This is a genomic window from Kribbella sp. NPDC050241, from assembly GCF_044459685.1.
In the GTDB taxonomy this organism is placed as follows: Bacteria; Actinomycetota; Actinomycetes; order Propionibacteriales; family Kribbellaceae; genus Kribbella.
In genome coordinates this window covers 56226-113896 of record NZ_JBITJE010000001.1, presented here as the reverse complement: position 1 = coordinate 113896, position 57671 = coordinate 56226, and the positions used below count along the sequence as shown (strand labels likewise).

The window sequence follows — 57671 nt, the reverse complement described above, 5'->3', positions numbered from 1 at the left end:
AGACCAGCGTGCCTGGCGTCTATGCGGTCGGCGACATCGTGCCCGGTCTGCAGCTCGCGCACCGCGGCTTCCAGCAGGGCATCTTCGTTGCCGAGCACATCGCCGGCCTGAACCCGACCCCGATCGACGAGGCCGGCATCCCGCGGGTGACGTACTCCGAGCCGGAGGTCGCGTCGGTCGGTCTGACCGAGGAGCAGGCGAAGGCGAAGTACGGCGAGGTCGAGACGCTGAACTACCCGCTCGGCGGGAACGGCAAGAGCCAGATCCTGAAGACCTCCGGTTTCGTGAAGCTCGTCCGTGCCAAGGAGGGCGCGGTCGTCGGCCTGCACATGGTCGGCTCCCGCGTCGGCGAACTCATCGGCGAGGCCCAGCTGATCTACAACTGGGAGGCCTACCCGGCCGACGTCGCACCGCTGGTGCACGCCCACCCGACGCAGAACGAGGCCCTGGGCGAAGCCCACCTCGCGCTGGCCGGAAAGGCACTGCATTTCCACGATTGAGATGGCCGGGCAGCCACTGGACTGTCCGAGTAGGTTTGAGGCCGCGGGGCGTGCGCGTCCGCTGTAACCCGGATCCCGCTCGCTCCGGCGGCCCCGTAGGCTGACACTCGACCGATCAGACGAAGGAGCAACGACCGTCATGCCGACCTCTGTATCCCTGCCGGCCCTCGGGGAGAGCGTCACCGAAGGAACCGTCACCCGCTGGCTCAAGCAGGTCGGTGACACGGTTGCCGTCGACGAGCCCCTGCTGGAGGTCTCGACCGACAAGGTCGACACCGAGATCCCGTCGCCCGTGGCCGGCACTCTGCTGGAGATCAAGGCCGCCGAGGACGAGACCGTCGAGGTCGGCGCCGAGCTCGCGGTGATCGGCGACGCCGGCGAGAGCTCGGGCTCCGCTCCGGCCGACTCCGCGCCCGCCGAGGCCGAGGCCGCTCCGGCCGAGTCCGCCCCGGCTGAGGCCGCCCCGGCCGAGGCCGCTCCGGCTGAGGCCGCTCCGGCTGAGGCCGCTCCGGCTGCCGAGGCTCCGGCTCCTGCCGCGGAGGCTGCGCCCGAACCCCAGGCTGCCCCAGCACCGCAGGCCGCCCCGGCTGAGGCCGCTCCGGCCGCCGAGGCCCCGGCCGAGTCCTCCGGCGGTGGCTCCGCCTCCGGTACGTCGGTGACGCTGCCGGCGCTCGGCGAGAGTGTCACCGAGGGCACGGTCACCCGCTGGCTGAAGCAGGTCGGTGACGACGTAGCGGTGGACGAACCGCTGCTCGAGGTCTCCACCGACAAGGTCGACACCGAGATCCCGTCGCCGATCGCGGGCAAGCTGCTCGAGATCAAGGTCGCCGAGGACGAGACCGTCGAGGTCGGCGCCGAGCTGGCGATTGTCGGCTCCAGCGACGCTGCCCCGGCCTCCTCCCCCGCACCCGCTGCGGCTCCCGCCGCCGCGGCCCCGGCCCAGGCCGAGGCGCCAGCTCAGGCCCCGGCCGCGCCCGCGCCGCAGGCCGCCCCGGCACCGCAGGCCGCCCCGCCTGCTCAGGCACCGGCCGCTGCACCCGCACCGGCTGCCCAGGCACCGGCCGCCCAGGCTCCCGCCTCTCAGCCGCCAGCCGCTGCGCCGGCCCCGCAGGCCGCCCCGGCTCCGGCTCCTGCCGCTGCTCCGGTCGCCGCGTCGGCGAACGGATCGTCGTCTGACGGCCCGAACTACGTCACCCCGCTGGTCCGCAAGCTCGCGGCCGAGCACCAGGTCGACCTCAACGCTGTCCAGGGCACCGGCGTCGGCGGCCGGATCCGCAAGCAGGACGTGATCGCCGCCGCCGAGGCGAAGAAGGCTGCCGCGACCGCACCCGCCGCCGCCCCGGCAGCTGCCACAGCTCCTGCGGCGCAGGCTCCGACGGTCAGCCCGCTGCGCGGCACCACCGAGAAGATGAGCCGGATCCGCAAGGCGATCGCGGCCCACATGGTCAACTCGCTGAGGGTCTCGGCCCAGCTGACCACCGTGGTCGAGGTCGACGTCACCGAGATCGCCAAGCTGCGGAACGCGAAGAAGGCCGAGTTCGAGGCCCGCGAGGGCGTCAAGCTGTCCTTCCTGCCGTTCTTCGCCCTCGCCGCGATCGACGCGCTGAAGCAGTACCCGAAGCTGAACGCATCGATCGACGAAGAGAAGGGCGAGATCACGTACCACGCCGCCGAGCACCTCGGCATCGCGGTGGACGTGGAGAAGGGCCTGATGGTCCCGGTCGTGCACAACGCCGGGGACCTGAACATCGCCGGCCTGGCGAAGCGGATCGCGGATCTGGCCGACCGCACCCGCAACAACAAGGTGCTGCCGGACGAGATGGCGGGCGGCACGTTCACCATCACCAACACCGGCAGCCGGGGCGCGCTGTTCGACACCCCGATCCTGAACCAGCCGCAGGTCGGCATGCTCGGCACCGGCGCCGTGGTCAAGCGCCCGGTCGTCATCACCCACCCGGAGCTCGGCGAGACGATCGCGATCCGGCAGATGGTCTACCTCGCGCTCACCTACGACCACCGACTGGTCGACGGCGCCGACGCGGCCCGCTACCTGACCGCCGTCAAGCAGCGCCTCGAAGAGGCCCAGTTCGACGTCTGATCCGTTGATGGCGCCGGTGTCCGTCTCCCCGAGGCGAGCACCGGCGCCTCTTCCGTTCACGCCCGTTTGGGCCTGGGCACCGCCGTCAGCACCCAGCAGGACACCGCCGAACCCGACGAAGGAGCACGCTGGATGAAGTACGTCCTGGCCGGCGCATCCGGCTTCCTCGGCACCGCACTCGCCCGCGACCTGGTCGCCGACGGCCACCAGGTCCACTGCCTGGTACGTCGTACGCCGGCCAAGCCGGACGAGATCCAGTGGGACCCGGCGCGAGGTGACCTGGACCCGGCCGCACTCGGCGAGCCCGATGTCCTGGTGAACCTCGCCGGCGCGAACATCGGCCGCCCGTGGACTCCGACGTACCGCAGGACCCTGCGCGAGAGCCGAGTCAGTACGACCGCGACGTTGGCTGCCGTCGCCGGCCAGCTCGAGCGCAGGCCGGTGCTCGTCAGTCAGAGCGGCGTGGGCGGTTATGGAATGGACCGTGGAGACCGCATCCTCACCGAGGACTCCGAGCTGGGCGAAGGGTTCCTGTCCGACGTCGTCCGCCTCTGGGAAGGCGCGCTCGAACCCGCCCGCGAAGCCGGCAGCCGTGTCGCGTCCCTGCGTACTGGCGTGGTCCTCGATCGCAAGGCTCCGGCCTTTCAATTGATCTCGCTTCCTTTCCGCCTCGGTCTAGGTGGCCGGCTGGGACCAGGCACGCAGTACTTCCCGGTGGTCTCTCTGACCGACTGGCTCCGCGCGGTCCGGCACGTCGCCGAGACCGACTCGATCAGCGGGCCGGTCAACGTCACGCTGCCGATGCCTGTGACGAACCTGGAGTTCACCGAGGCCTTGGCAACCGCGCTGCACCGGCCCGCCTTCTTCCCGATTCCCGGGTTCCTGATGAAGGCCGTGCTCGGTGAATGCGTCTGGGAACTCCTGGGCAGCAAGCGCACCATCCCGACGCGCCTCCAGTCCACGAACTTCACGTTCCACCACCCCACCGTCACCGCTGCGCTGTCGGCCGCTCTCAGCAGCTGACGCACGGCTCGCGGTGGGGCGCGCCTTGGTCGTCAGACGTTGGTGATGGCGGCTATTCGCCACGCGGGTGTGCTGGGGTTCGTGGTGAGGGTGATGAGCCTTGTCGTAGGCGTGGCCGGTGGCAGAGGGGTGCTGGTGCCGTGACGGTCCACGAGGCTGCCGGCGATCAGGTGGTCGACGGTCCGGAGCGTGACACTCGTTGTTGTGCGGCGCTCCACCGTGGTGGAGTCGATCCGGATGCGGAGTCCCTGGACCCGGAGCTGTTGCTTGCTGTAGGCCACGATGAGGGCGCGGTCGGAGGTCCACGGTTTGCTCCCTGGTACGTAGATCTTGTCGAGAAGGCTCGGTTCCAGAGCCCAGAACGCCTGTGCCCGTTGGGCATCCAGAGCTTGCAGAGTGCGCACCCAGTCCGCGGTCTCAGCCGGCCGTGGCGGGCGCGAGGGTGTTGAAGGCTGCGGAGACGCGGTCGAGGTTTGCGCGGGTGCTGGAGTTGAGGTCTGCGACGGTGGTGGGGTTGGGGCCTGCTGGGGTGGGGTTGTGGCTGGCTCTGTGGCGGCCGTTGGGGTGGGTTGGTTGTCGAGTGCGCCGACTGTGAGTAGGCCGAGGACGAGCACGACCGCTGCGCCGAGTCCTGCTGCGGCTAGTACGCCGCACGCGGGGTGGGGGAACCTGCGTCGCCAGAACGTGTGCTTCCGGCGCCAGACGCGACGGCGTGGTCGGCGACGTCCTGGTGGAGGCAGGCCGGACGAGTTCGTGGTTGGTGTCGAGGGAGGTGGCGCAGGCGGCTCGGACGCGGGTTGCCTGGGCGTTAGGCGGTCGAGGGGGTTCGTGGGTGCGGTGGCGGTCCGGCGGCTGAGCCTGGGGCGACGGGATGTGGGGCGGCGAGAGGGTTTGGGGAGGCGCGGAACGGGCTTGGGTGGGGTGGGCTGTGGCCTGGTTGGTTGCACGGAGTCGGTTGCTGACTCATCTGGTGGCGATGGGGTCAGCGGGCCTCGGGAGCGTTGGACGGGGTCATCGTCGTCGGTGGGTGGCTTGGTGGTGTCCGGGCCGTTCTCCGGCTCGGGAAAGGCGAGGTCGATTGGGGCGGGGGCGTCGAGGGCCAGGAGGTCACGGGTCCCGCCCGTGGTGAACAGCGTTGGTGGGAAGAGGGCAGGACTGCCGCCGGACTGATGGGCGAGGTGGGTCAGAGCCGTGAGGTCGTCGGTGGGTGCCGGGGACTTGGCTCCGGGGTTGAGGTGCGGATGGATGACGGGGTCGGTGAGGACAGGGCGGCCGGCGGAGTCGAACATGACATTCGGCGCGGTGACTCGGCCGTGGGTGAGGCCGGAGCGATGGAGGTGGTCGAGCGCTTCCGCCAGCGGGCTGAGGAGCGTGACCAGTTCGCCGGTGGACAGGGCGCCACGGCGGCCGAGCAGGCTGGTGAGGGTGCCGGCCGCGACGTACTGGCCGAACAGGAGCCACTCGGATTCGGTTTCGCGGAGCTCCAGGAGACGCGCGAGATGGGGATGATTGACGCGTTGCAGGATGAAGAGTTGTTCACGAAGCTCCTCCAGGTCTGAGATCGCACTGACGGGGACGCGTTTGAGCACGGCGTTGCGGCCGGAGGCCAGGTCGCGGACCTGCCAGACGCCGCCGGCTGATCCGGACCCGAGCTTCCGGCGCAGGCTGTAGCCGGCGATGTCGTCGAGGTCCATGCCCAAGAGAGTGCACGAATCGCGACCACGCCCCCGGAAGTTATCCACAGCACACCCCGCCGGCCGCCGTACGACGGCTTGATCGGCGGCGGCCTGTGGACGGCGGCGAACGGCGGGAGTCAGGGACGCATACACTCGAAGACGTGAGGGCTATCAAGTATCTGGAGGCCGGCTTCGGCGCCGACGCGGTGGACTACGAGACCGCGTGGGCCGAGCAGCGACGCCTGCATTCGGAAGTTGCCGAGGGCACCGGATCGGACACGGTCATCCTGCTCGAGCACCCACCGGTGTACACGGCGGGCAAGCGGACCGAGCCGCAGGAGCGGCCGCTGGACGGGACGCCGGTGGTCGACGTGGACCGCGGCGGCAAGATCACCTGGCACGGTCCGGGGCAGCTGGTGGGCTACCCGATCGTGAAGCTGGCCTCACATGTGTACGTCGTGGACTACGTCCGGCGGCTGGAGGAGGCGCTGATCGCGGTCTGCGCCGAGCTCGGGGTGAAGACCGGGCGGGTCAAGGGTCGCAGCGGGGTCTGGGTGGCGGCCGACGACCGTGGCCGGGAGCGGAAGATCGCCGCGATCGGGATCCGGGTCGCGCAGGGCGTCACGATGCACGGGTTCGCCTTGAACTGCGACAACGACCTGACGTGGTTCGACCGGATCGTGCCGTGCGGGATCTCGGACGCCGACGTCACCACGCTGTCGAAGGAGCTCGGCCGTGATGTCACAGTCACCGAGGTGGTCGAGCCGATCCGGCGGCACCTGGACCGCATGCTGGCGTGGGAAGAGTACGAGCGCTCACCGGACATCAACCACATCGAGGAACCGCCCACGGCCATCACGTACGGCCTGAGCGTCTGACGTCACTACCAGCACAGACGGTCGTTCAGTCAGCTCGCGCTGCCTGCTCGGCGTGCGCGCGGTCGTTGGTCTGATCGGGGTCGAGGATCGCTCTGAGAGCGGCGTCGAGCCTGGCGACCATGTCGGGTCGACGGCTGACCAGGTCGTGTAGTTCCAACGGGTCGGCGTCCAGGTCGAAGAGCTGCGGCGGGTCGGTCGGTCCGTAGTAGCAGTACTTCCAGGGACCGGACCTCAGCATGTAGCCCGCGTTGATCATGCCCTGGGCGTGGTACTCCGAGAGAATCGGGCGGTCGACCGGGACGGGACCCAGCAGACTTGTGCCCGGCAAGGTCGGGTCGGGAGCCAGACCGGCGATCGCCCGGAGCGTCGGGAGTACGTCGATCAGGCTCACCGGTGCCGTGGTCCGGGCCGGGTCCAGTGCGGGGTGGCGAAGCAGGAACGGGATGTGGACAGCGGGTTCGTAGAAGCACTGCTTCTGCCAGATGCCGTGATGGCCGGCCATCTCCCCGTGGTCGCTGATGTAGAGGACGACCGTGTCGTCAGGGATCGCCGCCAGCAGCCGGCCGACCTGGTGGTCGAGATGGCTGATCAGGGCCCAGTAGCAAGCGGTCGCCTCGCGTGCCTGTTCCTCCGTGATGGGCTCATCGTTGCGGAAGCCGTGGCGCAGCAGCGAGATCACCGGATGCTGGTCGTCGGACGGAGCGGGCGGAAGCTCAACGTCGGCCGGGTCGTAGAGGTCGCGGAACTCCGGTGGTGCGACCAGCGGGAAGTGTGGATGCATGTAGCCGACATAGAGCAGGTACGGCTCCTTGCCGGGATCGCGGAGGAAGTCGAGCGCTGCATCGGTGGCCGCGACGTCGTGACGGGTGTGGACGTGCTCACCAGCGCCGTACTCGGTGACATGTGAATTGGTGGGTCGGCGCCACTCCGCCGTACGACGAGGTGGGCGGCCGCTGTGGTCGATCCAGAAGTCGAGGTCGTCCGTCAGGCGGCGGTCGAAGCCCAGCAGGCGATCCGGACCGTTGAAGTGGGTGCGGCCCGCGATCACCGTCTCGTAGTCACGCACATGATGTCCCCACGAGCGGAAGTCCGGACCGGGGATGACACCGTTGTCCCAAGCCCCGATCTGGTGCACGTATCGCCCCGTCATCAGCGACAACCGCGACGGAACGCACATCGGACTGTTCGTGTAGGCGCGGTCGAACGACACGCTCTGCGCTGCCAGCTGGTCGAGATGCGGCGTCTGTATCCGCGGGTGACCGGCCCAACCCGCTGCGGAACCGGTGTGCTCGTCGGACAGGATCACCACGATGTTCGGTCGCTCCACAGGCGCTCAGCCTAGGTCACCCGATGTGGCCGCTGCCTTCTGTCGCAAGCGTTTGCCCTTCTGCACGTGCCGAAGTGTCTGCGGGGTGTGACGGCAAAACGTCGCTACCTTGGGGGTGTGTCCAAGTTTCTCGGTTTCTTGCTCGGAGTGGCCGTTGCGCTGGCCGGCCCGGCTGTGTTCGGAGTTCTCGCGGCGCCCGGCGGCATCGAGCTGAATGTGAAGGAGATGGCGCTCGCCTACGGCATCGGCGCGCTCATCTTCTGGACCGTCGTGTCGTATTTCTCCGGCGCGGGCGCACTCGGTGCGTTCATCGCGTTCGGCACGCTGATCTACTGCTGGCTGTGGATCCCGAACCGGACGACGAACTTCCTGAACGACGTCCCCGGGGTCACCAACGGGATGATCGACGGCTCCAAGCAGTACACGCTGAACGGCGTCGTACCGATCCTGGCGGTGATCTCGCTGGTCTACGGGATCCAGCTGATCGTGCAGAGCACGCAGCGCCGCCGGCGGGAGCGCGCGGAGGCCGAGCGGCTGCAGCAGGAGCAGGAGGCCGTGCAGGCGCAACAGGAGGCGGACGCGGCCGCTTTGTATCCGGTTGCCGGGAGCACCTATCCGGGGCAGTACGCCGAGACGTACGAGAGCCGGAGCCGGTTCGACGACCTGTTCGACGAGGACCCGGAGCCGGTGCGACCGCGGAGTCAGGCGGATGAGCAGACGGCGCAGTTCCCGGCGGCTGGTACGGCGGAGAACACGGCGCAGTTCCGCGGCATGAACAACGATGCTGAGGGCAACGAGTTCGGTGATGACACGGAGCTCGTGCCGACCGATCGCGACGAGACCACGCAGGTGCCGACCGCGGAACCCCAGCAAGAGAAGCAGCCTGAGGCCGAACCGCGGGTAGCCGAGGCGTCGGAGCAGCCGATGGCCGAGGACGAGCAGGTCACGCAGGTCCCGATGAGCGCTGGCGCGGCGGCAGCGGGCGCGGCTGAGCAGGAGACACAGCAGGTCCCGGTGCGCGAAACCGAGCAGCCCACGCAGCAGGCGCCCGTGTCTGAGCAGCAGGAGACACAGCAGGTGCGGGCGGCGCAGCAGGCAGAGCGCGAGGCACGCCCGGAAGAGCCGAGCCCGCAAGCACCGAGCGGGCAGACCGCGGGAACGCAGGAGGCGGCCGCACCGCAGACGCCGAGCGAGCAGCAGGCGGGAACGCAGGAGGCGGCCGCACCGCAGACGCCGAGCGAGCAGCCGGCGGGAACGCAGGAGGCGGCGGGCACGCGGGACGCGGGCGGATCAACCGCGGCATCGGGTGGAGCAGCGGCGGCATCGGGTGGGGAGTCGGAGGCGGCGGCTCCGGTGGACGAGGCTGAGCAGGAGACGCAGCAGGTGCCGGTGCAGACTGCGCAGCAGGCAGAGCCCGAGGCGCGCCCGGAGGAGCCGAAGCCGGCGGGCCCGCAGGCACCGAGCGGACCGGCGGCCGGAGGGCCGGCGGCTGGAGCGGCGGCGGCTGGAGCGGCGGCGGCTGGAGCAGCTGGAGCGTCGGGTGGGCAGCTGGGGACCGCTCAGCCGGTGGTGAAGAGCGGGGGCCAGGCGAGCGCGCCTGAGGCGGGTGGCGAGGAGTCGAAGCCGACCGGGCCGTCGGCACCGAGTGCGCAGGCAGCCGCGCCGCAGGCGCCGAGTGGGCAGGCGGCCGCGCCTCAGGCACCGAGTGGGCAGGCAGCCGCGCCGCAGGCACCGGGTGCGGAGTCGATGGGGTCGGGTGGGGCGGACTCGTCGCAAGGTGAGGTTGGGGAATCGCGGGGAGCGGCGGCCGGAGGGCAGGCTGAGCGTAGGGGTGAGCGGGTTGGGACGCCGCCTGTGCCTGAGGTTCGGGAGCAGGGGGTTGCTCCGGTGCCTGGGGTTCGGGAGCAGGTCGGGTCTCAGTACCGGGAGCGCATGGACGATCCCGAGGACACTGGGGAGTTTTTCATCAGTGCTTTCGAGAACCCGCCGGTAATCGATGGCCCGGGACAGATCCGGGCGGCCGGCGCCTAGCTCGATCCAGGCCGCCGACGGGCGAGCCGGTCGGCTACATCCCACGACCTTGTGCACCGATCAACCACCAGACACCCGCCGATGTGGTCGACCCGTGCACAAGGTCGTAAAGCACCCTGGCCCACCCACGTCGCCGGGGGCTGTGGACAGGGTCTGGGGAGCGCGGACACGGTATGACGTGTTCACGGTCCCCGGAAGGTGTTCACGGTCCCCGGAAGGTGTTCACGGTCCCCGGAAGGTGTTCACGGTCCCCGGGGGGTGTTCACGGTCCCCGGAAGGTGTTCACCGGCCCCAGAAGGTGTTCACCGGCCCCAGAAGGTGTTCACGGTTCCCGGAAGGTGTTCGCGGTGGGGCGCGGGTTACGCGACGTGCATGCGTTGGTGTTGGTCTCGGCGGGCGTGTTCGGTGAAGGCTTGTTCGTAGGCTGCGGCGGCCATTTCGTGGACGTCCCGCGCCATCTGGGCGCGCGGCGATTCCGTGCTCCAGGCCAGTAGCAGGCGACGGTGGATCGGGTCGCCGGTGAGGGTGCGGGTGGTGACGTCGGTGGAGAGCATCCGGTACGACGTCGGTGAGACGAGCGCGACGCCTTGGCCGCTGGTGACGAAGCCCATCAGGACCGAGGTGTCGACCGAGTGGTGCTCGACCTTCGGCTGGAATCCGGCCTCCTCGCAGGCCGCCCGGAACAACACGTGGAAGCCGCTGTCGTCCGGCGGTTCCCCGATCCACTCCTCGTCGCACAGCGCGGCCAGCTCGATCTCACCGCGGTGCCGCGATGCGACCGCCAGCGGGTGATCGGCGGACATCACGACGTACGCCGATTCCGATTCGACGACTGTGGTGGCCTCGACACCGCTGGGCAGCCGCAGTTCGAAGCCCGGGAACTCGCGCAGCAGCGCGAAGTCGAGCCGTCCGCTCTCCAGCTGCTGCAACAACACGCTGGTGGACCACTCGACCTCGATGCTCACCTGCTCGATCTCGCCGTGGTCGCGCAGTCGCGAGGCAATGCCGGACATGGGCGCGGTCGGAAATCCGCCCAGCCGTACGGCGCTGGACTCGACCGCCGTCATCGCGGACACGGTGGCGGACAGGTGGTCGACGTCGACCAGGATCGCGCGGGCGCGGTCGACGGCGTACCGGCCGAGTGCGGTGGGAGTGACGCCGGTCCGGGAGCGCTCGAACAGCTCACCGCCGAACGCGGCCTCGATGCGCTTCAGCTGCGCGGTCAGGCTCGGCTGGCTGACCTTCAGCCAGCGGGCGGCCCGTCCGACGGACCCCGCTTCTGCCACCAGGACCACCACCCGCAGGTGGCGCAGCTCGACGTTCATGCGTTGAGACCGTAGTCCAGGTCAACGCACAGCTCACAGTTTCCGAGTGTTGCGGTTTCGTCTCAGCCGGGACCAACCTTGTAACGTCAGCCCCGGCTGGCACGATAGATCAGGTCGCCTTGATGGCCAGTGCCTCTCGGTAGCCGAGGCGGCGGCCGGTTTGGAGGAGGGTGCGCTCGTAGAGACGGGCGCCGAGGCGGACGATCAGGACGGTCCCGGCGAGCAGGATCACGATCGCCAGCAGCGGCTGCCACAGCGGCACGTCCTCGGTCAGCATCCGGCCCGGCATCGCCATCGACGACGCGATCGGGATGAACGACGCCACGGTCTTGGCCGATGATCCGGCGAACACCGAGAAGAAGAACGGGATCATCAGGATCATCTGCCCGGGCAGTGTGGTCGACCCGAGGTCCTCCTGCCGGGTCGCCAGCGATCCCGCGACCGCCCACAACCCGGCCAGCGCGACGAACCCGAGCACGAAGAACACCACGAACCAGCCGGCCACCGGAGCGACCACCTCGAGGATGTCGGCCTGGTCGGTGGCCAGCAGCCCGATCAGCGACGCCGCCGCGATCACCACGATCTGGGACAACGCCAGCACGGTGTTGCCGAGCACCTTGCCCCACAGCAGCGACCGGATCGGTACCGCGGCGGCCAGGATCTCGACGACCCGGCTCTCCTTCTCCTGGACGACGCTCTGCGCGATCATCATGCCGAAGCCGAGCGCGGTCATGTAGAACACCAGCGCCAGGCCGATGTTGACGAAGTCGGAGACGATGTCCGGCAACGGACCCGGCTTGAGCAGCTCCAGCTGCACCTTCGTACCGGCGCGGAGCTCGGTCGGCGTCAGTCCCGCCCCGGCCGCGTTCTTCTCCATCCCGACGGCCGACGCCGCTTCACGCAACGCGCCTTCGAGCCCGGAGTCGACCCGGTCCTTGCCGAGGACGACGTACCCGTCGGCATCCGGCAGCAGCGCCACCTTCACGTCGCCGTCGGTCACGAGCTGCTCGGCGGCCGGACGATCCGCGGCCCGGATCACCTCGAAGCCGTCACCGCCCTTGGTGGTGGACGCCTGCTGCACGACCTTCGCACCGGCATCGTCGACAACGGCGATCTTGTCCGCGCCGCCGCGGCCCGCGAGCACCGCCGGCAGGATCACGGCGACCATGACGATGAACAGCATCACCACGGTCGAGCCGATGAAGGTCTTGTCCCGCAGCTTGGTGGTGATCTCGCGCTCGGCGATCAGCATCCACGGACGGTCCAGAGATCGGTCGTTCATCGGGTCGCCTCCCGGAAGATGTCGCTCAACGCCACCCGCTCCGGCCCGAACTCGAGCACCGGCCCGCGAGTGATCGCCTGCTGAAGAATCTGTTGTCCCACCCCGTCGGTCTCGACGTCGAACAGCGCCGTACCGCCGGCCACGTCGCGCACCTGGATGCCCGGGATGTCGCGCAGCCAGCCCGCGTCACCGTCGACCACGAGCCGGTACGTCGTACCCGAGCCGGCAGCCAAGTCCGCCACCGGACCGGCCGCGACGACCTTGCCCCGGGACAGGACGATGAGGTCGTCGCAGAGCCGCTCGACCAGGTCGAGCTGATGGCTCGAAAACAGCACCGGCACCTCGGTCGTCACCTCCTCGCGGAGAAGGTCCACCATCGTGTCGACCGCCAGCGGGTCGAGACCGCTGAACGGCTCGTCCAGGACCAGCGCGATCGGCTCGTGCACCAGCGCGGCCGCGATCTGCACCCGCTGCTGGTTGCCCAGCGACAGCGTCTCCAGCGCGTCGGTGGCCCGCTCGGCCAGCCCGAGGCGTTCGAGCAGCTTGTCGGTGCGCTCCTCCGCACGATCCGCGGAGAGGCCGTGCAGCCGGCCGAAGAACACCAGTTGGTCGCGGATCTTCATCTTCGGGTACAGCCCACGCTCCTCCGGCATGTACCCGAAGTCCCGCCGTACCTCCTGGGTCAGCGGCGCGTCGTTCCACCGCACCTCACCGGCGGTCGCCGCCAGCACGCCGAGGATGATCCGCATCGCCGTCGTCTTCCCGGCTCCGTTCGCCCCGACGAATCCGGTCATCCGTCCCGGGACGACGTCGAATGTCACGTCGTCCAGCGCGAGCTGATCCCCGAACCGCCGAGTGAGCCCAGCCACCCTCAGCATCCGTCACCGCTTCCCATCACGTCGGCCCCTGACCGGGCGCACGCCGGTCGCCCCCACGGCGGGAGCGGTTCCAACGCTAGTCAGGACAGGCGTGCGGGCACGTCGGCCGCCAGGGTGATCGGCGGTGTCATCCGCGGGACGGATCGGACACCAGCCAGTGGGCCAGCTTGTCCGGATTCAGTACGACCCAGATGCGGGTGATGACGGACCCGGTCACCTCGAGTGAGGCAACGGCCTCGACCCGGCCGCCCCGGCGCAGGACGACGCCGGGACGGCCGTTGATCTCCTCGATCGACAGGACCGCCGCCGACATCAGTGTGACGACGATCCGCGCGGCCTCGATCGCGCCGCGGATCGGGCGCAGCGGCGCCAGGACCCGGCCGCCGCCGTCGCTGACCAGCACGACGTCCGCGGCCAGCACCTCCCGCACGGCCTCCTGGTCCTCCGCCGCACAGGCCGCCGCGAAGCGTCGTACGACGGACTCCATCACCCCACGCGTCCGAGCTTGGCCGGATTCATCACCCACAGGAGCTGCTCGATGCCCTCGCTGGTGGCGACCATGGTCAGCACGGTGAAGACCTTGCCGTCCTGCCGCAGCAGCGCGGCGGGCTGCCCGTTGACGGTCGACAGCTCCACCTCGACCCCAGCCCAGAAGCGGTCCTTGAACGACCGGAAGTACTTCGCCACCGTCTGCGCACCGTGCACCGGGATCTTGGAGGCACTGCGGATCCCTCCGCCGTCGGAGACGCTGGTCACGTCCGGCGCGAACAGCTCCTCGAGCTCGGCGAGGTCACCCGACCTCGCCGCGGTCACGAAGGCGCTGAGGAGCTTGCGCTGCTCGGCACTGTCCACCGGAGTACGGCGCTCGCCCGTGACGTGCTTACGGGCCCGGCTGACGAGCTGGCGGACCGCCGGTTCGTTGAGCTGCAGGATCTCGGCGATCTGCGGATACGGGTAGTCGAACGCCTCCCGCAGTACGTACGCCGCCCGCTCGTTCGGCGACAGGCGTTCCAGCAGCAGCAGTACGGCGAACTCCAGCGCGTCAGCGCGCTCGGCACCGAGGTACGGATCCGCGCTGGTGTCGACCGGCTCGGGCAGCCACGGCCCGACGTACGTCTCCCGGCGGACCCTGGCCGACTGCGCGGCGTTGATCGCCAGCCGAGTGGTCGCGGTCGCCAGGTACGCCGCCGGGTTGGTGACTGCACTGCGGTCAGCGGCCTGCCACCGCAGCCACACGTCCTGGACCAGGTCCTCGGCCTCGGTGGCGCTCCCCAGCATCCGGTAGGCGATCCCGAACAGCCGTGGGCGAACCTCCTCGAACACCTCTAGGGCCGATTCGAGGTCGTCCGCCACAGTCACTCCTCCCATGGCCCCCGCGCCGTGTCGTCGCGTCCGGTGGGGGTCTCGCGCGGATCCATCCGGTCGGTTTCGAGCGCCTGGACGGCCCCGAGCAGACTGGTGTACTCAGTCTGCTCGACCTCGACCTCTTCCGGGTCCACCAGCCACTCACTCGGCGGAGTGTCGGCCGCCGGTGCACCCGCTCGGGCCATCGCCAGGTCGGCGTTGACCTCGGTCTCCAGTCGCTCCAGGAAGTCGCCAGAGCTCATCGATGCGCCTCCGCCCACTCGGGGTAGTGGAACTGACCGAGCGTCACGTCGCCGATCGGGACCAGGCTGTCCTCGAGCAGTTCGCTACCGAAGTACGTCGCGTGGTCGTCGGTCACGATCTCGCGGTCGGGCAGCGCCATCCGGAAGAAGTCGTCCATCCGGTACCGGTCCGGCCCGGCGATGTCCCGGCGGCCGTTCAACGGCTCGGCCACCGCGGTCTTGGCGACCTGGTCCGCGACGTCGTCACCGGCCATCGGCTGGAAGCTCACTGGTGCCATGTGGACCTTGCCGGCCTCATCGGTGGCAGTGTCCGCGATCGCGTTGGTGAACTCGAAGAACTGCGTCGCGTGCACCAGCGAGAACGGGATGCCGCCCTTCTCGATCAGCTGCTCCTGCGCGATCTTGGCCCGGAAGTACCCGTTGGTGGGGAGCCGCTCGGTGCCGACGATGGACACCGCCACGTGGTGCCCGACCCCGGCGGCGGCTTCGGCCTCGAGCAGGTTGGACGTGGACGTTTCGAAGAACTTCATCACTGCGGTGTCCTCGAACGACGGTGAGTTCGACACGTCGACCACCACGGCGGCGCCGGCCAGTACTTCGGCCAGTCCCTCGCCGGTCAGTGTGTTCACTCCGGTGTTCGGTGAGGCCGCGATCGCCTCGTGACCGTCCGCCTCGAATCGCCGGACCAGCTTCGAGCCGATCAGTCCGGTACCGCCGATCACCACGATCTTCATGGTTCACCTCTCGTGCTCCGGGTGCGCTGGTCGCACTCCTGTCGCCAGCTAAGACAGGGCACACACCGCGGTTGTGACAGCGGGCGGTCACAGTTCGCGACACTGTCCTGTCTCAGTTGGTGACAGGACCGACAAGGAGCCGACCTTGCCCGCAGAACGCACCCCGCTCAGAGCCCGGATGACGGCCCGCGCCGTCGACGAGCCACACCGCACGGCCAGTCCGCTGGAGCTGCTGTTCGATCTGACCCTGGTGGTCGCGGTCGCCGCGGCCACCGCCGAACTGGCGCACAGCATCGAGGACGGTCACCTCGCCGACGGGGTGGTGCCGTTCCTCGAGGTGTTCTTCGCGATCTGGTGGGCGTGGATGAACTTCACCTGGTTCGCCTCCTCGTACGCCACCGACGACGTCGCGTACCGGCTGCTCACGATGGTGCAGATGGGCGGTGTCCTGGTCATCGCGGCCGGCATACCGGAGGCGGCCAAGCACTCGGACTTCCGCTGGGTGGCGCTCGGGTACGTGATCATGCGGCTCGCCCTGGTGGCCCAGTGGCTGCGCGCGGCCGCCGAGGACCCGACCCGTCGGCGTACGGCGCTCCGCTACGCGATCGGGATCGCGGTCGCACAGGCGGGATGGGTGCTGAGTCTGGTCCTGACCGGTGGACCCAATCCGCCGGTGTTCCTGGTGCTGGTCGTGCTCGAGCTGTCCGTGCCGCTCTGGGCCGAACGCACCTACCCGACCAGCTGGCACCCGCACCACATTGCCGAGCGGTACGGCCTGTTCACGCTGATCCTGCTCGGCGAGAGCGTGCTGGCGGCAACCAGAGGCGTACAGAACGCGCTGGCCGCCGGCGAGTTCAGCGGCTCGCTCCTGGTCGTCGCAGGGGCCGGTCTGGTGCTGCTCTTCGCGCTCTGGTGGTTCTACTTCCAGCACCCGGCCGGAGAGTGCCTCAGCCAGCGGCGCAACCAGTCGTACCGCTGGGGCTACGGCCACTACGGCGTCTTCGCGTCGCTGGCCGCGCTGGGCGCCGGTCTGGAGGTGGCCGTCCAGACAGGTCACGAGATGGAGGTCTCCCCTGTGACGGTCGGCTACTCGGTCTCGGTGCCTGCGGCCGCATTCATCGTGCTGCTCTGGGCGGTGCACAAGCCGATCGAGGTGGACCGGGTGATCCATCCCGCGCTGATCCTCTGCGCCGGCGCTGTCCTCGCGGTGGTCCCGCTGACGGCCGAGCAGATCGGCGTACCGGCCGTTGTCGTCGTGACCGCCGCCGTCTGCTCGCTGGTCGCGGTGGTCGCCGGTCAGCCGGTCGGGTCGTCGCCAGGGGTGACCAAGCCGCACTCGTAGGCGAAGACGACAGCCTGGACGCGGTCGCGCAGGCCCAGCTTGAGCAGCACGCGGGAGACGTGCGTCTTGACGGTGGCCTCGCCGACGTACAGCTGGTTGGCGATCTCGGTGTTGGTCAAGCCGCGGGCGATCAGGCCGAGCACCTCACGTTCGCGCTCGGTCAGGTCCTCCAGCAGGTCCGGGCGGTAGACCCGCTCGCCGCCGCCGGTGAACCGCTTGATGACACGCCTGGTCACCTCGGGCGCGAGCAGCGCATGGCCGGAGTGCACGACCTGGATCGCGTCGACCAGGTCCTCGGGCGCCGTGTTCTTGAGCAGGAACCCGCTGGCCCCGGCCCCGAGCGACTCGAACAGGTAGTCGTCCCGGTCGAAGGTGGTGAGGATGACGACCTTGCCCGCGTCCGCCGCGACGATCCGCTGGGTCGCGGTGATTCCGTCCATGCCGGGCATCTGGACGTCCATCAGTACGACGTCCGGCCGCAGCGCCAGCGCGAGCTCGATCGCCTTCTCCCCGTCGGAGGCCTCGCCGACCACGTCGATCTCCGGCTCGACCGACAGGATCATCCGGAACCCGGCCCGGACCAGGTCCTGGTCGTCCACCAGCAGGACACGCATCGGCTCGGTCACCGTGTCGGTCATGCCTGGTCTCCTCCTTGCAGTGGGCGGTTCTGCGGGTCGAGCGGGATCCGGACCCGGACCCGGAAGCCACCGGCAGCTACTGCGCGCGGCCCGATCTCGGTCTCGCCGCCGAGCAGACCGACCCTCTCACGGATGCCGACATGGCCGAGCCGGCTACCCACCGGGGCGTGCTTGGGCCGGCCGTCGTCGATCACCTCGAGCTCGACCGAGTCACCAAGGTAACGCAGCGTGATGTGTGCACTCCGCGCCGTCGAGTGCCGTCGTACGTTGGTCAGCGCCTCCTGGGCGATCCGGTAGACCGACACCGAGACCGTCTCGGGCAGTTGGACCGGCTGGCCGATCTGGTGGAAGCCGACCGACAGGCCCTCGCCGTTCACGTCCGCGATCAGCGCCGGGAGCCGGTCGGCGCCCGCCTGTGGCGCCTTGGCGACCGGCGCCTCCAGGTCGACGTCCGGGTCGGCGGCGCGGAGCATGCCGAGGAGCTGGCGCATCTCGTTGACCGCCGTACGGCTGGAGTCCTCGATCACGCTCAGCGCATTCTTGGCCGCGTCGGGGTCGGAGTCCATCACCCGCCGGGCGCCGCCGGCCTGGACGCCGATGCTGCTGATGTGGTGCGCGACCACGTCGTGCAGTTCGCGCGAGATCCGTAGCCGCTCATCGATGACCGCGCGGCGGGCGTTCGCCTCCTGCTGAGCGGCGAGCTCGGTGGCCTGCTGCTCGAGTTCGTGGCGCTGCCGGGCGGTGCCCCACGCGGTCCTGCCCCAGAAATAGGCGCCGAAGAAGTAGAGGATGTTGAGTGCGACGGTGAGGATGACGCTGGAGACGTACGGCGAAAGCAGTGCGTGGTTCGGGCCCTCGATCTCGTTGTTGCGCAGGGCTCTGACGAAGTTGATCGCCAGCCAGCCGAACATCCCGACGAAGACGACCGCGACCGACGCCTTCATCAGCCGCCGGTCCCGAGCCCAGGCGACGGCCGCGTAGATCGCCATGAACAGCGACGCCTGGGTGGTGAGGTTGCTGGCGAAGGCGAAGATCGCCCGCTCCCCCGTGACCACGAACAGTGCCGCCACCGCCAGTAGCACCGGGATCGGGAACCGGCGGCGGAAGCACAGCGGCAGCGAGACCGCCGCGCTGAGCACGTACGGCTCGACTCCGCCGATCCCGAGGTCCACATGCGTCGGCGAGGCACCCCGGGCCAGCTCGGTGCCGATCACCGCGGCGACGGCCATCCCGAGGCCCAGCAGTACGTCGGCACGCCGCTGCGCCGCGGTCGGACCGGGCCGCACCCAGCCCCGAACAGTCGTCCCGGTGCCGGGTGGTGTCCCCGGCTCGGCGGCCGCGGGCGTCGTACCCAGTTCAAGCGTGGCCATAGCTCAGCAGCCTACGGGCTGTCCGGTGCTCCCCTGCAGTCGCGAGCAGGTGCTCGGTGCGGTAGCTCGGTGTGCTGGAGTGGAGGCCTCGATGTGGTTCCATCGTGGCCTTTGCTCCAGTGCAGCGAGATGCCGTGCCGAGTGCCGCGCAGCACGCAGGGGAGCACCGGACAGCCCGTGGGGGTGGATCGCCCCTGACCAGGGCCGCGTACGCTTGGGGTCGTGACGATCGCCCCAGAAGGACGGAAGCTACTCAGGCTCGAAGTGCGCAACGCGGAGACCCCGATCGAGCGCAAACCCGAGTGGATCAAGACCAGGGCCAAGATGGGCCCGGAGTACCTGGCACTGCAGAAGCTGGTGAAGTCCGAGCAGCTGCACACCGTGTGCCAGGAGGCTGGCTGCCCGAACATCTTCGAGTGCTGGGAAGACCGCGAGGCCACGTTCCTCATCGGCGGTGACCAGTGCACCCGCCGCTGCGACTTCTGCCAGATCGACACCGGCAAGCCGCAGGCGCTGGACCGGGACGAGCCGCGCCGGGTCGCCGAGTCGGTCCGGACCATGGGCCTGCGCTACGCCACCGTGACCGGCGTCGCCCGCGACGACCTGGACGACGGCGGCGCCTGGCTGTACGCCGAGACGATCCGCCAGATCCACGAGCTGAACCCGGGCACCGGCGTCGAGATGCTCGCGCCCGACTTCAACGCTGTCCCCGAGCAACTCGCCGAGGTGTTCTCGTCCCGGCCCGAGGTGTTCGCGCACAACGTCGAGACCGTGCCGCGGATCTTCCGCCGGATCCGGCCGGGCTTCCGCTACGAGCGGTCGCTGGACGTCATCACCCAGGCCCGCGACTACGGCCTGGTGACCAAGTCGAATCTGATCCTCGGCATGGGCGAGACCCGGGACGAGGTCAGCCAGGCGCTGCGCGACCTGCACGCCGCCGGCTGCGAGATCATCACCATCACCCAGTACCTGCGCCCCTCGGTGCGGCACCACCCGGTCGAGCGGTGGGTTCGGCCCGAGGAGTTCGTGGAGCTGCAGGCCGAGGCCGAGGCGATCGGTTTCGCCGGAGTCATGTCCGGGCCACTCGTGCGTTCGTCGTACCGGGCCGGTCGGCTGTACCGTCAGGCTGTGGAGTCGCGGATGAACGCCGCGACACAGACCGCTTAAAACAGGGATCCGGGAGAGATGGCCAAGAACGACGCGCCCGAAGAGAAGAAGACCGGTCGGCTCAAGCAGATCGCCTCGGCGTACAAGCTGACCAAGAAGTCCGACCCGACGGTCGGGCTGGTGCTGGCCGGGATCTTCCTCGGCATCGTCGCGATCTTCGTGGTGGTCGGCCTGCTGGTCGGGCCGCTGATGGTGTGGATCCCGCTGGGTGTCGCGCTCGGCTTCCTCGCCGCGACGATCATCTTCGGCCGCAAGGTCGAGAAGGCGGCGTACAGCCAGATCGAGGGCCAGGCGGGTGCGGCCGCGTCCGCGCTGCAGACACTGCGCCGCGGCTGGACCGTGACGCCCGCCGTCGCGGTCACCAAGAACGCCGACATCGTGCACCGGGTCGTCGGCCGTCCGGGCATCGTGCTGGTCGGCGAGGGGCAGGCGAGCCGGGTGAAGAACCTGCTCGCCGCCGAGGGCAAGAAGCACAACCGGGTGGCCGGTGGCGCGCCGGTGATCCAGATCGTGGCCGGTCAGGGCGAGGACGAGATCGACATCCGCAAGCTGACCAAGCACGTGATGAAGCTGCCCCAGGCGCTGCAGCCGTCGGAGATCACGGACCTGCTGCAGCGGCTGAAGGCGCTGGACGCCGTTCGCCCGCAGGTGCCGATGCCGAAGGGTCCGGTGCCGACCAGCCTCAAGGGCGCCAGGCAGGCCATGAAGGGCCGCTGACTCGGCGCTGGGGGGCGACGAGCGAGATGCCGGGGTAACCCGGCGGCCGCTCATCAGTTGATCTGTCCGTGACGTGGCACGAGTGTGCCTTCGTGTCGCGTCGTGGGGCGGAGGTTGGGCCTTAAGGTGCGACCAGGACGGATCGAGGACACGAGGTTGACGATCATGACGGATCTCCTGCCGGTTGTGCACCAGCCGGTGACCGAGACGTGGCCGACGCTGGCCCGCCCTCGGTCGAACCCGGTCCGCCGGGCCGGCGCGCTGGCCGCGCTCCGTCTGATCGCCAGGGACCTGCCGGCCACGATCCACCTCGAGAACAGGTCGTACGGCCTGGGCGGACCGGCGATGCGGGTGCACCGCAGCGCGGCGTTCCTGGACCGGCTGGGTCACGACGCCGGGTCCGGATTCGGTGAGGCCTATCTGGCCGGCGACTGGGATCCCGAACCGGGCACCGACCTGTCCGATCTGCTGGTCCCGTTCGCCGAGCGGTTCAGCAACGAGGAGACCCGGCACCTGCTGCCCAAATGGGCACAGTCGCTGCGCTGGCTGGTGACCCGGTCCCAACCCGGCGACCAGGAGAACGACCGGGCCGGTGCCCGCGAGAACGTCAGCCGCCACTACGACCTCAGCAACGCGATGTTCTCCGAGTTCCTCGACCCCACCCTGACCTATTCGGCGGCGTACTTCGGCCCCGCCGCCGCGGCGGACCTGGCCACAGCGTCGTACGACGAACTCACGCAGGCGCAGCTGAACAAGCTCGACGCGATCCTCGACGCGGCCGGGGTGGTGTCCGGATCGCGGGTGCTCGACATCGGGTGCGGTTGGGCCAGCCTGGCGATCCGCGCCGCGCAACGCGGTGCCTGGGTCACCGCGATCACGATCGCCTCGCAGCAGGCACTGATGGCCCAGCGCCGGATCGCCGAGGCCGGCGTGAGCGACCGGGTGCAGGTGGCGTTGCGTGACTACCGCGACCAGATCGGCGAGTTCGACGCCGTACTGAGCGTGGAGATGATCGAGGCGGTCGGCGAGAAGTACTGGCCGGTCTACTTCGACGCGATCGAGCGGCGGCTCGCGCCCGGCGGAGTCGCGGTGGTGCAAGCGATCGTGATGCCGCACGAGCGGATGCTGGCCACCCGGAACACGTTCACCTGGGTGCAGAAGTACATCTTCCCCGGCGGCCTGATCCCCTCGATCAAGGTGATCGAGGACGTCACCACGCGGCACGGCGGCCTGCGACTCGAGGTGCTCCGGCATCTCGGCGCCGACTACGCGCGCACCCTGCGGATCTGGCGGAACCGCTTCATCGAGCGCGGGCCGGCCATCGCCGATCTCGGCTTCGACGAAACCTTCCTCCGGATGTGGGAGTTCTACCTCGCGTACTCCGAGGCCGGCTTCCGCACCGGCTACCTGGACGACGTCCAGCTCCGGCTCACCCGGCGCTGACTACCGCAGTACGACGGCGGTGTTCGCGGCGCGATCGTGGAGGCCACGGCGGTCGCGGTCGTAGACGACGGCCGGAATCAGCAGGCAGATCAGGAACGCGCGGATGACACCGGCCAGCAGCCCTGGTTGCGTCGTGTAGCTGGTGGTGCCGCGGATCGGGATCACCCGCATCCCGCACACACGGTGACCGATGGTGCCGCCGGCCAGCCCGGTCAGGATCGCGGTGATGGCGAAGAAGGCGACCAGTTGCGCGGTCCCGAAATCATTGCCACCCGCCCACATGGGCTTCGACGTGACCGCGGACGCGATCAGCCCGGCGATCAGCCAGTCCAGCAGCAGCGCCAGCACCCGGCGGACCCAGCCCGCGACCGAGCCCGGTCCGGTGGCCGGGAGCCCCAGCCGATTCCCCGGGAACCGGAATTCCTCGGAGGGTCCTGTGCCCGGCTGCGCGGATGATGCCATGATGGCTAGCCTACGGAACGGTCCGGGCCGGGACACAGCGGACCGGGAGATCTCAGGCCGTCACCGCCGTACACCAGTGGGTCAGCGCGGACACGCTGGGCGTAACATCCGCGAAACATTGGGGTCACGGCCGAGTAATCGGCAGGCCCTACGTTCAGATGCAATCTCTGAGCCACCCCGAGGAGTACGTATGTTTTCCAGCGCTGAGGAGCTGCTCGCCTACGTCAAGGACGAGGGCGTCGAGATCATCGACGTCCGGTTCTGCGACCTGCCGGGCATCATGCAGCACTTCACCGTCCCGGTGTCGTCGTTCGGACCGGAGGTCTTCGAAGAGGGCCTGATGTTCGACGGGTCGTCGGTACGCGGGTTCCAGCAGATCCACGAGTCCGACATGAAGCTGCTGCCCGACCCGACCTCCGCCTTCGTCGACGAGTACCGCGGCACCAAGACGCTGGCCATCAACTTCTTCGTGCACGACCCGCTGACCGGCGAGGCGTACAGCCGCGACCCGCGCAACATCGCCCGCAAGGCGCAGGAGTACCTGAAGTCGACCGGCATCGCGGACACCGCGTTCTTCGCGCCGGAGGCCGAGTTCTACGTCTTCGACGACGTCCGGTTCGAGACCAAGGCGAACTCCGGCTACTACTCGATCGACTCGGTCGCCGGCGCCTGGAACACCGGCCGGGTCGAGGACGGCGGCAACCGCGGCTACAAGGTCCGTTACAAGGGTGGCTACTTCCCGGTCGCGCCGACCGACCACTTCGGCGACCTGCGCGACGACATCACGCTGGCCCTGGAGCGGGCCGGCCTGCTCGTCGAGCGCGCGCACCACGAGGTCGGTACGGCGGGTCAGGCGGAGATCAACTTCCGCTTCGACGAGCTGCTGAAGACCGCGGACAACCTGCAGAAGTTCAAGTACATCGTCAAGAACACCGCCTGGGCGGCCGGCAAGACCGCGACGTTCATGCCCAAGCCGATCTTCGGTGACAACGGCTCCGGCATGCACTGCCACCAGTCGCTGTTCTCCGGTGGCGACGCGCTGTTCTACGACGAGTCCGGGTACGGCGGCCTGTCCGACGTGGCCCGCTGGTACATCGGCGGCCTGCTCAAGCACGCCCCGTCGCTGCTGGCCTTCACCAACCCGACGGTGAACTCCTACCACCGTCTGGTGCCGGGCTTCGAGGCGCCGGTCAACCTGGTCTACTCGCAGCGCAACCGCTCGGCCTGTATCCGGATCCCGATCACCGGGTCGAACCCGAAGGCGAAGCGGATCGAGTTCCGCTGCCCCGACCCGTCGGCGAACCCGTACCTGGCCTTCGCGGCCCAGCTGCTGGCCGGCCTGGACGGCATCCGGAACAAGATCGAGCCGATCGACCCCGTCGACAAGGACCTCTACGAGCTCCCGCCGGAGGAGCACGCGAGCATCCCGCAGGTCCCCACCTCGCTCCCGGCCGTGATCGACGCCCTCGAGGCCGACCACGCCTTCCTGCTCGAAGGCGACGTCTTCACCGAGGACCTGATCGAGACCTGGATCGACCTCAAGCGCGAGCAGGAAATCGCCCCCATCCAGCTCCGCCCCCACCCCCACGAGTTCGAGCTGTACTACGACGTCTGATCGGCTGTAGGCCGCTGACCTGCGGAGAAGTCATCACGACCCCTCCGCGTTCCGTGGCCGTTCCGTGAGACTCCCGGCCCGTGCCGCCAGCAATAACGGCGGCACGGGCCGGCTCGCTCAGTCGTCCGGCCACTCACCGCCGGACACGTCGCGGTGATGGCCGTCGTGGTAGCCCAGTACGCACGGCCGCCCGGTTGTCGGGTGCAGGCCGTCGCACGGCTCGGTCCGTGAGGCTTTGAGTACCGGCCAATTTCGGTCGCCTGCCCCCGTGGCGCCCTGGCCTTGGCTGACACTGGACGGGTGAGCTTCGGACGGCGTCTCCAGGAGTACCGAGACCACCGCGGTTGGTCTCTGGCCGACCTCGCCCGAGCCACGCAGTACAGCCGGTCGTACCTGAGCTACATCGAGAACGGCCGCAAGGCCCCGTCCGACGACATGGCCCGGCTGCGCGACGAAGCGCCCAGGGCCACTCGGGCAAGAGGCTGGGCACCCCGAGATCGCCGGATGGGGTCACGAGATGACCGCCTGGTTCGCCCTCACCCAGGGTCGATTCCGGCAGGCCGTGGACGCGGCCCAGCGCGGTCAGGCGGTCGCTCAATCGTCCAGCGTGCACGTCCAACTGATCGCTCAGGAGGCCAAGGCCAAAGCCCGTCTCGGTGAAGCCGGCCTGAGCACGTTGCTTGCCACGGGCAAAGAGATGCTCGACCGCCTGCCGTACCCGGACCGTCCCGACAACCACTTCAAGGTCGACCCAGCCAAGTGGGATTACCACGCGATGGATGTGCACCGGATCGCCGGTGACGACGAGTTGGCCACGCAGTACGCGACGACCGTGATTGACGACAACACCTCACCGGACGGCAGCGAATTCAGCCCGATGCGGATAGCCGAAAGCCGGATCACGCTCGGCATCATGGCGGGCCGGGCAGGCGACCTGGAGCAGGCCGTGGAACTCGGCAAGACCGGACTCCGGAACGGTCGCCAATCCAAAGTGCAGCTGCTCATGGTCGCGGGAGAACTCGACCGGGAACTCAGGGACCGCTTCCGCGGCGAAGGGCTCGTGATCGAGTTCGAGGAAACTCTGCGAGCCGTCTGACCGGATGGGCGCAGCGTCTGCTTCACCCCGGGCGGATTTGGGGAGGATTTCGGCCCCGTAGCGGTCAGAGATCCTCCCCGGATCCAGCCGGATGCGGGACGTCCAGTACGACGATTCTGTCCGGCTGCGGGAGTGGTGGCTGGGTGGACTTGTTGCGTCAGCGGCGGGTGATGCGGGCGGGGGCGAAGGGGGTCAGCGGGGGCGGTGTTCGGCCGGTCATGATCAGGTCGGACATGAAGAGGCCGGTTGCCGGGGCCAGGGTGATTCCGGACATCGAGTGGCCTGTCGCCAGATAGACGTTCTCGAAGCCGGGCACGCGGCCGAGGATCGGCAGGCCGTCGGCGGCGAGGGGTCGCATGCCGACCCACTCGTCCTCGACGGTGTCGTCGGGCCAGTCCGCCAGATACTTGCTCGCCCCGGTTTTGATGGCGCGGATGCGACGTTCGTCCAGACGCAGATTGAGGCCACTCAGCTCCATCGTCCCGGAGACGCGCGTCTTGCCGTCGGACAGCGGGGTGACGACCACCTTCGATTCACCGAAATGGATGGGCCGGAGCGGCTGAGTCCGGGGACGGATGGAGAAGCTGTAGCCCTTGCCCGCCTGCATGAGCAGCCTGACGTCGAGCATCCGCGCGAGGGGCTCGGTCCAGGCTCCGGCGGCGAGTACGACGTTCTCGACCGTGAACCGTCCCGACGAGGTGCGCAGAGCGGTCGCCCGCCCGTTGCGATGCTCGATTCCGGCAACCTCGGTGCCCTCGAAGAGCTCGGCGTCGACCTGGCCGAGGGCGTCCGCGAATCCGCGGCTGATCCGCGCCGGGTCGACATGCGCCTCGCCTTCGATCACGAACCCCGCGGTCACCTCGTCGGACAGAACCGGCTCCGCCTCGTGCAACTCGGCCCCGGTCAAGATTGCCTCTGGCAACGGATATCCGTACGCCGACAAGATCCTGAGCCGGTCGAGGTCGGCCTCGAGCGCACCGGCCCGCAGGGCGACCATCAGGATCCCCTCGCGCCGGATTCCGAAGTCGATCCCGCGAGCGGTGAGTCCGGCGTACAGCTGATGCGTCTTCTCGCCCAGCTTTGCCGTGGCATGCATTCCGCGCTGGAAGGCACCGTCGTTGCAGTGGCGCCAGAACCTCCACGCCCAGCGGATGAAGTCAGGGTCGGCTCGCAGGGCGAAGTAGATCGGCGATGCCGGGTCCGACAAGGACCTCAACGTGTAGCTCACCAGCCCCTTCGCAGGGATCGGCGCGGCGAACGAGGGAGCGATCCAGCCGCTGTTGCCCCACGAGGCCCCGCTGCCGACCTGGCGGGCTTCGATCACCCGCACCGCCGCGCCCGCTTGGGCCAGGTAGTAGGCGGTGGCGAGACCGATGGCTCCGCCGCCGACAACGGTGACTTCCTTGGTCACGACCGGCTCCTGTCAGGGAAAGTCGATCACGACGCCGATGCCCTCACGCTGCGCAAGCGTGACGATCGATGCTGCCGCCGCGACGTCCTGGATCGCCAACCCCAGGGACTCGAACACGGTGATCTGGTCCGTCGTCGTCCGCCCGGCCCGAGTGCCGACGAGCAATTCACCGACCTCGGGTGGATCGAACGAGTCGGCGAGGGCGCCTTCGCCGAGTGGTATCAGCATGTCGCCGGCGTTGGCGAAGGCGCCTTCGCGGCTGTCGACGGCGAAGACGTCCGCCTTCTGCACCAGGTTGGTGCAGAGCTCGCGACCCTCGCGGTGGAAGGCACCGACCGCGTTGAGGTGTGTGCCTGGGGAGATCCAGTCGCCGTCGATCAAGGGGTCCGTCGACGACGTGACGGAACAGACCAGGTCCGCTCCGTCCACGGCGGACTGCACGCTGTCGCAGACCTCGACCTCGAAGCCGCGAGCCTCGGCCCATCGAACGAACTCGAGCGCTCGTGGTTCGGTCCGGTTCCAGACGCGGACGCGCCGGAGCTTGCGGACCTCGGCCATCGCCAGAAGGTGGCTCCGCGCCTGGACTCCGGCGCCGATGATGGCGAGATCACCTGCGTCCTGGTTGGCCAGCAGATCGGTGGCAGCACCCGAGGTCGCAGCGGTGCGAAGCTCCGTCACCACTCCTCCCTCGAGCAGCGCCAGCAGTACGCCGGTCACGGGATCGAGCAGAGCGACGAACGCCTGGATCACCTCGAGGCCACGCTGCTGGTTCGCAGGAACGATCGTGAGCACCTTGAGCCCGACCCCTCCCTCGACAGCGGCCGGCTTGAGCCATACGGACCCATCGAACGCCGGCGGATCCAGCACCACACGAGGCGGCTGGAACACCTCTCCCCTGCCGTGCGCGGCCATTGCCGAGCGCATCAACTCCACCGCGTCGCCCATCGGGAACGCCGCCCGTACGTCCGTCGCAGTCAGCACCAGCATTCCGGCGTCTCCATCCCGAATCGCGTCACGCGTTCACGCTAGGGGGATGGTCGTGCGCCGGGCATTCTCCCGTCGTCGGAAAGCGGCGGCCCGCTCTCCTCCTCCTGTAGCTAACTTCTGAGCCCGATCAGCCGGGCGATCTTCAGGCCCAGGTGGTACACGAGGCGGTCCTCCCCGTTGGACAGGTGGGCGCCCGTCAGTTCTTCGATCCGCTGGAGCCGGTAGTACAGCGTGGTGCGATGCACGAACAGTTGCTCCGCCGTCGCCTGGACGTCTCCCGCGTTCTCCAGGAACGCCTCGAGGGTATCGACCAGTTGGGCGCCCTTCGGACCTGATCCGATCAACTGGAGCAGTCCGCGTGGCACGCAGGTCTCGTCGAGTTCACGACCCGGGATTCTGGTGAGCAGTCCGTAGACGCCGAGCTCCTCGTGGGACATCACGCGCTCCGGGCCGCCCATGACGCGGGCCACGCGGGCTGCTCGTTGTGCCGTCTCGTACGAGCTGTGCGCATCGGTCAGATCGCCGGCCACGCTGCCGATGCCGGCGTACGGATCACTGTCGGGCAGATCCGCCAGGATGCTCGACAGCAGATCACGCACCAGCGCGACCTTCTCCGTGCCGCCGAACATCGGGTCCTTGTCGGAGAGCAGGAGGAGCCCGTGGTCTCGCCTGACCAGGCAGATGTGACGACGATCGCTCAGCCGCCGTCCCGCGCGATCGAGCCATCCACCGAGTACGTCGCGCTCGTTCTCGGACAGCCCGCGGCCGTCCGCGGACAGTGTGACGACCACGACGCACACCGGCTCGGATGCGACGAAGTAGTCGGCGTCGACGAGGTCGGCGGCGGCGTGCCGACGAGCGGCCAGGTCGCCGGCCAGAATCAGCTCATGGGCAAGATCGCGAATCCTGCTCTTGCCGAACTCCTCAGCCAGTTGGTCTCGATGCAGGGCGGCAGCCAGCGTCTCGGTCGTCTGGGAAACGGTCTTCAGCTCTTCCGCGGTGAGCTCGTTCTCCCCCTCGACGATCCAGATGTAACCGACCAGTGCGCCCTGCCACCGGATCGGGACCACCAGCCGTTGATGAGTGCAACCGATCCGGGGATCGATCGGCGGCCGGAACGGCTCCACCGCGGTCCGCGCTCCGGCCGCCTGCGTCCAGGCCAGGACTTCCGGACGTACGTCGTGCTGCTGGAAGATCGACTGCCGACGGAGCCGGTCGACGGGGCCGTACTCGTGCGAGGAGAAGGCCAGTTGACGCATCCAGGCATCGTCGACGGTCACGTTCCGCTGGATCTTGTGGCCGAGAGCATCAACCAACCGTTGGAGCTCTGACGTCATCCTCCGACGATAGCGTCCGATGGCCGGTGTCACACTCCCGTTCTGCCCTGGCCCCACAACCGCAGATACTCGGGGACCGCCGTACCGGCCGGCACATGCTCGTCCGGGACCGGCTCACCAGGTGTCACCCGCAACGGGAGCTCGCCCGCCCAGACAGGTAGGGCTCGATCCGCTGCCGCGTCGTCCCCGTCGCCGGTGCGCACCTTGACGGAGCACTCGTCGAGCGGGATGGACACCAACAGGGCACTGCCGAGCTCCGCATCCGTCAGCGGTCGCAGGTCCGGCAACCGGCCCGGGATGCACTTCTCGACGAGAGCCAGCATGCGTTCCAGCTTGGCCTCGGGATCCTCGATCGCCGTACCCGTGCCCAGGACGACGACCGAGCGATAGTTCACCGAGTTCTGCAGGACGGAGCGGCCCATCGCCAGACCGTCGAGAACCGTGGCTTCCACGCAGACCGGCGCGCCGTCGGCGATCAGGTTGAACATCCGGTTCTTGCGGGACCCATGGATGAGCAGTTCATCGCCGACCCGGACATGCAGGGTGGGCAACACGTACGGCTGGTCGTCGACGACGAAGCCGACGTGACACATGAGGGACTCGTCCAGGATCTCGTGGACCTTGTCGAGGTCGTACGACGCTCGGGCGGGTCGACGCCGGACCCGGACCCGCGGACTCGCGGGCCCCGTCGACTTGTCGGTCGCACCTCTACTCGGCATGCTTTGCGGCCTTCCTGCCGGCACATTCCTTCTGTGCACCGATCCTCGGCAGGCCAGGCCGCGATTGCTAACGACAGGTGACGCAAAACGTGCGGCACGGGTCCGACGTGCGACGCAAGTACGAACGGCTCGACCGCTCTACGGTTCAGATGACCGTTCGTCCACCTGACAGAGGATCCTCATGATCGGCTTCGTCGGCGCAGGAAACATGGCCAGTGCAATCGCGCGTGGGCTCGGTGAGCCGGTCTACGCCACCGACGCGGGCTCGGGGCGGGCGGCGGCGCTCGTGGCCGAGCTGGGCGGAGAGGTGATGCCCACCAACGCCGACCTCTTCAAGCGCTCGGAAACTGTGTTCCTGGGTCATCGTCCCGACCAGCTGGCCGAGATCGCGAAGGGTGTCGACGCGACGGGGAAGATGGTGATCTCGATGATGGGCCCCACCACCGTCGCCGAGCTCCAAGCCGCCTACCCCGGCGCCACCGTCGTACGGACGATGCCCAACACGCCGGTCGAGGTCCGCCGAGGCGTGGTTGCCGTGGCCGCGGGCGGCGAGCCCGCGGTCGAGCTCCTCTCCCGGCTCGGGACGGTCGTAGTCCTTCCGGAGCGCCAGATGGACCTGGCCACGGCGACGTCCGGGGTCATGCCCGCCTACATCGCGGTCCTGGCCGAGGCCGCGATCGACGCCGCGGTCTGCCACGGCCTCGATCTCAAGAGCGCGAAGGCCATGTTCCTCGAGACCATGGCCGGCACGGCCGAGCTCCTGATCAAACGCGACGGCGACACCCTCGCCGTACGCCGTGAGGTGGGCACACCGGGCGAGTCGACGGTCCGTGGTGTCGCGGCCCTCGAACGGAACAACGTCCGTACGGCGTTCATGGACGCCTACCACGATGTCCTCACCCGCCTGAGCCGTCCGTACACCGGCGGCGCCATCGTGGCCGACTGACACACCTATTCGGGACGCCTGGGCAACCGCAGTACGACGGGGCCGGTGGGCACCGCGGAACAGGCCAGCACCGCCCGCGATCCCGGTGGGAGTGCGGGATCGATCAGGTACGAGACTTCGCCATGCACAAGGTCGAGCGTGCAGGAGCCGCACGCGCCGGACCGGCAGGCGGAGAGCACGGGAACCCCATGATTCTCGGCCAGTTCGAGAAGGGTGCCGTCGGCATCGGTCCAGGTCGCTGCCGTGCCGTCGGGCAAGTAGGTCACCTGGTGCGGGCCGGGCCCCGGTGCTGGCCGTCGGGCGGGCACTTCCATCGCAGGCGAGACGAACGGGTCGGAGTGGATGCGATCCGCGTCCACTCCCGCCGACCGGAGGACTTGGGACACCGTGGCCACGAAGTCGGTCGAGCCGCACACGAGTGCTTCCGCGTCGGCATGGCGGTCGCCGGCCAGACTGCCGAGAATGTCGCGCTGGGTGGGACGTCGAGCGGCACGCCGCGTCTCGAAGAGCGTGGCCGTCGCCCCGGACTGTCGAGCGAACTCGATCACCTCGGGCCAGAGCGTCGCGCTCTCCTTGCTCGCGTCGACGTGCAGCAAGGAGATCGGGCGGCCGTCCGCGGCTGTCGCCAACTGCTGCAACGCCGCAGCCACGGGGGTGATGCCGATACCGGCGCTCACCAGGTACAGCGGCCGCGGCTCTCGCGAGAGCGTGGGGACTCCGAACGGACCTGAGATGAGCAGGCGGTCTCCGGAAGCCAACAATGCAAGGCTTTCCGAGACCGCACCGCGCAGACGCACGGTGATCCGGATCCGATCGTCGCACCGACCGGAGACGCTGTAGGCACGCCAGGTCAGCGCAGCTTTCGCTGTCGGCAGGTGCACCCGGATGTGCTGACCGGCGGCCACCGGCTGACGGTAGGGATCGCGGAGCCACACGCTGATCGTCCGGTCATCCTCGCGAACGGTCTCGAGCACCTCGGCCTCCCGCGGCCAGGGATGCATGACCTCACGACGTTCCCGCAGCCTGTCGACGAGCCGTATCGGATCGGGCCGGCCACTCACCACCACCGGCGAACCGACCTGAAGCCGTGCAGGTCCGACCAGGCGTGCGTAGACGCCCAGGTGCGGGAGACCGACGGCCCGGGTGAGCAGGGACGGGAACTCCAGGTCCCGCTCCCCGGACCCCGGGTTCGCCGACGTCGCGCGGCAGCGGGCGGTCGGCCGGATCACTTCGGCCTCGCAGTCGCCGAGACGGATCCGCCGGCCCACCCACGACAGTTCGGCGAAGGCCGGCAGACCGTCGACGTACACGTTGGCGCGGAATCGACGGATGTCGAGAGTGGTGCTGGTGAGTTGCTCGAGCGCGCGGATCGTCGCCAGGTTGATCACAGACAGTTCGGCGTCGGCGACGTCCCACAGCGCCGCCGCATCGCCGTGCACAAGTCGCAGGCCGGATTCTCCGAACCACTGGCGCAGTACAGCCTCCTGGTGCGGCTGAGCCTGGTCCGAGCGCACCGACGGTCCGTCGGGGTGAGCGCGGTGACGAAGCTCGACCACTCCGGGCGTGGGCATGGTCACAGTCACCTGCGTCATGTCGGGATCGCGCGCCACCTGCTTGAAGGCGGATCGCAGCCGCCACGGCGTCCGGGGCGGCACTGGCTGATCACCGCGCGCGATCGCGACCGAACGGTCGTGGAGCGCTCCGGTGCCGGGCAGTACGTCGACCTCGTCGACCGCCGCGCCCGCGGCGCCCTTGACCGGATACACCCAGAGAGAGTCGACGAATCCGGTCGTGGTCTCCTCGGTCACGCCCGTCCCAGCCGGTCGCTGTACGCCGGTTTGCGGTTCTCGCGGACCGCGGCGATCGCCTCCTTGGCGTCGGCCTCGGCGGCGAGACGGCCGGTCATCCGTTGCTCGAACTCGTAGCCGGCCTTCAGATCCATGAACTCGACGGTGTTCATGGCCTCCTTCGCATGGCGGAGTGCGGCCAAGCTGTGCTGCGTCATCTTCTCCGCCAGGCCGAGCGCCACGTCGAGCAGCTCGTCGTCCGGTACGACGCGCAGCACCGCGCCGTACTGAACGAGCTCGGACGCCGGCCACGGCTCGGCGGTGAAGTACATCGCACGCACGAGTGGTTGGGGAAGCAGGCGGGCGAGGTGGCGTGCACCGCCCATCACGCCGACGCTCACCTCCGGCGTACCGAATCGAGCGCTCTCGCCGGCCACGACCACATCGCAGCTTGCCGCGATGGCCAGACCAGTCCCGAGCGCCGCTCCGTGGACCGCGCCGATCACCGGCACCGGGCAGTCGTAGATCGACGCGAACGCGTCCCGGACCAGTCGCATCCGCCCGGCGGAGTTGACCTCGGTCAGGGTCAGGAACTCCTCGAGCTCGTTCCCCGCGCAGAAGTGCTTCCCGGCGCCGGTCAGTACGACTGCCTTCGTGCCCGGCAGTACTTCGTCGAACCGGCCGAACACGTCGCGGATCTCCTCGTACATGTCCAGGTTGACAGCGTTGACCGGTCCCCGGTCCAGCGTCACGACTGTGGTCGCGCCCTGCTGACGCGTCGACAGGTGCTCGTACGGCGTACTCATGCCGTGACCGGGATGATCGGAAGCAGGATGTGCGACGGGTGCGACGCATCCCGATGAACGATCTGTGTCGCCGGGACCGGATCACCTGGCGCGCCACCCAGGTTGGTGTTCCGGTCGAACCGCGGGAAGTCCGCGGAGCTGACGTCGACTCGGATCCGGTGGCCGGCCTTGAACCGGTTCGCGGTGACCCACATGTCGATCTCGAGCGGGTAGACCTCACCGGGTACGAGCGGTTCCGCGCCACGATCGAGATCGCGATACCGCGCCCGCAGCAGACCGTTCTGCAGCTGGACAGCCCGTCCGTCCGGACCGACGTCGCTCAGCCGTACGGCGAAGTCGGTGTCCACCGCGGACGAGCTGGCATGCAGCACCGCCCGAAGGTTGCCCACAACATCGATGTCCTGGGCAAGCGGTTCGGTCGTGTAGGTCAGTACGTCGTTGCGCTGCTGGACCGTGCTGACATCCACACTCCCGGGCGGATAGACCCAGGAGACGATGCTGCCGCCCACGGTCGGAGTCGGGTCGAGCGGGTCGTAGACGTACTGGTCCACGGCCTGCTGCTCCTGCGGAGGCGTCGTGATCAACGTCCCGCCGGCGCCGAGATAATACGGCGTGTCCACCGCTTCTGGCAGCGGCCAGTCGTCCGCGCTGCGCCATTCGTTGGCGCCCATCAGGTAGTAGATGACGCGCGGCCACTCGTCGATCGAGCCGTCCCGCACGGTCTGGTACCAACGCAACGTGAAGTCGACGTTTGACCAGTGGTTGTGCTGCAGCTCCGGGTGCTCCCCCATCCGCTCCTTGTAGCCGACCGAGTTGTGGGATGAGGGGGTGATGATGATCCGGGCTTGGGAGCGCAAGGGTTCGGGAGCGTGTTTCCGGAGGAGCTCGAAGGTCGCCAGCGCGTCGTTGATGAACCAGTCGTACCAACCGGTGCGCAACAGCGGAATCGCCTGGAACTCGGCGACCTGTCGCGCGGGCTCGACGGAAGGCAACGTGTGCCGGTCGAGCGAGATGCCCTGGCCGAAGAGCGGCCCGATGTTCTCGGCATCGACGATGGTGACGTGGGGCGACCCGGTGAGTTCACGGACGAACTCGGCCCGCTCCGGGCAGCTCAGCGAGCAGTAGTGCGCCCACAGCCAGGCCCGCGCCTCAACCGGCGACAGGTCCTTCAGCGCAGGGAACGCGTCCGTCAGCTCTCCCAGCATCGGATGGACGAAAGGCTCGTTGAAGAACCCCGTCGACAGCGTCTCGTCCAGCATCATCGGCTCGACCTGCCAGTGCGGGAGATCAGTCTTCTCCTCCCCGTGGCCGATCGTGTGCGCGAGTGCGTTGACCACCATGTGCAAGGACGCCGTCTTGGTCCCGACCCCGATCCCGCTGACCTCCGGAACGATCGTGGTCATCTTCGGATGTCTCGCCATCGGCCACTGCACCTGACCGACGTACGAGCCGCCGAGGGACCCGATGAATCCGTCGCACCAGTCCTGACCGCTGACCCACTCGACGAAGTCGTAGCCGTCCTGCGGCTCGAACATGTAGAAGTCGTGGTCCTCGGGTTCGCTGTCCCCGGTGCCACGGAGATCTTGTACGGCGACGACGTACCCCCGGCGGGCGAACGCCAGGAAGGGCGCCACCAGGTTGTCGCCGTCGCGGCCGTACGGCGTACGCACTGCGATCACCGGTGCCGGCGTCTTCGGCGGCAGGTACAGGTCGGTGGCGAGCTTGACGCCGTCCCGCATCGACACGTTCACGGTCTCGATCTTGACGTCAGCCGCCGCGAACTGCGCCGGCGTCCGAACGTCCTTGCTCCTCAACGCGTACTGGAGGTCGTCCGACACGGTCATCTGGCCGGGACTCCCATCACGTCACGGAGAACGCGCAGCACGTTCTCGCCGAGGATTTTGCGGATATCGGCCTCGCGGAACCCGCGGCGCACCATCACCTCGGTGATCTTCGGGAAGTCGGAGGGACGCACGATCTCGGCCCGCTCGTACTCGACGCCGTTGGTCGGGGCACCGACCCAGCCGCCGAACACATGCTGGTAGTAGTCGTCGATGATGTCCGGCCCCAGGCCGACATGATCGATGCCGGCGACATCGATGATGCGCTCGATGTGGTCGACGACGCGTTCGGCCGTCGGGGACTTCGCGTCGATGAAGAACGGAACCGCGGCCGCGACCCCGATCACCCCGCCGAGCTCCGCGATGGCCTTCAGTTGCTCGTCGCCGAGATTGCGGTGGCTGTCGGTGATGCCGAGGCAGGCCGAGTGTGTCGCGAGGAACGGCCGGGTCGCCAGCGACAGCACGTCCTCGACACCGCCGATGCCGAGATGGCTGATGTCGAAGACGATGCCCAGCTCTTCCATCTCGCGCAGCGCGGTGATGCCCTCCGGCGTCAGCCGGCTGCGTGAGGTCGCGTCCAACCCGCTGCCGTCGGCAAGGAACGTCCGCGCGTAGTGCGCCATCGAGATCACCCGGACCCCGACCCGGGCCAGGGTCCGCACCAGTTGCGGGTCCTGCCCGATGGCGTGCGCGCCCTCGAGCGCGATCACCAACGCGATCCGTCCGGACGATGTCGCGGCGTCGACATCCGCGCCGGTCAGGCAGACGGCCACGTCGTCGCTGTACTCCGCCCCGAGCTCGTGGATCCGCTCGATCAGCAGCAAGGTACGACGCAGGGCCCCTTCGGACTGGAACTGGTCCTCGATACAGATCGGCAGGACCTGTACGTCGACCCCGCCGGCGCGCAACTCCGGCAACCAGAACTGGCCGAAGTGGTCGGGTTGCTCGCGCCGGTCGAAGTGGTCCACCAACAGGATCAGGTCGTTGTGCGTGTCGACCACAACGGCGTCGTTGTGAAGCAGGCGTGGATCGGTCATCCGCAAAGACACCTCGTTCAGAGTGATCGGGAGATGTGGTCCTTCAGCACCTCGTTGGCCCCGCCGTAGATCTTCTGGGCCCGCGCGTCGACGTACAGCCGGGAGATGAGGTACTCCCGCATGTAGCCGTAACCGCCGAACAGTTGCAGGCATCGATCGGTCACGTCGGACTGGTTCTGGGTCAGCCACCACTTCGCCATCGACGCTGTGGCCGGCTCGAGGGTGCCGTCGACGAACCGCTCGATGCAGTCGTCCACGAAGACCCGGGACGCCCGGACGATCGTCGCCAGCTCGGCGAGCTCGAGCCGGACGTGCTGCATCGCGAACAACGGACCGCCGAACGCTTCCCGCGTCTTGGTGTACGCGACGGTCTCTTCCAGCGCACGTTCCATCGCGGCCGCCGCGGTGACCGCGATGACCAAGCGCTCGCGAGGCAGCTCGGCCTTGAGGATCTCGAGTCCGCGACCTTCCTCCCCGACCAGGTGGCCGGCCGGCACGGACACGTCGTCGAAGAACAACTCCGCGGTGTCCGAGGCATGCCGGCCGAGCTTGTCGAGGGTGCGCCCGCGCCGGAAGCCCGGTGCGTCGGCTGTCTCGAGGGCGAGCAAGGAGATCCCGTTGCGTCCCGCCGCGGGGTCGGTCTTCGCAACGACGACGACCAGATCGCAGCGGGCGCCGTTGCTGATGAACGTCTTGGAGCCGTTGATGACGTACTGGTCACCCTTGCGTTCGGCCCGGGTGACGATGTTCTTGAGGTCGCTGCCCGCGCCCGGCTCGGACATCGCCACGGCCCCGATGATGTCGCCGGTCGCCATCCCCGGCAGCCAGCGCCGCCGTTGCTCGTCAGTCCCGTACGTCGCAAGCAGCGGAGCAACCACCCCGCTGTGCACCATGTTGCCGAACCCGGTGTCGCCTGCCCGGGCCTGCTCACTCAGTACGACGGCGTCGTGGGCGAACGTGCCACCTCCCCCACCGAACTCGGCCGGCACCTCGCAGCACATCAGGCCGAGCGCGCCGGCCTTGTGCCACACCTCGCGGTCGACGTACTTCTGCTCGTCGAACCGTTCGAAGTGCGGGACGACCTCGGCCTCGAAGAAGGCCCGCGCGACCGCACCCAGCGCGACCGCCTCGTCGTCCGCCCAGCGTGGCCGCGCCGCGCGCCCGGACCTCGTTCCCGGGTCACCGGGCCGTGCGGCAGTGTCGGTGCTCATCGGTTCTCCTCCTGGAAGGCGTTCAGTTCACGGCTCGGTCGCGGTCGCCCCAGAAGCGGGCCCGCAGTTCCTTCTTGTCGACCTTGCCCAGCGGCGTGAGCGGAAGGGCATCCAGGAACTCGAGCCTCTTCGGCGCATGCACCGGACCCTTGCGCTCGCGGACGAGCGCGACGAGCTCGTCGGCCGTCACGGTCGCGCCCGGTGTCCTGACCACGAAAGCCGTCACCGCCTCGCCCCACTTCGGGTCCGGAACCCCGATCACCGCCGCGGCCGAGACCTCCGGATGCGTCACCACCGCGTCCTCGACCTCGCGCGGGTAGATGTTGAACCCACCGGTGATCAGCATGTCCTTCTTGCGATCGGTGAGGTACAGGAAGTTGTCCGCGTCGAAGCGGCCGACGTCACCGGTGTGCAGCCAGCCGTTGCGCAGCGTCTCCGCAGTCAGTTCCGGCTGCTTCCAGTAGCCGTCCATCACCAGAGGACCGCGAACGCAGACCTCTCCGAGCTCGCCGACCGCGCAAGGCTGGTCGTTCTCGTCGAGGACCGCGACGTCCAGCGTCGGATGCGGCTTGCCGCAGGACGCAAGCCGCTCTGGCCGCCCCGGATCATGGTCTTCCTTGCTGAGCGTCGTCACAGTGTTCGGCGCCTCGCTCTGTCCGAAGAACTGTACGAACACGGGGCCGAACACCTCGAGAGCCTGCTCGAGCCGGTCGGGTGACATCGGCGCCGCGCCGTACAGGATCGTCTGCAGGCTGGACAGATCCACCTCGTGCTCGGCGATGTGGTCGAGCAGCACGTAGATCATGCTCGGCACCAGGAAGGTCGCCGTGATCCGGTGCCTCTGCACGGTCTCGCAGAACTCCGCGGGATCGAAGCCCTTGGTCAGCACGACGCTTCCACCCTGGTGGAAGACCGGCGGCACGATGCCCTGGAGTGCGTGGGTCAGCGGCGTCGATCCCAGGAACCGCAGCTCGGTCGGGAGCTGCCAGTGCGCGACGGTGAGGTAGAGGTGAGTGGCCAGCGAACGATGCGTGAGCATCACGCCCTTGGGCCGTCCGGTCGTCCCGCCGGTGTAGCCCAGCAACGCGACGTCGGACTCACGGGCGACGGATGGAATGACTCCGTCCGTGTCGGGCCCGGCGAGTACGTCGGATCCGGAGTCCCCACCGAGGAGCAGCACTCTCGGGCTCGGGTCCAGCTCGGCAGCGAGCGCCGCGCCGTGGTCGGAGTACTGCGCCGCATCAACCACGAGTGTGGTGATCTCGGCGTCGGTGCAGACGACGACGTGGTCGGCGAGGGATCCCATCGGGTGCAACGGCGTGTACCGCGCACCGAGCGACTGCGCCGCCGTCACCGCGGCGAAGGTCTCCGGCCGGTTCGGGGCGATCATCGCCACGCCGTCCCCCGGCTTGACCCCGGCGTCCCGCATCGCGAACGCGATCCGTGAGATCAGCCGGCGCAGTTCGTCGTACGTCAGGTCACCGGTCGGCGTGGAGAACGCGACGCGATCCGGATAGTTCTGCAGTGACCGTGAGATGAGGTCGACGAAGGACGGTCGTCGATAGAGGTCCTCGATCATTTCTTCGATCCGGACCGTCGACGGATCCTCCGCAGCTCTGTCTCGAACCCGTCGAGCAGGCGGCGGACCCCGAACAGGTACTGCGCTTCCGGATCCTCCGGCACCACCTCGAGCAGATCCCGGAACGGCGAGTCGGCCGGTGTGTCCGCGTGCACGAAGTTGTCGGACACCCCGCGGGCGAACTCCTCGCTACCACCGCGGAACCGGGACACCTCCCACGCCAGTGCGCCGATGATGTGGTTGCGCAGAGCCATGAACCCGCGAATGGCCGACTCCTTCTCGAAGCCGGCCCCCTGGAGCAGCACGATCATGTCCAACCCGACCGCCTCCGTGTGCGGGCCGCGGACGTATGTCTGCAGGAGGATCTCGATCAGGGCCGGGTGGCGCAGCGCGCATTGCCGGGAGTCCAGCGCGAACTCCTCCAGCCGCACTCGCCAGGACCGCCCGTCCTTGGCGATCGCCGGGATCTCCGACACCGCGAGATCGGCGACGGCGTCCAGCAGCTCCTGCTTGTCGCTCAGGTGCCGGTACAGCGACATCGGGCTGCCGCCCAGCGCCTCGGCCACCCGGGCCATCGTGACGCCACTGAGCCCGTCGCGGTCGGCGATCTCGAGCGCCGCGGCCACCACCGTCTCCCGATCGAGCGCGCCGCGCGCCAACCGCGCTGACTTCTGCACCTTGCGCTGTGTCGCCACGGCGTGTCCTCCAGTCCGGTACGGCGTGGGTAGCTCTTGCACCCCTCTTGGCGTACCAGCATAGTGTATGGGCGTACGTAAGCGAATGGTTCGGGCCGAGATTCTCGTCCGCGACGCCGACACCACTGCCGAAGGAGCACACTGCCCATGACTTCAAGTCTCTGGCTGCACGGCGCAACCGTCGTCACAGCGACCGGGTCCGATCCCGAGCCGGCCGGAATCCTCGTCGAGGACGGAAGGATCACCCGGATCGGCGGATCCGTCCCTGCCGAGGCCGAGGTCGTCGACTGCACCGGACTGACCCTGACCCCCGGTCTGATCGACGCGCACGTCCATCTCGGCCTGGCCAGCGAACTCGAGCCGAGCGTCGGGTACGGGATGTCGGTGGCGGAGATCGCCGCCGACATGTTCTCCAACTGCGCCCAGACCCTTCGGTCCGGGTTCACCACGGTGCGGGACTGTGGCGGCATCGACGCCGGCCTCGCCCGTGTCGTTGCATCAGGCAAACTTCCGGGTCCCCGGATCGTGCAGTGCGGCCCGATCCACTGCCAGACCGGCGGACACGGACACTACGCGTCCGAATGGGAGCCGACCCATGTGTGGAGCGAGATCGAGGTGCCCGGCCTGCGGACGCTGACGATGCTGTCCGACGGGCCTGACCAGATGCGCAGGAACGTGCGTGAATCGTTCCGGCGGGGCGCCGACTTCCTCAAGCTCTGCGTCACCGGCGGCGTCATCTCCAAGCACGACAAGCTCACCGACACCCAGTTCAGCGCTGAGGAGATCGCGGTGGCCGTCGCCGAGGCCGCCGCCAGGGGCACCTACGTCACCGTCCACGCCCTCAACGTCGATGGCATCCGCATGGCTGTCCTCGCCGGTGTGCGGTGTGTGGAACACGGCAGCGGGATCGACGAGGAGACGGCCGCCCTGATGGCCGAGCGCGAGGTCACCCTTGTGCCCACGCTCACCGCGCTCGAGAGGCTGATCAGGAACATCGACGACCTCGGCCTGCCGAGTCACTTCGCCGACAAGGCATCCGGGGTACGCCAGGCGATGATCGACGGGCTGCTCGCCGCCACGGCCGCCGGTGTCCGGGTCGGCCTCGGGTCCGACGTCATCGGCCCTGACCAGACCGGTCGGGGCGAGGAACTGACACTGCGAGCCGCGGCCCAATCCCCCATGGAAGCACTGATCGCGGCGACACGCGTCAACGCCGACCTGCTCGGGCTCGGCAGCGAGATCGGCACGCTCGAGGTCGGCAAGCAAGCCGACATCGTTGCCTTCGCGGGCAATCCGCTGGACGACCCCAAGCTGTTCGCCGACCCGGACAGCGTCGTACTCGTCGTGCAGAACGGCGTGGTGGCGAAGGACGAACGGAAGTAGAAGCACGGCCGGTGGTCACCGCGTAGGCGGCGACCACCGGCCACGTTCATACTCAGCCGCAGACCGCTTCCATCACGCGGACGAAGTTCAGGCCGAGCACCTTGGCGATGTCCTCGTCCGACCAGCCGCGCGCGACCAGGCCGCGGGTGATGTTCGGGAAGTCCCGGTAGTCGTCGAACCCGACCAGCTCCTGCGTCGCCACCAGCTTGTCCTCGGGCCTGAAGCCGGTCTCGGCGAAGATCGGCTGGAGCAGGTCGTCGAGCATCCACTTCGGCAGTTGCATCGGCCAGTCGGTGCCAATGGCAACGTGATCGACGCCGGCGATGTCGGCGACGTACTCGATGTGGTCGAGCATCGCATTGATGGTGACCGTCGGTCCTGCCCCGAGGAAGAACGGGACGGTCACGATGCCGATGATGCCGCCGGTGGCGGCCAGCGCGCGCAGCTCCTCGTCGCTCTTGCCCCGCGCGTGATCGAACACGCCTTGCGCCGCGGTGTGGGAGGCAACGACCGGTGCCTCCGACACCTCACAGGCGTCCAGTGTGGTCATCCGGCCGACGTGGCCGGTGTCGACGATGATGCCGAGTTCGTTCATGGCCTTCACGCTGGCCACGCCGAACGCGGATAGTCCGGCATCCGTCCGCTCGGTACAGCCGACGCCGACAGTCGTCATGTTGTTGTACGTGAGCTGCATCATCCGCAGTCCGGCATCGTGGGCCCAGGCCAGTGCGTCGAGGTCGCGCCACGGACCCAGCATGACCTGCGAACTGACCAGGCCGGCGTGAGCTCCGGTCTCGTGCGCACGGCGGATGTCAGCGGCGGTCAGGGCCTTGATCAGCCAGGGGAAGTAGTCGAACTGCTTCTGCACGAAGGCGAACGACCACTCCCGGACGTGGCGTTCGTCGGACATCTCCACCTGGCGGTTCCCGCAGGTGATCCCGCTGGCGTCCCAATGCTCCTTCACCGCGTCCAGCCGGCCCGCCATCGCGCGGCGGAGCGGCGCCTCGAGACCACGGCTGAACGTCTCCATGGTGTCGTGGGTCTTCTCGAGGAGAGTGCGCAGTTCCTTGTTCATCTCCTCGTCGAACGCCCGGTACCCGACCGGGCCCTGGAACAGCACGTCGACGATGAGGCTTTCGCGATGCAGCCGCGCGGCACGCTCCTCCTGGGCCTCGTCCAAGCCGAAGTCGAACGTGCCGAACTGTTCCGTCATCAAGATCCTCCAGAGCTGTGGCGGTGCTGGTTGTCACCCATGCGGCGGACGAGCCGGTCCAGCAGGAACAGGAACTCCGGGTGTCCGGCTCCGTCGTCGCCGACGCCATAGGCGAAGGGCGGTTGGCCGGGGTGATCGGCCAAGGTCAGGGCCTGTGCTCCGATCGGTCGCAGCCGGACGGGCGGCGGATCCGAACGGTTGCGGCCGAGGACCGGGTCGGTGAATCTGGCTTGGTAGGAGAGCGCGTCGCCGTCGTCGCTGACGTTGAGCTCGCAGCCCCAACAGACATACCTGCCGTGGTAGCGGCTCGGCTTCGGCTCCGGACCGGACAGGTCGGGAGCAACCGGCGCGGGCAGGCCGAACCGGTCCTGCAGCAGAGCCTCGGCGATCTCCTGGTGGAACGGCATCGAGGCCGGTCCCCCGTTCGCAAAGGCGATGTACGCCGCACCGAGGTCGGGAACAACGCCGACCATAGCGATCCCGCCGTACGAACCACCGCCATGGGTGAGTACGACGTGATCGCCGTACTGCTTGCGCAGCCAACTGAGCCCCACCGAGCCCGTTTCCGGCACGGGGAAGTCGATCTGGTGTGCGGCCATCCGGTCGACGGTCTCCGGGCTGAGCAGGCGCCGCGCCGAGGTGGTCGTCGGCAGATGGGAACTCACGAAGGTCAGCGTGTCCTCGACCGAGGTGATGAACGTCGTGCCTGCCGGCGCGAGGCACTGGGGCATCATGAACCGCTCACTGCGCACGAATCCGTCTGCTCCCGGATAGTGGCCGATCGCCATCCGGTGCAGGATCGCCTCCTCGGCCGTGAACATGCTGCGTTCCAGGCCCAGCGGCGCGAACAACCGCTGCCTCATCGCCGTCGAGTAGCCCTGACCGGTGACGACCTCGATGATCCGGCCGGCCAGCACGAAGCCGGCGTTGCTGTAGGAGAAGTACTCCCCCGGCCGGAACAACTGACCGACATCGGCGAGCAGCGGCACCCAGTTCGCGATCGCGTCGTCGCCCTCGCCGACGTCGGCGATCAGGTCCGATGCGTCGGTTCCGGTGGAGTGGGTGACGAGATGCCGTACGACCAGGGCATCCGCGGCCTCCGGGTCGCCGAGGACGAGCTCCGGCAGGTAGCGCTTGACCGGCGCGTCGAGGTCGACCAGTCCCTGCTCGACCAGGGACATCAGCAGCGTCGTGGTCCAGACCTTGGTGATCGAGCCGGTCAGGAACAGCGTGTCCGGCGTCATCTCGACGCCACTGGTCAGGTTCGCGAGGCCGGCGGCCGCGGTCTCGATCCGCCCGTCCTCGAGCACGCCCACCACGGCACCGGGTACACCGGATCGGGCGACGAGTTCTTCCACCGTCTTCTGGAGTTCCGTCATCCGAGGTCTCCCATCATCCGAGGCAGGAGCGGACCGCCGCGGCCAGGCTCGAGGCCCGCGGTTCGCCGGTCCGGAACGACCAGAGGTTCATGACGTAGCCGAAGCCGACCTCGGCATCCGGCTCGCCGAAGGCAACCGACCCGCCCGAGCCCGGGTGGCCGAACGACTTCGGCCCCGCCATCGGCAATGGCGGGCAGGCCCGCCAGAACCCGAGCGACATGTTGAAGGACCGGTCGGCCGGGAGGTCCAGATCCGCGGGCAGGCCGTGCATCCGCGTCTTGTCGGTCTGGATCTCGGTCGCCCGCTCGACCGTGGCGGGATCCAGCAGCCGTACGCCGTCCACGTCGCTGACCGTGGCGGCGTACATCCGGGCCAGCGAGCGCGCGTCGGTGAGCATGTTCCCGGCCGGGATCTCCGCCGCTCGGTAGGCCCGCTCAGCGTTGAGGTCGGACGTGACCTCGAACGCGCCGCCGAGCGAGCCGGCCCGGGCCTGGATCGAGCCTTCGCCCCAGACTGCCTGGATCCACCTGGTCACCGTGTCGGCATCGAGACCGGTGGTCTCGATCATGCCCTCGGTCATCTCCTCCAGGCTGAGTGGAGCGGCGTACTCGATCCGCGCCACCTTCTCTTCCTGTTCCTCGGGCAGCCCGATCCAGGCGTTCAGCCCGAGCGGGCCGGCCACCTCGTCGGCGAAGAAGGTGCCGAGCGACTTGCCGGAGACCCGGCGTACGAGCTCGCCGACCAGGTACCCGTAGGTGATGCTGTGGTAGACGTGCTCGGTGCCCGGCTGCCACTCCGGCTTCTGGGCCTCGAGAGCGCGGATCACCGGATCCCAGGCATACGCCTGCTCCAACGTCAGCGGCCCATCGACGACCGGCAGGCCGGACTGGTGCGACAACAGCAGCCGCACCGGGATCTGGTCCTTGCCTCCGGCACCGAACTCGGGCCAGTAGTCGACCACCGGTGCGTCGAGGTCCAGCTCGCCGCGCTGGGCCAGCAGGTGCGCACAGATCGCGGTCGCACCCTTCGTCGTGGAGGCGACGATGGCGATGGTGTCCTCGCGCCACGGCCGCTTGGTCTCGCTGTCGGCCAGGCCGCCCCACAGATCGACGACGGGACGGCCACCGACGTACACGCAGCACGCTGCGCCCACCTCACCGGGAGTCCCCTCGAAGTTCGCCCGGAACTGGTCGGCGACCTTCCCCCAACCGTCCTCGACGTGTCCGTGCACCGCAGGCTCGCTCGTTGTGGTCATGATGCTGTACGGCCCTTCTCGAAGTGGTGGTGATCGCTATCCGACCGGCGCGGGCGAGGTCTTGTACGTGAAGCACTTGCACGCCGGGTCGAAGCTGGACGCGGCCGTCTTCTCCATGCCGTCGTGCCGGTCCGGCCCGAACTGGGTCGCACCGTCCAGGGTGAGGGCGCTGACGAACCCCGTTCCGATCTTCTCGATCCCGGGCACGAGCTTGTCGATCCCGCCCAGGCCACCGCTGTTGGCCAGGCCCTGCTGCAGCAGCCGCACCACGTCGCACGCCTGGTAGATGACGATCTGGTCGGTGATCTTCTGGACCGGCACGCCGTTGCTGCGGGCATCGTCGATACAGGTCTTCCGCACCTTGGCCTGCTCGGCCGGCGGCGCCGGCGGCTGGGTGACGTCCTGGTCGGGCATGCCGCCGAATCCGCGCATCTTCGCCAACTGGTCCGGCGGGTAGAGCTTCATCACGTCGGCCATGCCTTGCGGGTGGAACAGCAGGTACTGCGGCGACCATTTCTGCGCGTGTGCGCCCTGTGCGAAGTAGTAGATGATCCCGTTCTCGTACAGCGTCAGGATCATCACGCTGTCCACGGCCTGGGACTTGAACTTGAGGGCGAGGGACTGGACCTGGGCCAGGTTCGGGCCGTTGTCGGCGTACCCGTGGGCGCACTTGATGTCCGACTTGACGAGTTCGACGCCGGCCTTGTCTGCGAGCGGCTTCAGCGTGTTCTCGTAGGCGCGCTCGTTGTACGGGCAGTCCTCGATGACCACGCCGAGCTTGCTGCCGGAGGCAAGGAACTTCGCCTCGACTGCCTTGTTCATGATGCTCTTGACGCGGCGATCGATGCTCACCGCGTTCACCGCGATGACGCCGGGGTTGTCCTTGAGATCGGTGTCGTCGCCGATCGGCGATCCGTTCTGTCCCATGTAGAGGATCGGAACGCCGGCGGTCATGAGGCACTTGTTGAAGGCCTGGTTGTAGATGAGGCCGTCGTACACCACCGCCTGGACCTGGTTGTCCTTCGTGAACCGCTGGCAGATCGCTTCGAACGCCGAGTCGAAGTTCGGGGTGGAGAAGTCGATCGTCTCGTCGACGACCTCCAGCTTCCGCTCCGCGACGCCGCCGCCGTCGTTGACGGCCTGGATCATCGCATGAGCCGAGGCCTTGTACGGGCTCACGACGCTGACGCCGTTCCGCTCGGCCTCGGCCCGGGTGTCGGTGATCAGCACCCCGATCTTGATCGGCCCGGACGTCGACGGCTTGAACTCCGTACCACTGCCCTTGACCGCCGTTCCACCACTACCGCCTTGCACGCCGCAAGCGACGAGGACAACTGCGCAGCACGCCGCCACAACGGCACTCCGAATACGCATCATCGATCCTGACTCCTTTCTTCTCCCCGAGGTGTGCACGGTCAGCCGACCACTTGAGCGGCCACTGCCTTCAGTCCGTCGACGCCGGTGTCATCCGGGCCATGGAACGAGAACGAGTACCACGTGTCGCCCGCCAGTACCTGTACTTCGCGGGCGGCGATGTACGCCTGGTCGCCGAGGTCGATCGCCTTGGCTTTCGGGTACGCGCCCTTGGTCTGTTCGAACAGCTGTGCCAGCGTCATCCCGCTGGACTTGAGGTCGCCGCGAAGCCCGTCCTGGCGCAACACGGTGAGTGAGAACGTCGTGGCCGGGGTGCCGCCCGAGCTGGTCCAGACGCACTGGTCGGACCCGGTCTCCTCCTGGTGGGTCGGAGCACCGTCACCGAAGGAGATCCCGAACTGTTGCTCCAGGCCACCAGGTGTCAACAGCTTGCAAGCGTCCACGGTGGCAGCGCCACTCTTGTTCTCGACCGTCGCGGACGGCACGCGCTTCGCGGCCTCACCGGAGTTCCCACACCCACTGAGGGCGAGCGCGAGGACCAGCAGAGATCCGGAGACACCAGCAACAGTCCTCATCGGCGGAACTCCTTCCTGTCAACCACGGGCTATGACGTATGCCCATACACTATGCTGATACGCCTAGGGTGAGCGCAAGGCTTTGCGGGGCAAATCTGAGAAGCCGGCAGCTCCGAGTGAGGAGAGACAATGGATTCCCTCGCAGGCCATACGGCCTTTGTCACCGGAGGGGCACGCGGTATCGGACTGGCGATCGCCCGCTCGCTCGCCGGCCGGGGTGTTTCCGTCGCGGTGGCCGACCTCGACGAACCGTCCTTGCACGCAGCCGATGCCGAGCTGTCCGCGGTGACGACCTCCCGTTCCTACTTGCTCGACGTCCGCGATCGCCTGCGGTACGCCGAGATCGCGGACGCCGTCGAGGCAGAGCTGGGCCCTGTGAGCATCGTGGTCAACAACGCCGGTGTGATCGACTCCGTCGCACCGTCGCGGATGGACCACACCCTGTGGGACTACGTCATGGGGGTCAACGCGGGTGGCGTCTACAACGGCCTCCAGGCGTTCGTGCCACGCATGATCGAGCGCGGCCTCGGCGGACACATCGTCAACACGGCTTCAGCGGCAGGGCTCTTCGTCGACGGGCAGTCGCTGCTCTACAAGTCCGGCTTCCTGTACCACGCGTCGAAGTACGCCGTTGTCGGCTTGAGCGAATCGCTGCGGGTGGAACTGGCTCGCCACGGGATCGGCGTGAGCGTCCTGTGCCCCGGGCCAGTGGCCACCGACATGGTGGAGAACACTCAACGCTTCCGGCCCGCGGACGCACCGGTGCGCTCGGCAACGATCACGACCATCCTGGCTGCGGCTCAGAAGCTGGTGCGCGATGAGGGCGTTCAGCCATCGGTCGTGGGTGAACTCGTCGTCGACGCGATCATCCACGACCGGCCGTACATCCTCACGGCCCCCGACAACGCCGTACCGATCCGGTCCCGGATGGAAGCGCTGCTCGACGCCGTCCCCGAGGACCCGGCCCAGCCCGAGTAGGCCGACCGGTCGTCATCGGTCGGCCACGGCCAGGCCGGCGTCGGAGCGCTCGATCGCTTCGATGCTGCCGCCCAGGTACGCATCGACGACCAGCGGGTCGGTCCGCACCTCGTCCGGAGTACCTTCGGCGATCAGGTGTCCGTCGGCCATCGCGATGATGCGATCGGAGATCCCCATGATGAGCGGAATGTCGTGCTCGATGACGACAAGCGTCAGGTCGAGCTCCTTCTTCAGGTCGACGAGCAGCGGTCCGAGCGCCTCGGTCTCGCGCTGGGCGACGCCGCTGGACGGTTCGTCGAGCAACAGGCAGATCGGCTGCAGCGCCACCAGACACGCGATCTCGGTGATGCGCCGGGTGCCGGTCGACAGCTCCTGGATCGACTTGTCCCGATAGCGATCCAGCCCCATCGCCGAGATGAGCGCACGCGCCTGGCCTTCCTTCTTCCGTTCGCCGAGGGTCATACCGAGCGTCGACGCCACGAAACCCGTCGGCCGGACTCGCTCGAGCGAGAGCATGACGGTCTCTTTCACGGTCATCGTCGGGAACAGCGCCGCATCCTGGAACGATCGGATCAGGCCGCGCCGCGCGCGCCCTTCCGGGCCGACCTTGCTGATGTCCTCACCGTTGAAGAACACCTGTCCCATGTCCGGTCTCGTGAAGCCCCCCAGCAGCTCGAACGTCGTCGTCTTGCCGGCGCCGTTCGGTCCGAGCAGTCCGACCGTTTCGCCAGCTCGTACGTCGAACGACACCCCGCGGACTGCGTGTACGCCACCGAAGCTCTTGCGCAGATCGCGCGCCTCGAGCAGCGACGCACCCGCCTCAGGGCGATCTGCGATCTCGGTGCCCGGTTCAGCGACGCGCAGGTCGCTGACCCGGACGCCCCGGGCCGTTGCCGTACCGTCTGTTGTGTCCTCACCGGCGTACAACGGCTCGGGATCGATGCCGTGCCGGCGGGCGATGAACTTCACGATCCGGTCCCGGATCGGCGCGACGACCTGGATCAGGCCACCCGGCTTCCACAGGATCAGCAGCAGTACTCCGAACTTCGTCGCCGCCAGTCCGATGTTGCCGATGTCAAGCAACGGCAGGCCGAGCACCCAGATCGCCCCGAGTACCGGACCGATCAGCACCGAGACGCCACCGAGCACTGTCATGACGACGACGTCGATGCTGGCCGACGTCGGGAAGGTCCCGGCACTGATGGTGGACAACGAGTGCGCGTACGTCGCCCCTCCGATGCCGGCGATGAACCCGCCGATCAGGTACCCCTGCAGTTTGACGAGACTCGCCCGTACGGCGAACGCCCGCGCGTTCTCCTCGTTGTCGCGGATGGCGACGAGCAGGCGGCTGAATCCACTGCGCCGGATGTTTCGCGCCACCACCAGGGCAAGGACGAACAGCGCCAGCGCGAAGTAGTAGTACGAGCGGCCGGTGTCGAGCGCACCGATCGGCCACCCGGACGGCTTTCCCGGATCCTGACCGTCGCCGAGCATCCAGGGCTGCGTGAGCAGCCACAACGGCGCGGCCAGCGCGAAGCCGAGCGTGGTGACGGCGAGCATGAGGCCGCGGATGCGGAGCGCGGGCAGACCGATCAGCACCGAGACCAGTCCCGCGCCCAGACCGGCGAGCAGCAGCGCGAGCGGGAAGATGCCGGTGCTGCCGGCCACCTTGAACGAAATGACAGCGCCGATCGCGGCGACGGCGAACTGACCGAGCGTCAACTGCCCACCGAGACCGGTCAGGACACCGATCGACAATCCGACGATCGCGAAGGCCAGGATGCCGGTGAAGGTCACCGACAGGCCGTTGGAGATGAACAGCGGCAGGATCGCGAGCACCGCGATTGTCAGGATGCCGAACGCCGGGCCCATCGCACGCACTGCCCAGAGACTCTGCAGCTTCTCCGGGATCGGTCGCAGGCCGCGCACCGCCGCCCAACTGCCCTTCTCCTCGTCGCGCCCACCGCGCCGGCGCTGCACCAGCAGCGCGACCAGGATGATGACGAACATGACCACTTCGACCAGACCCGACTGCGGGTAGTTCCACAGCAGCAACTGCTCGAGGATCCCCAGACCGACACCGCTGACCAGCGCGATGGGCAGGCTCTGCATCCGGCCGATGACAGCGGCGGTCAGCGCACGCAAGAGCAACGCGGGGCCGAAGCTGTCCGCACTGGCGAAGCCCTGCGTCGGGGCAGTGAGGATCGCGGTGAAAGCGGACAAGGCGCCGGCGATCGCCCACGCCAGGGTCGACATCCGGCTCGCGAAGATCCCGGACATCCGCGCGGCTTCCGGATTGGCCGCCGCGGCGCGGATGGCGAGACCGAACCGCGACCGCTTCAGGAACAGTGCGATCGCGAGAACGAACAGGGGCGACAGGAACAGCATGCCGGAGTACGCCTCCGTCACGTGCAGCGCGCCGACGTTGAAGACCGGCAACCACTCCGGCTGCGGATACAGCGGTCCGGACGCCGTGGAGTTGATCAGAGCGGCGAAGATGACGAGGAACTGGCCGACGCCCAGCGTCGCGACGATCGACACGATCCGCGGTGCGTTACGCAGCCGTCGTACGACGCCGGTCTCGGCGGCGGCCGCGGTCGCCGCCGACGCGAGCAACGCGATCACGAACGCGATCCAGTACGGGACGTGCCACTTCATCGCGACGACGCCGAAGAACGCCGCTCCGAACGCACCGATCTGTCCGTGCGCGAAGTTGATGATCCGGTTGCTCCGGTAGACCAGCACGATGCCGACCGCCAGCAGACCGTAGGTCAACCCAACGATCGTGCCGAGCATGATCACCGGCAGTGGCGTGTCTGCCTTGATGACGTCGTGCCGGTCGAGGACGGCAGTCACGATCTTGGTCAGGACGACGGCGGCCGTGAACGCAGCCAGCTGGATGAGCGGCTTGCGGGCCTGCCGCAGCACCGCGGTCATCGCGCCGCTCCCGCACCGTGCAGGAAGACCGCGCGCAGCAGGTCGTCGCGAGCCAGAAGTTCGTCAGCGCGGCCGTCGAATCGCATCTCGCCCTTTTCCATGAAGTACGCGTGGTCGACCAGGTTCAGCGCGATGTTCACCGACTGCTCGACCAGCACCACGGCCGTGCCGTCGGCGTTGATCTGCCGAACCATGTCGAGGAGTTGACCGACGATCACCGGCGCCAGGCCGAGCGAGAGCTCGTCGATGAGCAGCAGGCGTGGACGGAGCATCAACGCCTTGGACAGCCCGAGCATCTGCTGCTCGCCCCCGGACAACGTCGAGGCCAGCGAGTTGCGGCGTTCGGCCAGTCGCGGGAACGCCTCGAGGCATCTCTCGATCGCACTGTCGACGGCGCCACGTTCCTTGGCCATCGTGTAGCCGTAGCTGCGCAGGTTCTCGACGACGGTCATCGGCCCGAAGACCGCGCGGCCGCCGGGGACCTGGGTGATGCCCAGCCGCATCCGGCGTTCGGCGTCGAGGTAGGTGATCTCCTGCCCCCGGTAGCGCACGCTGCCCGCGGTCGGCAGGCCGATGCCCGAGATGACCTTGAGCAGCGTCGACTTGCCGGCGCCGTTGACACCGAGCAGCGCGACCATCTCACCGTCGTCGATGGTGAAGTCGGTGTCGAAGAGGACCTGCAGCTGGCCGTACGAGAAGTTGATCCCGCGACAGGCCAGCAGCGGAAGGCGTCCGCCGCTCCGCTCGACCCGGCGGATCTCCTCGTCCTCGACCACCTCGTCGATCATCCGGTCGAGGTCGCCCTCGATGAAGGTGCCCGCGCTGGCGATGACGAAGGCACCGATCACCCCGGGTACGGCGATCGCGACCATCGTGCCGCCGATCCCGTACTGCTCCTCGATGCCACCGAGGAGCAGTGCGCCGGCCGAACCACCGATCGCGACGAAGATCCCGGCCAGCGCCTGGGCGTGCGGCCGCATGTGGGCCGGCACGATCGAGAGCATCGAGATCCCGAGCATCGGCTGCAGGAGCCCGATGCACGCTCCGGCGATCCCGAAGCAGATCAGCATCGGCACGAACGCCGGCATCACGCCGCCCATCGCGATGAAGACGACCGCCCCCGCCAGGAGGAATCCGGCAGCCCGCAACACCCGCGCCGGCGAGGACCGGAACTGCTTCTCGCCGCGGCCTCCGTAGCCGATCAGGGCGAGGACGCCGATCCCGAAGAAGACCGAGAAGAACAGGCCGCGCTCCCCCGGGCCGAGGTTCCACCGTTGGTCGAGGAAGACCGAGATGAAGGTGCCCAGCGGCACGGTGAGTACGCCGTACACCGCGAACCCGGCGAAGACCCTCCGGTTGGTGGGAATGAGCATCACGCGACGGCAGATCTCCCAGAACCCGAGGGCGACGTCCTTGGCCGCCAGCGAATCCGCCGACTCGCCGTGCTCCTCATGCACGCTGGCACGTAGCTGCTCGGAGTCCCACTTCCCGAACCCCGGGTCACGCAGCCGGATCGCACACAGCGTCAGCAGCAGCGAGGTGAGTCCCAGAGTCAGGAAGACGCCACGCCAGCTCAGACCGGCGACGGACGCGAGGATGCCGACCAGCAGCGGCGCCAGCGCCTGCCCGAAGGTGCCGATCGCGGTGTACGCCGTGAGCGCGCGTACCCGTGCGGCCGGTGGATAGCTGTCGGCGATGAGCGGCGCGTGCAGCGCGACGACCGATCCGGTGGCCAGGCCGTCGAGACAGAGAATGACGATGAGCGCGACCAGTGAAGTGACGAGTCCGGTCATCAGCGTGATGCAGCTCCACGCGATCCCGGTGACGATGCAGAGCATCGCGCGCCGCGCCCGGCTCTGGGACAGCCGCGCGATCGGCAGCGGCGCGATCGCGATGGCGAGCTGGTACAGCGCGCGGGCTCCGACGATGGCGGCGATCGAGATGCCGAGCGTGCGGCTGATCTCGGGCGTCAGGACCGTGAACGCATAACTCTGGAACGCACCGGTGACGAACAACAGGCCCAAGGCAATCATCGGGTAGTAGCTCAGGTTGTGCTTGCGGACGAGTGACCGGAAGCTCTCCGTGTTCTCGTCGCCGGTGACCCCGAGCGTCGCGCGGGCCTGCTCGCGCAGCGCCGCGCCGGCCTGGTCCACCTCCTGCAGAGCCGCTTGCTGGTTCGCCCGCAGTTCTTCTCGGTCTGACACGTCAGAACCCCGCCTTCCGGACCCGGACTTCGAGGTCCCAGGCCGACTCACCGATGCGATGCCCGGAGGTGTCCATGAGCACGATCGTGATGGTGTGGAGTTGCACCTTCTCCTCGCTGCCGGGCAGATCCGGGATCGTCGGAATCTCGACCTCGCCGCTCGTCGTGGTGTAGACGTCGTGCTTGGCCAGGTAGTCCTGGTCGGGGCACGTCGGCGACTCCTCGCAGGACGGGTCGCCGTCGGCCACGTCGTCCATCGTGTGGCCGGGCTTGACCGGCTTCTGATCGACGAAGACGGCGAAGTAGCCGGCCTCGTCCGACGGCGCCTCGCTGCCCTCCGCCGCGACCCGGAAGTCGTCCATCGTCCAGCTGACGGTGACCGGAATACCCACGGTCGACCGGGCTTCGGGGCCGGCGAAGTGCAACCGGTCGTCCACCCGGAAGGTCAGCTGGGCGAGGCCACATCCGGACAAGGAGATGACGGCAACCATCGCCATCGCACCCCGCACAAGCCAGCGTCCGCCCATACTGTGCACCTCTCCGCGATCACGTATGCACGTACACTATGTGCGTACGCCGACGGTTTCGCAAGCGATTCTTCCGCGGACGACGTCCGCGATCGTGGTTGCCGCGGCCAACAGCTCGGCCCGGGTATGCGCGGCCGATACCTGCAGCCGGATCCGTGCCGTGTCAGCGGACACGACGGGGTAGGTCAGGGCGACCGCGAGGATGTCGCGCCGCAGCAGCTCGGCGGCCGCGGCCCGGGCGATGCCGGCGTCACCCAGGATGATCGGGATGATCGGGTGATTGCCGTCCGGCACGACGAGGCCATGGCGCTTGAGTTCGCTGCGCAGCAGAGCGACGTTGTCCAGCAACCGCGAACGGCGGTCGTCGTCGCACTCGAGCAGGCGCAACGCGTGCCGGGCCACCTCGACCTGCACGGGCGGGAGTGCGTTGGAGAACACGTACGGGCGCGCCTTCTGACGCAGCAGGTCGACGAACTCGCGCCGGCCACTGACGAAGCCGCCTCCTGCGCCGCCCAGGGCCTTGCCGAAGGTTCCGGTCACCAGGTCCACCCGCCCTGCGACTCCGGGCTCGCACACGGTGCCCCGACCGTGGTTGCCGAGTACGCCGGTCCCGTGCGAGTCGTCGACGACGAGCAACGCGTCGTACTCATCGGCGAGGTCGCACAGAGCCACCAGGTCGGGGCTGCCGCCATCCATCGAGAAGACGCCGTCGGTGACGATCAGCCGACGCCGGGCATCGCCGGACGCCGCGAGCTCCCTCCGAAGATTCTCGAGGTCGCGGGACGAGTAGATCGCCCGGCGTGCCCGGCACAGGCGAAGACCGTCGATGATCGATGCATGGTTCGCGGCATCGGAGATCGCGACATCGTCAGGTCCGAGCAGCACCTCGAACAGGCCGGTGTTCGCGTCGAAGCAGGACGTGAACAGCAGCGACGCCTCGGTGCCGAGGAAGGTACTCAGCTCCTGCTCGAGTTGCAGGTGCGCCGTCGACGTACCGGAGATGATCCGGCCGGAGGCGTAGCCGAACCCGAGCCGGTCGAGCGCCTCGTGCGCCACCCGGCGTACGTCGGGATCGTTCGCGAGCCCGAGGTAGTCGTTGGAGCAGAGGTTGAGGAGCTCGCGCCCATCGCTGGTGCGGATCCGCGGGCCTTGCGGTCCGTCCAGTATCACCACGGCGGCATCAGACCATCAGCTCCCCGCCGTTGATGTCGACCGCCGCCCCGGTGATGTACGCCGCTTGGTCGCTGGCGAGGAAGGCCACCAGTTCGCCGACCTCCGACGGCTGCCCGATCCGTGGGACCGGCAGACCACCGAGGTACGCGTCGAGATCCCACCCGGCCGCAAGCGAGCGCGCCATTTCGGTCTCGAAGAGACCTGGGCACACCGCATTCACTGTGATGCCGAGCGGGCCGAGCTCCTGAGCCACGGCGCGCGTCAGGCCGAGGAGCCCAGCCTTCGCAGTGGTGTAGTGCGCACCGCCCAGGGTGGAGACGTTCTTGCCCGCGGTCGAGGAGAAGTTCACGATCCGGCCCCAACCGGCCGCGCGCATCCCCGGTAGACATACCTGCGTCATCAGGAACGTGCCGGTAATGGACACGCCCAGGACGCTCTGCCACTCGTCGAGACTGATGTCGGCGAACCGGGTGGAGCGAGCGATCCCGGCGGCGTTGACCAGGATCGACACATCGCCGAGCCGGTCCACCACCTCCTCGTGGGCGCTGCGGACCTGATCGGGCGACGTCACGTCCGCGGTCACAGAGATGGCTTTGCCGGGCAGGTCCTTCGGTGGCAGCCGATCGACGACGGCCACGGCCGTTCCGCGGGCCAGGAGCGACTCGACACAGGCCCGTCCCAGGCCGCCGGCCCCGCCGGTCACCACAGCGACGCGCGCCGACTCGGTTGGTGCGAACATCCCGATGCCTCCGTCCCGAACTTGACTGCCGATTCACGCTATGAAAGCGCTCAGAGCCGGGCTAGCTCGCTTCGTCGGAAGCGGGTGACGGGTTTTCCTGCGCCTGTAGGGCGCAACCGCGATCAGGCTGAACCAATGATGGTTCGGTGACTGCAACCATCGTGAGCGGATTCGTCGCCGAGGGAACGAGCGAGGGCCAACCGGTCGCGTGCTACGACCTGACCTCGTCGGAGCAGTGCGATGGCGAGGCGCTCGAGCTGGTCCAGGCTGACTACTTCAAGACCCGCGGAGGCGACCCGTCGGCGATCGTCGCTGTGGTGTTCGCACCGTCGACGGACGACGCCGACTACGGGCTCAGGTTCGTCGCCGCGCACGGGCCGCTGGGCGGATGTGGCGAGGCGACCTTGTTCGCCACGGCCATGTGCACCAACCCGAGCACGGACCCCGCGGTGACGTTCGAGACGGCGGCCGGTGTCATCGTCGGAAGGAACCTCAGCTCCGGCCGAGTCGCTGTCGACATGCCCGCGGTGGCGCGCACGTCGGTTCGTCAGCAGGTCGACTACCTCGGCAGGCCCCTTCGGATCAGGTCGGCATCGGCCGGCGGCAACCGCTTCGCGGCCGTCACCGCCTCCGACCTCGGCATACAGCTCGACCGGTTCTCGTTCCACGAGCTCACGGTCGCGGGGCACGACCTCCTGAGCCGGCTGCGTGGGCCGGCGAGCGACATCCCGGCGCCGGACATGCTCCTGATCACTGAACCGGTGACCGGATTGTCGACCCGCAGCGCGGTGGTCTGGGGTGACGGCGTACTCAATCGCGGTCCGTGTGGAACCGGCACCTGCGTTCGCTACGTGCTCGCTGTCGAAGACGGCGAGGTCTGCGCGGGAGCGCCACTGGTTCACGCAAGCCCGTTCGGCCATTCCTTCGAGGCGCAGTCGATCGGGTCGGGCACGATCGATCAGCTGGACATCATGCTGTCCGGCCTCGTCACGATGGACTAGGAGACGACGTGCACAAGGTCTACGTCATCGGCGTCGGTATGACGAAGTTCGAGAAGCCGGGCCGCCGGAAGGGCTGGGACTACCCGGCGATGGCCAAGGAGTCCGGCAGCAAAGCGCTGGACGACGCCGGCATCACCTTCGACCGGATCGAGCAGGCCCACGTCGGCTACGTGTTCGGCGACTCCACCTGCGGCCAGCGCGCGGTCTACGAGCTGGGCATGACCGGCATCCCGATCACCAACGTGAACAACAACTGCTCGACCGGGTCGACCGCGCTGTACCTGGCCGCGAGCGCGATCCGCGGCGGTCTGGCCGACTGCACGCTCGCACTCGGCTTCGAGAAGATGCAGCCCGGTTCGCTCGCCGCGGCGTACGACGACCGCGAATGGCCGGTCGCGAAGCACGTCCGGGCGCTGGCCGAGATGCGCGAGTTCGCCTCCCCGCCGGCGCCGTGGATGTACGGCGTCGCCGGGTTGGAGCACAACGAGCGCTACGGCTCGACACCGGAACACTTCGCGAAGATCGCGGCCAAGAACCACCGGCACTCGGCAAACAACCCGTACGCGCAATTCCAGGACGTCTACACCGTCGACGAGATCAAGAACGCCAAGACGGTCTACGCCGACGCGGGCCTGACCAGACTGATGTGCTCGCCGACGTCCGACGGTTCCGGCGCCGCAGTGCTCGCGAGCGAGCGGTTCGTCGAGGCGAACGACCTCGGTGACCGCGCCGTCGAGATCGTCGGCCAGGCGATGGTCACCGATCTGCCCTCGACCTTCGACACCAACAGCGCGATCAACCTGGTCGGCACGGACATGAGCCGTACGGCGGCCGACCAGGTCTACGCGCAGACCGGGCTCACCCCCGACGACCTCGACGTGATCGAACTGCACGACTGCTTCGCCCCGAACGAGCTGTTCACCTACGAGGCCCTCGGCCTGGCCGCCGAAGGCGAGGGGCACAAGCTGGTCGACGGCAACGACACGACGTACGGCGGCCGCTGGGTCGTCAACCCGTCCGGCGGACTGATCTCCAAGGGCCATCCGCTCGGCGCCACCGGCCTCGCACAATGCGCGGAGCTCACGTGGCAGCTCCGCGGCGAGGCCGGTGCCCGGCAGGTGGACGGCGCAGCCGTCGCCCTCCAGCACAACATCGGCCTCGGCGGCGCCGCCGTCGTGACCGCCTACCAGCCCGCCGACCGCTGAGGCCGGTCAGGACAGGATCGTGCTGACCTCGGCCAGTTGGTCCTTGGTCAGTGGTCCGTGTTCGAGGGCGCCCGCGTTCTCCTCCACCTGGGCGACCGTCTTGAAACCGGGGATGGGGATGAAGGCTTCGCTGTGGGACCAGAGCCAGGCGAGGGCGCCCTGGG

General features: G+C 68.5%; 50 protein-coding genes and 2 pseudogenes (2 of these 52 cut by a window edge). 17 read left to right on the top strand and 35 right to left on the bottom strand.

Annotation, left to right across the window (positions count from 1 at the left end; all coding sequences use genetic code 11):
- From lpdA to ACIBG5_RS00515, 3 genes are all read left to right on the top strand, one after another.
- A protein-coding gene (gene lpdA / locus ACIBG5_RS00525) for a dihydrolipoyl dehydrogenase (RefSeq protein WP_396389291.1) crosses the window boundary here: on the top strand, window positions 1-500 show its 3' end. It extends 889 nt beyond the left edge of the window; the window shows 500 of its 1389 coding nt (coding positions 890-1389); its start codon lies beyond the left edge, outside the window; the stop codon is at window positions 498-500.
- 139 nt (window positions 501-639) lie between these two features.
- A complete protein-coding gene (gene sucB / locus ACIBG5_RS00520; protein ID WP_396389290.1) occupies window positions 640-2598 on the top strand; it encodes a 2-oxoglutarate dehydrogenase, E2 component, dihydrolipoamide succinyltransferase in 1959 nt (652 codons plus the stop codon).
- Window positions 2599-2730: 132 nt separating this feature from the next.
- Window positions 2731-3621 (top strand): TIGR01777 family oxidoreductase, encoded by an 891-nt coding sequence (locus ACIBG5_RS00515; RefSeq protein ID WP_396389289.1) that lies wholly within the window; start codon window positions 2731-2733, stop codon window positions 3619-3621.
- A gap of 32 nt (window positions 3622-3653) precedes the next feature.
- Here the strand turns inward: ACIBG5_RS00515 and ACIBG5_RS00510 are convergent, their stop codons facing one another.
- The gene (locus ACIBG5_RS00510) at window positions 3654-4025 is read right to left on the bottom strand and encodes a hypothetical protein (RefSeq protein WP_396390776.1); all 372 of its coding nucleotides are present in this window, start codon (window positions 4023-4025) and stop codon (window positions 3654-3656) included.
- A gap of 909 nt (window positions 4026-4934) precedes the next feature.
- A pseudogene (locus tag ACIBG5_RS00505) lies at window positions 4935-5315 on the bottom strand (protein kinase); the annotation flags it as partial.
- 143 nt (window positions 5316-5458) lie between these two features.
- Here ACIBG5_RS00505 and lipB point away from each other — a divergent pair.
- On the top strand, window positions 5459-6175 hold the full coding sequence (gene lipB, locus ACIBG5_RS00500) for a lipoyl(octanoyl) transferase LipB (RefSeq protein ID WP_396389288.1): 717 nt from the start codon (window positions 5459-5461) through the stop codon (window positions 6173-6175).
- Window positions 6176-6200: 25 nt separating this feature from the next.
- On the opposite strand, the gene ACIBG5_RS00495 is transcribed toward lipB, so the two are convergent.
- On the bottom strand, window positions 6201-7502 hold the full coding sequence (locus tag ACIBG5_RS00495) for a sulfatase-like hydrolase/transferase (RefSeq protein ID WP_396389287.1): 1302 nt from the start codon (window positions 7500-7502) through the stop codon (window positions 6201-6203).
- A 117-nt stretch (window positions 7503-7619) separates the two neighbouring features.
- Between ACIBG5_RS00495 and ACIBG5_RS00490 the strand changes: the two genes are divergently transcribed.
- Window positions 7620-9533 carry a hypothetical protein gene (locus ACIBG5_RS00490; RefSeq protein WP_396389286.1) on the top strand — a complete coding sequence of 638 codons (1914 nt, stop codon included), beginning with the start codon at window positions 7620-7622 and terminating at the stop codon, window positions 9531-9533.
- Window positions 9534-9892: 359 nt separating this feature from the next.
- On the opposite strand, the gene ACIBG5_RS00485 is transcribed toward ACIBG5_RS00490, so the two are convergent.
- The 7 genes from ACIBG5_RS00485 to ACIBG5_RS00455 all read right to left on the bottom strand — a co-directional run bounded on the left by ACIBG5_RS00485 (window position 9893) and on the right by ACIBG5_RS00455 (window position 15359).
- The gene (locus ACIBG5_RS00485) at window positions 9893-10858 is read right to left on the bottom strand and encodes a LysR family transcriptional regulator (RefSeq protein WP_360447681.1); all 966 of its coding nucleotides are present in this window, start codon (window positions 10856-10858) and stop codon (window positions 9893-9895) included.
- Between the two features lie 109 nt (window positions 10859-10967).
- Window positions 10968-12140, bottom strand: coding sequence for an ABC transporter permease (locus tag ACIBG5_RS00480; RefSeq protein WP_396389285.1), 1173 nt, complete (start codon window positions 12138-12140; stop codon window positions 10968-10970).
- Window positions 12137-13018, bottom strand: coding sequence for an ABC transporter ATP-binding protein (locus ACIBG5_RS00475; protein ID WP_396389284.1), 882 nt, complete (start codon window positions 13016-13018; stop codon window positions 12137-12139). Before ACIBG5_RS00475 ends, ACIBG5_RS00480 begins: the two co-directional genes overlap by 4 nt.
- A 127-nt stretch (window positions 13019-13145) precedes the next feature.
- Window positions 13146-13544 carry a hypothetical protein gene (locus ACIBG5_RS00470; RefSeq protein ID WP_396389283.1) on the bottom strand — a complete coding sequence of 133 codons (399 nt, stop codon included), beginning with the start codon at window positions 13542-13544 and terminating at the stop codon, window positions 13146-13148.
- On the bottom strand, window positions 13505-14371 hold the full coding sequence (locus ACIBG5_RS00465) for an RNA polymerase sigma-70 factor (RefSeq protein ID WP_396389282.1): 867 nt from the start codon (window positions 14369-14371) through the stop codon (window positions 13505-13507). Before ACIBG5_RS00465 ends, ACIBG5_RS00470 begins: the two co-directional genes overlap by 40 nt.
- Window positions 14372-14373: 2 nt before the next feature.
- Entirely contained in the window at window positions 14374-14625 is a 252-nt protein-coding gene (locus tag ACIBG5_RS00460; RefSeq protein WP_396389281.1) for a hypothetical protein, read from the bottom strand.
- On the bottom strand, window positions 14622-15359 hold the full coding sequence (locus ACIBG5_RS00455; protein WP_396389280.1) for an SDR family oxidoreductase: 738 nt from the start codon (window positions 15357-15359) through the stop codon (window positions 14622-14624). Before ACIBG5_RS00455 ends, ACIBG5_RS00460 begins: the two co-directional genes overlap by 4 nt.
- Before the next feature lie 145 nt (window positions 15360-15504).
- Between ACIBG5_RS00455 and ACIBG5_RS00450 the strand changes: the two genes are divergently transcribed.
- A complete protein-coding gene (locus ACIBG5_RS00450; RefSeq protein WP_396389279.1) occupies window positions 15505-16701 on the top strand; it encodes a low temperature requirement protein A in 1197 nt (398 codons plus the stop codon).
- Here ACIBG5_RS00450 and ACIBG5_RS00445 read toward each other — a convergent pair.
- Together ACIBG5_RS00445 and ACIBG5_RS00440 are read right to left on the bottom strand one after the other, a co-directional pair.
- Window positions 16656-17339, bottom strand: a complete 684-nt coding sequence (locus ACIBG5_RS00445; protein ID WP_396389278.1) for a response regulator — start codon at window positions 17337-17339, stop codon at window positions 16656-16658. The genes ACIBG5_RS00450 and ACIBG5_RS00445 overlap by 46 nt on opposite strands.
- Complete coding sequence (locus tag ACIBG5_RS00440; RefSeq protein ID WP_396389277.1) at window positions 17336-18709, bottom strand: histidine kinase; 1374 nt, start codon at window positions 18707-18709, stop codon at window positions 17336-17338. Before ACIBG5_RS00440 ends, ACIBG5_RS00445 begins: the two co-directional genes overlap by 4 nt.
- Before the next feature lie 222 nt (window positions 18710-18931).
- Between ACIBG5_RS00440 and lipA the strand changes: the two genes are divergently transcribed.
- The 3 genes from lipA to ACIBG5_RS00425 all read left to right on the top strand — a co-directional run bounded on the left by lipA (window position 18932) and on the right by ACIBG5_RS00425 (window position 22036).
- Window positions 18932-19876 carry a lipoyl synthase gene (gene lipA, locus ACIBG5_RS00435; RefSeq protein ID WP_396389276.1) on the top strand — a complete coding sequence of 315 codons (945 nt, stop codon included), beginning with the start codon at window positions 18932-18934 and terminating at the stop codon, window positions 19874-19876.
- Window positions 19877-19894: 18 nt separating this feature from the next.
- Window positions 19895-20593, top strand: a complete 699-nt coding sequence (locus ACIBG5_RS00430; protein WP_396389275.1) for a DUF4191 domain-containing protein — start codon at window positions 19895-19897, stop codon at window positions 20591-20593.
- A 165-nt stretch (window positions 20594-20758) separates the two neighbouring features.
- The gene (locus ACIBG5_RS00425; protein ID WP_396389274.1) at window positions 20759-22036 is read left to right on the top strand and encodes a class I SAM-dependent methyltransferase; all 1278 of its coding nucleotides are present in this window, start codon (window positions 20759-20761) and stop codon (window positions 22034-22036) included.
- On the opposite strand, the gene ACIBG5_RS00420 is transcribed toward ACIBG5_RS00425, so the two are convergent.
- Window positions 22037-22498 (bottom strand): RDD family protein, encoded by a 462-nt coding sequence (locus tag ACIBG5_RS00420; RefSeq protein WP_396389273.1) that lies wholly within the window; start codon window positions 22496-22498, stop codon window positions 22037-22039.
- A 190-nt stretch (window positions 22499-22688) separates the two neighbouring features.
- Here ACIBG5_RS00420 and glnA point away from each other — a divergent pair, with 190 nt between their 5' ends.
- From glnA to ACIBG5_RS00405, 3 genes and pseudogenes are all read left to right on the top strand, one after another.
- Entirely contained in the window at window positions 22689-24113 is a 1425-nt protein-coding gene (gene glnA, locus ACIBG5_RS00415; protein WP_360447709.1) for a type I glutamate--ammonia ligase, read from the top strand.
- Between the two features lie 300 nt (window positions 24114-24413).
- Window positions 24414-24497, top strand: a pseudogene (locus tag ACIBG5_RS00410) (helix-turn-helix domain-containing protein); the annotation flags it as partial.
- Between the two features lie 133 nt (window positions 24498-24630).
- Window positions 24631-25209: a hypothetical protein gene (locus tag ACIBG5_RS00405; protein ID WP_396390775.1), complete on the top strand. Its 579-nt coding sequence runs from the start codon at window positions 24631-24633 to the stop codon at window positions 25207-25209.
- 157 nt (window positions 25210-25366) lie between these two features.
- Here the strand turns inward: ACIBG5_RS00405 and ACIBG5_RS00400 are convergent, their stop codons facing one another.
- From ACIBG5_RS00400 to ACIBG5_RS00385, 4 genes are all read right to left on the bottom strand, one after another.
- Window positions 25367-26620 (bottom strand): NAD(P)/FAD-dependent oxidoreductase, encoded by a 1254-nt coding sequence (locus tag ACIBG5_RS00400; RefSeq protein ID WP_396389272.1) that lies wholly within the window; start codon window positions 26618-26620, stop codon window positions 25367-25369.
- Between the two features lie 12 nt (window positions 26621-26632).
- Window positions 26633-27607 (bottom strand): ornithine cyclodeaminase family protein, encoded by a 975-nt coding sequence (locus ACIBG5_RS00395; RefSeq protein WP_396389271.1) that lies wholly within the window; start codon window positions 27605-27607, stop codon window positions 26633-26635.
- 110 nt (window positions 27608-27717) lie between these two features.
- On the bottom strand, window positions 27718-28944 hold the full coding sequence (locus tag ACIBG5_RS00390; protein ID WP_396389270.1) for a PucR family transcriptional regulator: 1227 nt from the start codon (window positions 28942-28944) through the stop codon (window positions 27718-27720).
- Window positions 28945-28973: 29 nt separating this feature from the next.
- Window positions 28974-29663, bottom strand: coding sequence for a pyridoxamine 5'-phosphate oxidase family protein (locus ACIBG5_RS00385; RefSeq protein ID WP_396389269.1), 690 nt, complete (start codon window positions 29661-29663; stop codon window positions 28974-28976).
- Between the two features lie 181 nt (window positions 29664-29844).
- Here ACIBG5_RS00385 and ACIBG5_RS00380 point away from each other — a divergent pair, with 181 nt between their 5' ends.
- On the top strand, window positions 29845-30609 hold the full coding sequence (locus tag ACIBG5_RS00380; protein ID WP_396389268.1) for a pyrroline-5-carboxylate reductase family protein: 765 nt from the start codon (window positions 29845-29847) through the stop codon (window positions 30607-30609).
- A gap of 5 nt (window positions 30610-30614) precedes the next feature.
- On the opposite strand, the gene ACIBG5_RS00375 is transcribed toward ACIBG5_RS00380, so the two are convergent.
- Genes ACIBG5_RS00375 through ACIBG5_RS00345 form a run of 7 tightly spaced genes read right to left on the bottom strand, consistent with a single transcriptional unit; the run spans window position 30615 to window position 39565 of the window.
- Window positions 30615-32417, bottom strand: a complete 1803-nt coding sequence (locus tag ACIBG5_RS00375) for an MOSC domain-containing protein (RefSeq protein ID WP_396389267.1) — start codon at window positions 32415-32417, stop codon at window positions 30615-30617.
- Window positions 32414-33202 carry an enoyl-CoA hydratase-related protein gene (locus ACIBG5_RS00370; protein ID WP_396389266.1) on the bottom strand — a complete coding sequence of 263 codons (789 nt, stop codon included), beginning with the start codon at window positions 33200-33202 and terminating at the stop codon, window positions 32414-32416. The genes ACIBG5_RS00375 and ACIBG5_RS00370 overlap by 4 nt, the downstream gene beginning before the upstream one ends.
- Window positions 33199-35046 (bottom strand): CocE/NonD family hydrolase, encoded by a 1848-nt coding sequence (locus ACIBG5_RS00365; RefSeq protein WP_396389265.1) that lies wholly within the window; start codon window positions 35044-35046, stop codon window positions 33199-33201. The genes ACIBG5_RS00370 and ACIBG5_RS00365 overlap by 4 nt, the downstream gene beginning before the upstream one ends.
- A complete protein-coding gene (locus ACIBG5_RS00360) occupies window positions 35043-36080 on the bottom strand; it encodes a dipeptidase (protein ID WP_396389264.1) in 1038 nt (345 codons plus the stop codon). The genes ACIBG5_RS00365 and ACIBG5_RS00360 overlap by 4 nt, the downstream gene beginning before the upstream one ends.
- A 17-nt stretch (window positions 36081-36097) precedes the next feature.
- The gene (locus tag ACIBG5_RS00355) at window positions 36098-37291 is read right to left on the bottom strand and encodes an acyl-CoA dehydrogenase family protein (protein WP_396389263.1); all 1194 of its coding nucleotides are present in this window, start codon (window positions 37289-37291) and stop codon (window positions 36098-36100) included.
- Between the two features lie 22 nt (window positions 37292-37313).
- A complete protein-coding gene (locus ACIBG5_RS00350; RefSeq protein WP_396389262.1) occupies window positions 37314-38870 on the bottom strand; it encodes an AMP-binding protein in 1557 nt (518 codons plus the stop codon).
- On the bottom strand, window positions 38867-39565 hold the full coding sequence (locus ACIBG5_RS00345; protein ID WP_396389261.1) for a TetR/AcrR family transcriptional regulator: 699 nt from the start codon (window positions 39563-39565) through the stop codon (window positions 38867-38869). Before ACIBG5_RS00345 ends, ACIBG5_RS00350 begins: the two co-directional genes overlap by 4 nt.
- 147 nt (window positions 39566-39712) lie before the next feature.
- Here ACIBG5_RS00345 and ACIBG5_RS00340 point away from each other — a divergent pair, with 147 nt between their 5' ends.
- The gene (locus ACIBG5_RS00340; protein WP_396389260.1) at window positions 39713-40948 is read left to right on the top strand and encodes an amidohydrolase family protein; all 1236 of its coding nucleotides are present in this window, start codon (window positions 39713-39715) and stop codon (window positions 40946-40948) included.
- A 52-nt stretch (window positions 40949-41000) separates the two neighbouring features.
- Here ACIBG5_RS00340 and ACIBG5_RS00335 read toward each other — a convergent pair whose 3' ends face one another.
- Genes ACIBG5_RS00335 through ACIBG5_RS00315 form a run of 5 tightly spaced genes read right to left on the bottom strand, consistent with a single transcriptional unit; the run spans window position 41001 to window position 46744 of the window.
- Window positions 41001-42161, bottom strand: coding sequence for a dipeptidase (locus ACIBG5_RS00335; protein ID WP_396389259.1), 1161 nt, complete (start codon window positions 42159-42161; stop codon window positions 41001-41003).
- Complete coding sequence (locus ACIBG5_RS00330) at window positions 42161-43540, bottom strand: serine hydrolase domain-containing protein (RefSeq protein WP_396389258.1); 1380 nt, start codon at window positions 43538-43540, stop codon at window positions 42161-42163. The genes ACIBG5_RS00335 and ACIBG5_RS00330 overlap by 1 nt, the downstream gene beginning before the upstream one ends.
- A 13-nt stretch (window positions 43541-43553) precedes the next feature.
- Window positions 43554-44795, bottom strand: coding sequence for a serine hydrolase domain-containing protein (locus ACIBG5_RS00325; protein ID WP_396389257.1), 1242 nt, complete (start codon window positions 44793-44795; stop codon window positions 43554-43556).
- Window positions 44796-44831: 36 nt separating this feature from the next.
- On the bottom strand, window positions 44832-46172 hold the full coding sequence (locus ACIBG5_RS00320; protein ID WP_396389256.1) for an ABC transporter substrate-binding protein: 1341 nt from the start codon (window positions 46170-46172) through the stop codon (window positions 44832-44834).
- 38 nt (window positions 46173-46210) lie between these two features.
- The gene (locus ACIBG5_RS00315) at window positions 46211-46744 is read right to left on the bottom strand and encodes a hypothetical protein (RefSeq protein ID WP_396389255.1); all 534 of its coding nucleotides are present in this window, start codon (window positions 46742-46744) and stop codon (window positions 46211-46213) included.
- A gap of 129 nt (window positions 46745-46873) precedes the next feature.
- Between ACIBG5_RS00315 and ACIBG5_RS00310 the strand changes: the two genes are divergently transcribed.
- Window positions 46874-47722, top strand: coding sequence for an SDR family oxidoreductase (locus tag ACIBG5_RS00310; protein ID WP_396389254.1), 849 nt, complete (start codon window positions 46874-46876; stop codon window positions 47720-47722).
- A gap of 12 nt (window positions 47723-47734) precedes the next feature.
- Here the strand turns inward: ACIBG5_RS00310 and ACIBG5_RS00305 are convergent, their stop codons facing one another.
- The 5 genes from ACIBG5_RS00305 to ACIBG5_RS00285 are packed head-to-tail and all read right to left on the bottom strand — an operon-like array spanning window position 47735 to window position 55301.
- Window positions 47735-50659: an ATP-binding cassette domain-containing protein gene (locus ACIBG5_RS00305; RefSeq protein WP_396389253.1), complete on the bottom strand. Its 2925-nt coding sequence runs from the start codon at window positions 50657-50659 to the stop codon at window positions 47735-47737.
- A complete protein-coding gene (locus ACIBG5_RS00300) occupies window positions 50656-52863 on the bottom strand; it encodes an MFS transporter (protein ID WP_396389252.1) in 2208 nt (735 codons plus the stop codon). Before ACIBG5_RS00300 ends, ACIBG5_RS00305 begins: the two co-directional genes overlap by 4 nt.
- 1 nt (window position 52864) lies before the next feature.
- Entirely contained in the window at window positions 52865-53389 is a 525-nt protein-coding gene (locus tag ACIBG5_RS00295; RefSeq protein WP_396389251.1) for a hypothetical protein, read from the bottom strand.
- 36 nt (window positions 53390-53425) lie between these two features.
- Window positions 53426-54562, bottom strand: a complete 1137-nt coding sequence (locus ACIBG5_RS00290; protein WP_396389250.1) for a glycine C-acetyltransferase — start codon at window positions 54560-54562, stop codon at window positions 53426-53428.
- Window positions 54563-54569: 7 nt separating this feature from the next.
- The gene (locus tag ACIBG5_RS00285; RefSeq protein WP_396389249.1) at window positions 54570-55301 is read right to left on the bottom strand and encodes an SDR family NAD(P)-dependent oxidoreductase; all 732 of its coding nucleotides are present in this window, start codon (window positions 55299-55301) and stop codon (window positions 54570-54572) included.
- A gap of 146 nt (window positions 55302-55447) precedes the next feature.
- Between ACIBG5_RS00285 and ACIBG5_RS00280 the strand changes: the two genes are divergently transcribed.
- A complete protein-coding gene (locus ACIBG5_RS00280) occupies window positions 55448-56302 on the top strand; it encodes a proline racemase family protein (RefSeq protein ID WP_396389247.1) in 855 nt (284 codons plus the stop codon).
- An 8-nt stretch (window positions 56303-56310) separates the two neighbouring features.
- Window positions 56311-57507: a lipid-transfer protein gene (locus ACIBG5_RS00275; protein ID WP_396389246.1), complete on the top strand. Its 1197-nt coding sequence runs from the start codon at window positions 56311-56313 to the stop codon at window positions 57505-57507.
- Window positions 57508-57513: 6 nt separating this feature from the next.
- On the opposite strand, the gene ACIBG5_RS00270 is transcribed toward ACIBG5_RS00275, so the two are convergent.
- A protein-coding gene (locus ACIBG5_RS00270; RefSeq protein ID WP_396389245.1) for an aldo/keto reductase crosses the window boundary here: on the bottom strand, window positions 57514-57671 show its final stretch. The gene runs 844 nt beyond the window's last position; 158 of the gene's 1002 nt are visible here — the last part of the coding sequence; the start codon falls outside the window, past its right edge — the gene reads right to left on this strand; its stop codon occupies window positions 57514-57516.

Coding starts and splice junctions, on each gene's coding strand:
- glnA (WP_360447709.1), top strand. CDS start 22,689: ATGTTTTCCAGCGCTGAGGAGCTGCTCGCCTACGTCAAGGACGAGGGC.
- ACIBG5_RS00370 (WP_396389266.1), bottom strand. CDS start 33,202: ATGAGTACGCCGTACGAGCACCTGTCGACGCGTCAGCAGGGCGCGACC.
- ACIBG5_RS00485 (WP_360447681.1), bottom strand. CDS start 10,858: ATGAACGTCGAGCTGCGCCACCTGCGGGTGGTGGTCCTGGTGGCAGAA.
- ACIBG5_RS00355 (WP_396389263.1), bottom strand. CDS start 37,291: ATGAGCACCGACACTGCCGCACGGCCCGGTGACCCGGGAACGAGGTCC.
- ACIBG5_RS00515 (WP_396389289.1), top strand. CDS start 2,731: ATGAAGTACGTCCTGGCCGGCGCATCCGGCTTCCTCGGCACCGCACTC.
- ACIBG5_RS00360 (WP_396389264.1), bottom strand. CDS start 36,080: ATGACCGATCCACGCCTGCTTCACAACGACGCCGTTGTGGTCGACACG.
- ACIBG5_RS00325 (WP_396389257.1), bottom strand. CDS start 44,795: ATGACCACAACGAGCGAGCCTGCGGTGCACGGACACGTCGAGGACGGT.
- ACIBG5_RS00340 (WP_396389260.1), top strand. CDS start 39,713: ATGACTTCAAGTCTCTGGCTGCACGGCGCAACCGTCGTCACAGCGACC.
- ACIBG5_RS00310 (WP_396389254.1), top strand. CDS start 46,874: ATGGATTCCCTCGCAGGCCATACGGCCTTTGTCACCGGAGGGGCACGC.
- ACIBG5_RS00430 (WP_396389275.1), top strand. CDS start 19,895: ATGGCCAAGAACGACGCGCCCGAAGAGAAGAAGACCGGTCGGCTCAAG.
- ACIBG5_RS00330 (WP_396389258.1), bottom strand. CDS start 43,540: ATGACGGAACTCCAGAAGACGGTGGAAGAACTCGTCGCCCGATCCGGT.
- ACIBG5_RS00395 (WP_396389271.1), bottom strand. CDS start 27,607: ATGCTGGTGCTGACTGCGACGGACGTACGGGCGGCGTTCCCGATGGGC.
- ACIBG5_RS00380 (WP_396389268.1), top strand. CDS start 29,845: ATGATCGGCTTCGTCGGCGCAGGAAACATGGCCAGTGCAATCGCGCGT.
- ACIBG5_RS00425 (WP_396389274.1), top strand. CDS start 20,759: ATGACGGATCTCCTGCCGGTTGTGCACCAGCCGGTGACCGAGACGTGG.
- ACIBG5_RS00320 (WP_396389256.1), bottom strand. CDS start 46,172: ATGATGCGTATTCGGAGTGCCGTTGTGGCGGCGTGCTGCGCAGTTGTC.
- ACIBG5_RS00350 (WP_396389262.1), bottom strand. CDS start 38,870: ATGATCGAGGACCTCTATCGACGACCGTCCTTCGTCGACCTCATCTCA.
- ACIBG5_RS00365 (WP_396389265.1), bottom strand. CDS start 35,046: ATGACCGTGTCGGACGACCTCCAGTACGCGTTGAGGAGCAAGGACGTT.
- ACIBG5_RS00445 (WP_396389278.1), bottom strand. CDS start 17,339: ATGACCGACACGGTGACCGAGCCGATGCGTGTCCTGCTGGTGGACGAC.
- ACIBG5_RS00305 (WP_396389253.1), bottom strand. CDS start 50,659: ATGACCGCGGTGCTGCGGCAGGCCCGCAAGCCGCTCATCCAGCTGGCT.
- ACIBG5_RS00440 (WP_396389277.1), bottom strand. CDS start 18,709: ATGGCCACGCTTGAACTGGGTACGACGCCCGCGGCCGCCGAGCCGGGG.
- ACIBG5_RS00295 (WP_396389251.1), bottom strand. CDS start 53,389: ATGGGCGGACGCTGGCTTGTGCGGGGTGCGATGGCGATGGTTGCCGTC.
- ACIBG5_RS00390 (WP_396389270.1), bottom strand. CDS start 28,944: ATGACGTCAGAGCTCCAACGGTTGGTTGATGCTCTCGGCCACAAGATC.
- ACIBG5_RS00420 (WP_396389273.1), bottom strand. CDS start 22,498: ATGGCATCATCCGCGCAGCCGGGCACAGGACCCTCCGAGGAATTCCGG.
- ACIBG5_RS00475 (WP_396389284.1), bottom strand. CDS start 13,018: ATGCTGAGGGTGGCTGGGCTCACTCGGCGGTTCGGGGATCAGCTCGCG.
- sucB (WP_396389290.1), top strand. CDS start 640: ATGCCGACCTCTGTATCCCTGCCGGCCCTCGGGGAGAGCGTCACCGAA.
- ACIBG5_RS00455 (WP_396389280.1), bottom strand. CDS start 15,359: ATGAAGATCGTGGTGATCGGCGGTACCGGACTGATCGGCTCGAAGCTG.
- ACIBG5_RS00405 (WP_396390775.1), top strand. CDS start 24,631: ATGACCGCCTGGTTCGCCCTCACCCAGGGTCGATTCCGGCAGGCCGTG.
- ACIBG5_RS00315 (WP_396389255.1), bottom strand. CDS start 46,744: ATGAGGACTGTTGCTGGTGTCTCCGGATCTCTGCTGGTCCTCGCGCTC.
- ACIBG5_RS00480 (WP_396389285.1), bottom strand. CDS start 12,140: ATGAACGACCGATCTCTGGACCGTCCGTGGATGCTGATCGCCGAGCGC.
- ACIBG5_RS00385 (WP_396389269.1), bottom strand. CDS start 29,663: ATGCCGAGTAGAGGTGCGACCGACAAGTCGACGGGGCCCGCGAGTCCG.
- ACIBG5_RS00460 (WP_396389281.1), bottom strand. CDS start 14,625: ATGAGCTCTGGCGACTTCCTGGAGCGACTGGAGACCGAGGTCAACGCC.
- ACIBG5_RS00285 (WP_396389249.1), bottom strand. CDS start 55,301: ATGTTCGCACCAACCGAGTCGGCGCGCGTCGCTGTGGTGACCGGCGGG.
- ACIBG5_RS00335 (WP_396389259.1), bottom strand. CDS start 42,161: ATGACGGAACAGTTCGGCACGTTCGACTTCGGCTTGGACGAGGCCCAG.